Genomic DNA, 55579 nt, shown 5'->3' on the forward strand with positions numbered 1-55579 from the left:
CTTGTTGGAAAAACACGACGGCAGCTGCAACACTGTCAAACCTGTTTTGACAATGGATCATCATGGTCAGCCTCGATCGCTTCGATATCTTCCGCGCCGTGGTCGAGGCCGGCAGCCTGACCGCCGCCGCCGATCGCCTGGGCCTGAGCCGCGCGGTGGTCAGCTTCAACCTGAAGCGGCTGGAACAGGAGCTGGGCGTGACCCTGCTGCTGCGCAGTACCCGCCACCTGGCCCTGACCGGCGCCGGCGAGCAGTTCCTGCAGCACTGCGTGCAAGCGCTGGATGCAGCGCAGGCGGCGATCGATGCCGCCCGCCGCGACCAGCAACACCTGCAGGGCGTGCTGCGCCTGACCACCACCCCGGAGTACGCACAGCTGCGCCTGATTCCTGCGTTGGAGGCGTTCCGTGCGCGGCATCCGGCCCTGCAGCTGCACCTGTCGACGTCACCCGCGCCGGCGGACCTGATTCCCGAACGTTTCGACCTGGCGATCCGCCTCGGCCGCCTGCCAGACTCGGGCCTGCACGCCAATGAACTGGAGCGCCACCCGCTGTGCGCGGTGGCGGCTCCGTCCCTGCTGGCACGCCTGCCCTCTGCCGATGCTGCCGACGACCCCGTGCAGCTGGGCACCCTGCCCCGCCTGGGCTACCCGCGCCTTGCCGATGTGCCGGTGATTGCGCCTGATGGCAGCGACGCCCTGTTTGCCACCAACCCGGGCAATGCAGTGGTGCGCGTGGATGGTGCCAGCAGCCTGCGCGCCTTCGCCGTGGCCGGCGCCGGGGTCACCGTGCTGCCACGCTGGCTGATCGAGGACGACCTGGCCCAGGACCGGCTGCGCCCGGTGCTGCGCCAGCACCGGTTCCCGCAGCAGAGCGTGTACGCGGTCTACCCGCACAGCACGCAGCCCTCACCGAAGGTGCGGCAGCTGATTGATTTCCTGCGCGGGTGGTTTGTCACCTGAAAAGGGGACGGAGGGGATTAAGTCGTTTATGCATAAACGACTTAATCCCCTCCGTCCCTTTTTTGCATGGCCCCTTGCGGGGCCATGCCTTCAAGCCTCAGCGCAGCACCTGCTCCACCAGCTGCACGTCCACGCTCTGCAGCGGCTCGGCCGCGTTGCGCGACAGCTGCACCTGGTAGGTGCCGCCATCGATCTTCCACTGACGGGCCTGCGCATCGTAGTGGGCCAGGGTCTTCGGCTCGGCTTCGATGCGGATGCGGCGCTGTTCGCCCGGCTGCAGGGTCACCTTGTCGTAGCCGATCAGGCGGATCGGCGTGGTGCTGCCGGCCGGCAGCTTCAGGTACAGCTGGGCCACATCGGCACCGGCGCGCTTGCCGGTGTTGCGGATGTCGACGCTGGCGACCAGGCGCGATCCTTCCACGCTCACCTTCAGGTTTTCATAGGCGAACGTGGTGTACGACAGGCCATGGCCGAAGGCGAAGGTCGGGGTCAGGCCCTTTGCCGCCATCCACTTGTAGCCGACGTTGGCGCCTTCGATATCGAAATCGAACACATCGCCGAACGGCTTGGCCGGCTTGAAGCCGAGGCCGTCGATGTGCGGGCGCGGCAGCTGCGATTCATCCACTACCCAGGTCACCGGCAGGCGCCCGGACGGATTGACCTGGCCGGTCAGCAGTGCGGCAATGCCTTCGCCACCGCGGATGCCCGGGTACCAGGCCTGCAGCATCGCCGGCACCTGCGCCAGCCACGGCGTGCGCACCGGGCCGTTGGTTTCCAGCACCAGCACGGTCTTCGGGTTGGCCTTGGCCACCGCCGAGATCAGTGCGTCCTGCTTGTCCGGCAGCTGCATGTCCGGCAGGTCCACCGATTCGGCGGCCCACTGGGTGGCGAACACGATGGCCACATCGGCCTGCGCGGCGGCCTTGGCCGCAGCGGCGGCATTGGTGCCGTCCACATACTCGATGGTCGCATCCGGACGCGCCGCACGCAGCGACTCCAGCGGCGAGGACGGGTGGAAGATCACCGGGCCCGGCCAGGTGGTGGGCAGCACGCCCGGCACCGCGTTGGTGCCATTGGCGGTCACGCCCACCATCGACGAACCACCGCCACCGATCACGCCCTTGTCGGCGTGGCCGCCGATGATGACGATGCGCTTCACGCTGTCGGCCAGCGGCAGCAGGTTGCCTTCATTGCGCAGCAGCACGCTGCCTTCTTCCACCGTGCGCTGGGCGACGGCGAAGCCAGCCTCGGCGTCCACCTTCTGGTGCTGCGGCGGGTTGTCGAAATTGCCGTGCAGGAACATCGTGCGCAGGATGCGCGCCACCATGTCGTTCAGGCGCACCTGCGGCACCACGCCGCCGTGCACGGCCAGGCGCAGCGGCTCATCGAAGAACACGGCCGCGTCGAACACTTCACCGGCCGACTGCTGGTCCAGGCCGGCCAGCGCCGCCTTCGAACCGCTGTGTACGCCGCCCCAGTCGGACATCACGAAACCGGGGAACTTCCATTCCTGCTTCAGCACCTGGTTCATCAGGTAGCCGTTCTCGCAGCCGTAGGTGCCGTTGATCTTGTTGTACGAGCACATCGCCACGCCCGGTCGCCCGGCGTCCAGCGCGATCTCGAAGGCCAGCAGGTCCGACTCGTGCATGGCTTGTTCGCCGATGCGCACGTCGTGGAAGTTGCGGCGGGTCTCCATGTCGTTCAGCGCGAAATGCTTCATCGAGGAGATCACGTGCTGGCTCTGCACGCCCTGGATCAGCGCGCCGACCATCGAACCGGCCAGCAGCGGATCTTCACCGGCATATTCGAAGTTGCGGCCGTTGCGCGGGTCGCGCTGCAGGTTGACGCTGCCGGACAGCAGGATGTTGAAGCGCTGCTGCCACGCTTCACGGCCCATGGTTGCGCCACCGGCAAAGGCAACCGCACGGTTCCAGGTGGAAGCGGTGGACGGGCCCGACGGCATGGCCGTGGCGAAATCACCCGGGCGGATGCCACCCGGATTGGTCACGCCGACGCCGGCATCGGCCGACTGCTGCGACGGAATGCCCAGGCGCGCGACTTCCGGCACGAAGCCGGCCGAACCCACCGCACCTTCCGGCAGCTTGCCGCCATCCTTGCCCAGCCCGAAGTAGCTGTGCAGCATCTGGAACTTCTCGTCTTCGGTCATCGCCTTCAGCAGCAGCGCAGCGCGCGCGTCGGCGGTGAGCGTGGTGTCCATCCATGGCCGTTCACCGCCCTTGTCGGCGGCATAGGCCAAGGTCAGGAGGGTTGCGCGCAGGCTGCTGCCTTCCACCTTGAACGGCGCGCTGCTGGCCGCTTGGAAACCATCGCTGAAGTAGCTGGCGTCGGCTTCCAGGGCAACGCGTGCCGGGTCGAAGCCGGCCGCTTTGGCCGACTCACCGGCCACCGCGCCAAGCAGCACCGCCGGCGCGCCCAATCGCGAACGCGACACCAGTGCCGGAAGCTGTGCGGCGCCTGCACCAGCATCGGTGTAGACGGCTACGGTGTGGCGGCCATCGTCGAGGCGCAGGTAGTTCAGGCCCGGCTGGTCGGGACCGGATTCGGCCGCGATCGGCAGCCGGGTCAGTACCGCCTGCCCGTGCTGGGTCTGGCCGTCATCCTTGCCGGTGGAAATGAAGCGGTACTCATAGCCCAGCCCATCGGCCAGCAGCTGCAGCGGATCGACCTGGCCGATGCCACGCTGCACCTGGCGCACGCTCACCGCATCCACCTGCAGGGTCTTCAGCTGGGCGGCCAGGGCCGGCATCGCCTCGGCGGTCGGGGCCTGTTCCAGGGTCAGCACAGTGAACGCAGCTGTGTCGGCCCAGGCCGGGGCGGCCAGTGCGGCAGACAGGGCCAGGGACAGTGCAAGCGGTTTTGTAAACGTTTTCATCGGCAGGCGTAATTCCGTTGCCAAGGCAATCGGTCCAGGGAAAGTGCCGCCGAAGGGTGCAGCGTTCATGCCGCGCAGGGGTTGCCAGGCAACGTCCCGCAGGCCGAAGGACGGGCCGGTCTGCGCCTGGGACCCTCCTCCCGGCGTGACAACCTGCCTGTCCGGGCCGCGCAGGGCGACCCAATCATGTGAAGATTGTGCGAGGGCGTTCACACCTGTCAACAGGACCTAAGTCACAGGGTGACCGCGACGGTCGGTTATCAGGCCATCACCGGCAGTCATCAGCGCGCCGCGCGGGGCTGCCGATAATGGGTTGTCACCGGCCCTGAACCCCGCCCATGAACATACATCGCGACTTCGATCACCTCTGGCGCGACCGCTGTGATACCTCCAGCCAGCGCAGTCCCCGGGTGCTGATCCGGGTGTTCGTTGCCCCGGGCGAGCTGGAGCGCAGCGTGGCCTTCTACGAACAACTGCAGGGCGTGGTGGCCGATGCGGGCTTTCCGTTTCCCGATGCCGGCCTGCGCCTGGCGATGGTCGGTGCATTCCTGCTGATCGAAGGGTGCGATGCGGCGCTGGCGCCGTTCACTTCGACCACGGGGACGCTGCTGGTCGACGACGTTCGGCCCTATCACGACAAGCTGGTGGCGGCCGGCGCCGAGATCATCTTCCCGTTGCAGGTGGTGCCCACCGGGGCGGCATTCAACGCGGTGCATCCTGATGGCACCGTGGTCGAGTACGTGCATCACCGGCCGGATCCGCAGGGGCGGTGAGGTGACGGCCGGGCTGTGCCCGGCACCCGCGGTAGTGCCGGCCGCTGGCCGGCAACCTCAGAAGCAACAGCGGGCTTCCTGGGGGGTGGCGGGGTGGGTCCGGTTGCGGGGGACGGCGCAAGTACGTCCATGTAGCCTCGATCGCGCCATCCATGGCGCTCACGCCCCCGCAACCGGACCCACCCCGCCTTGGACAATTCGCCGCAATCTGCAGTAGATCCACGCCATGCGTGGATGTTCTTCGATCAATCGTCGAATCAATCGATTTCGATGGAGATTCATCCACGCATGGCGTGGATCTACAATTCCTCCATGTCCTCTCCCGCCCTGCCCTGGAATGGCACGCTGCTGCTGGATGCTCACGTGGCCGTGCTGCAGGGCCACGCCGGTGGCAGCGATACGCACGCGCACTACGCACATCAGCTGCTGCTGAGCGACGGCGCGCTCTGGCAGGTCGAGGTCGCTGGCGTACAGCAGCAGGGCCAGCGGCTGTGGCTGCCGTCATTCCAGCCGCACGCAATCCTGTCGGCGCCGGAAGCGGGCTGTACGGTGTTCCTCGAGCCCGCGCATGCCGATCCCGGGCAGATCCAGCAGCACCTGCACGCGCTGCCGGGCAACGCGCTGGAGCTGCACGACTGGTTACCACGGTTGAGCCGCCCGCAGCCGCTGGACCGCCGCGTGCAGGCGGCGCTGTCCCGTATCGCCCAGCACCTGCCCGGCCCGGTGCCGGCTGCAGATATCGCCGAGGCGGCGCATCTGTCGACCAGCCAGCTGCATCGGCGTTTCCAGTCCGATCTGGCGGTAACCCTGCGCGGCTGGGTGCTGTGGCAACGGCTGCGCCGCGCACTGATGCATCATCTGCGCGGGCACAGCCTGACCGACAGCGCGCACGCGGCCGGATTCGCTGACCTGGCCCATCTGTCACGCAGCCTGCGCCGCATGTTCGGCATCGGTGCCGCGCAGCTGCAGGGCCTGCAGCTGCACGCGGCCTGACACGCCCCATCATCCGCGCCTGCGCAGACCTTCCGGCAGCTCAGGTACCTCGCCATGCGGCAGTTCGCGGAACGGCGCCAGCAGCTGTCCGGGATAATCGCGCGGATAGTCCGGCTGGCTGCCGATGCCGAGGTCGCGTTGTTGCAGCCGATAGCCGGGCGCATCGAAGGCGGTCCCCAGCAGGTGATCCCAGACAGTCAGGAACAGGCCGAAGTTGACGTCGCCGGCGGTGCCGTAACGCATGTGGTGGAAGCGATGCAGCGGTGCCCAGGCCATCACCCGGCCCAGCACGCCGGGGCGCATGTCCACGTTGGAATGCTGCAGCAGCAGCTGGATGGCAATGGCGAAGGCCAGCACCGCAGCCACCGGCATCGGCAGGCCCAGCACCAGCAGCGGCAGCACGCCACCGACCGCTTCGGCCGCCTGGTGCAGCGGATGCTTCATCAGTCCGTTGAAACCATACATGCGGGTCACGCTGTGATGCACCGCATGCAGCCGCCACAGCCAGCCGATGCGATGGCTGGCGTAGTGCACCAGGGTTATGCCGAGATCGGCGCAGATGACGGCCAGTAGCACCTGCAGCGCGAATGGCCACTGCAGCGGCCAGGCCTGCCACGGAATGATGGCTGCCAGCAGTGGCACCGCCGCGATCGACAGCAGGTTCAGGCTCTCGTTGACCAGCGCATGCAGGGTGTCACGCAGGCTGTCGCCGTGATCGTGGTTGAACGCGGGGTCATACGGCCAAGCACGTTCGGCAGCGAACGAGACCGCGATGGCAACCGCCAGCAAGGCCAGCAGCCATAGCGGGTCGCCGTGGAGGTGGCCGACCCAGGCGACGGCGGCGGCAACGAAACCCAGCAGGAACAACGGGGCATACAGGCGGAGCATCCAGTGCTTCATGGGCAATCCGGAAAGTAAGGGACCTGCATGCTGGCGCCGCGTATGGGGCGCCGGCTTGAACAAACGGCGCAACCCGTGGGTCCGCCGCTGCTGGATGCCCATCGTGGTCGGCACCGCGTTTGCCACATCAACCCACGGCGCGACTCTACAATGGCGCCCTCTTCGCGCCCGAGACCGGCATGGATTCCTTCAACCTGATGCGTGCCTTCCGCCGCATCGTCGAACGCGGCGGGCTGGCCCGCGCCGCTGAAGACCTGGGCATGTCGCCGGCCGGGCTCAGCAAGCAGCTGCGCACGCTGGAAGCGCACCTGGGCGTGGTGCTGCTGCAGCGGACCACGCGGCGCATGAGCCTGACCGAGACCGGCCACGCCTATTACCGCGAATGCTGCCGCCTGCTCGACGAGCTGGAGGCGCTGGAACGCGGCATCGCCGAACAGCGCGGCGACGTGGCCGGGCGCCTGCGCGTCAATGCACCGCAATCATTCGCGCTGAGCACGCTGTCGCCGCTGCTGCCACGCTTCCTGCAGCAGCATCCGCAACTGTCGCTGGACCTTGTGATGGAAGACCGCCTGCTTGATGCGGTGGGCGAAGGTTTCGATGTGTCGCTGCGGTTACGTGCCGAGCTGGACGACTCGCGGCTGGTAGCGCGCCGCTTGGCCTCGCTGCAGCAGGTGCTGTGCGCGGCCCCGTCCTACCTGCAGCAGCACCCGGCACCGCAGGCGGTGGACGAGCTGCAGGCGCACAGCGTGCTGGCCTACAGCCTGTCCGACTCGCCCGGCAGTTGGCCGCTGCTCGGCCCGGATGGCCAGGTGACGATCACCCTGCCCGCGCGCGTCACCGTCAACAACAGCCTGCTGCTGCGCGACCTGCTGGTGGCCGGCATGGGCATCGGCGCCCTGCCCTCGTTCCTGGCGGCACCGGCGCTGGCCCGTGGCGAACTGCAGCAGGTGCTGCCCGACCACCGCTATCCGCCGCGCTTCGTGCATGCGGTCTACCCCACCTCGCGCCACCTGCAGCCCAAGGTGCGTGCCTTCATCGATTTCCTGCACGCCGAGCTGCCCGGCTGCGCTGGCCTGGATTCGTAACCGCCAGCGAAAACTGAGCTGCCCGCGGCGTGCTGTTTCAGACGCGCCGCGCTGCCTAATCTGCCGCCTCCCCTCTCACCGATGGCAGGCAGATGTCTTCCGTTCCTTCCCCCACCACCGCCGCGCCGGTGGTCGATTTCTTCCACGACGTGGTCTGCGGCTGGTGCTTCGTGCTGGCCCCGCGCCTGCAGCAGGTCTCCGCCGAAATCGGCATCCAGGTGCGTCACCGCAGCTTCGTGCTGCAGGACTCGCGCGCGCAGATGGTCGAGGTGTTCGGCTCGATGGAGCGCGCCAAGGCGATCATCCTGCGCCACTGGACCGACTGCGCCGCGCATGAAGACACCGCGCGCATCGATATCGAAGGCATGCGTGCACAGGACTTCGAGTATCCATCCGGCTGGCTCGGCGCACTGGCCTGCCAGGCCGCCGGCATGCTCGGTGGCAACGACGCCCATGGCGCGATGTTCGATGCCGTGCAGTGGGCGCACCTGCACCAGCACCGCAACATCGGCGATGCCGAAGTACTGCTGGATATCGCCGAAGCACTGGGCCACCCGCGTGGCGCCTTCGCTGACCACATGCGCAGCGACGCAGCAGCCCGGCGTGTGCAGGCCGACCGTGCCGAAGCCGCGACCCTCGGCATCCGCTCCATTCCCACCGTGATCGGCGGCAACGGCCTGCGCCTGCAGACCCTGCCGCTGCCGCAACTGCGCCAGGCCCTGGCGCACCTGGTCGCGGCCTGAGCCGCACCGTCCCCCACCCTGCAAGGAGATTCCCCATGACCTCACGTACCCTGGCCACCGCGCTGGCCCTGCTGCTGGCCGGCACCGCCGCTTCCACCACCGTGTCCGCGCACGAACGCGTTCCCTCCGGCCAACAGGTCGGCACCAGCCCCTGGGGGCCGAAGGACGAGATCGGCCGCCTCAACCTGATCACCGAGGCCTCGCGTGCGGCGATCCTGTCGCGGGTCAGCGGCGGCAAGGCCTATGACCTGGCCACCGAATACTACGTCGGCATGCCCAGCTGGCAGGATGCCGGCGACCCGCACTACCAGTTCTGGATGACCCACACCCCGCGCGGCACGGTGATGGACGACCCGATGGGCGTGGGTGAAACCATGAACCTCACCCGCAGCTACACCGGCACCGCGTTCTCGATGTACAGCCACACCGGCACCCACATCGATGCGCTGAACCACTTCGGCATCCACGGAAAGATCTGGAACGGCTTCGAGGCCGACAAGCACCTCGGTGACCGTGGCTGGAATGTCACCGGCATCGAGAAATTCCCGCCGCTGATCGCGCGTGGCGTGCTGATCGACGTGGCCGGCGCCAAGGGCGTGGACATGCTGCCGGACAGCTACCGCGTCACCCGCCAGGACCTGAAGGATGCGCTGGCACGCCAGCAGGTGGAACTGCAGCAGGGTGACATCGTGCTGATCCGCACCGGCCGCATGCGCCTGTTCGAGCAGCCCAAGGCCTACATGGCCAACCCGCCGGGCATGGGCCTGGACGCGGCGCGCTTCCTGGTGGAGGACAGCGGCGCGATGATCGTCGGCGCCGACAACCTCAGCTTCGAGACCTTCCCCTCGGAGGTGTCCGACGACTACGTGCCGCTGCACACCTACCTGCTGGCCCAGCAGGGCGCGCCGATCATCGAGCTGGTGGCGCTGGACGAACTGGCCCGCGACAAGGTCTATGAGTTCGCCTTCATCGGCGGCCCGCTGAAGATCCGCGGCGGCGATGCCGCGCCGCTGCGCCCGGTGGCGCTGCCGGTCCGCCCGTAACCGGGGCCTGCGGGGTGCCGCCCCTGGTCGGCATTCCGTCCCATACCGGGTGGGTGCCGACCTTGGTCGGCACTCCTTTACCCCTTCAGCAACCTGAAACCCGACCTTCCGATTTCATTAGTAATTCTACTCACAAGGCGAGTAGCATGTCCGGTCTCAGCCCCTGATACCGGCCCGTCGATACTCGCGCCATGCCTGCCGTTTCCGCCCGTTCCTGCCGCTTCCAGCCCGATCGGCGCCTCCCTTGGAGGACCGGCTGATGGGTGCTGTCGTCGCCCTCGACCGGCTGCTGGACGGGCGCCAGCTGTGGCGCGGCCCAGCCCGCCAGGGGCCGGCCAGCGACCACCTGGCCAGTGGCCATCCGGCGCTGGACGCACGCCTGCCCGGCGGTGGCTGGCCGGCCAGCGGGCTGTGCGAGGTGCTACAGGCCGCGCCCGGCGTCGGCGAGCTGGCGCTGGTCTGGCCGGCGCTGGCGAAGCTGAGCCAGCGCGACCGCCCGATCGTGCTGGTCGCCCCGCCCTACCGCCCGCATGCCCCGGCCTGGGCGGCTGCCGGGCTGGACCTGGCCCAGCTGCAGATCATCCACGCCGCACCGAAACAGGCGCTGTGGGCCGCCGAACAGTGCCTGCGCTCTGCGGCCTGCGCGGCGGTGCTGTGTTGGCCACACCAGGCCGACGACCGCTCACTGCGCCGGCTGCAGGTGGCTGCCGACAGCGGCCAGTGCCTGGGCTTCGTGTTCCGCGAGGCGCAGGCAGCGCGCAACCCCTCCCCGGCCAGCCTGCGCCTGCAGCTCGACCACGGCCAGGTACGGGTGCTGAAGTGCCGTGGCGGCCTGCCACCGGCGCAGCCGTTGCCACTGGCCATCGCCCACTGAGGCCGCGTCATGCATTGGGCCTGCCTGTTGTTGCCGCAGCTGGCACTGGACAGCGTGCTGCGCCTGCAGCCGGACCCGCAGCGGCCACTGGTGCTGCTGCAGGGGCCGGCGCAGCGTCGCGTGCTGCGAGCGGTCAGCCCGTCGGCACGCGCAGCGGGACTGCGCCCGGGCATGCTGCTGTCGGCCGCACAGGTGCTGGTGCAGGACATGTACCTGCACGACTACGACCCGAACGCCGAACAGCACACCCGGCAGCTGCTGGCCAGTTGGGCCTACGCCTACAGCTCGCAGGTCAGCCTCGATTTTCCGCACGCGCTGGTCATGGAGATCGGCGCCAGTCGCGCCCTGTTCGGTGACTGGCTGACGATCGAAAAGCGCCTGCGCGGCGAACTGCATGAGCTTGGTTTCCGCCACCGCCTGGTGGCCGCACCCACCGCGCATGCCGCGCGCGTGCTGGCCAACGTCCACGACGGCCTCGGCATCGATGCGCAGCAGCTGCCAGCGGCACTGGCGCAGCTGCCGTTGCCGCGTTGCGGCCTGCCCAGCGAAGCGGTGACCGTGCTCGGTCGTTCCGGTCTGCGCACGCTGGGTGCGGTGCTCGAACTGCCGCGCGACAGCCTGGCCCGGCGCTTCGCCCCCGAGGTGCTGCAGCAGCTGGACGCATTGCGTGGCCTGCCCACCGCGCCACTGCGTTACTACCAGCCACCGGACCGTTTCGATGCGCGCATCGAATTCGAATACGAGATCGAATCCAGCCAGGCCCTGCTGTTCCCGCTGCGTCGCCTGCTGCTGGACCTGGCCGCGTTCCTGTGTTCGCGCGATGGCGGCGTGCAGCGCTTCGACCTGCATTTCGAGCACGACCTGCTGCCGGCCAGCGTGCTGACCATCGGCCTGCTGGCACCCGAACGCGATCCCACGCTGCTGTTCGAGATCGCACGCAACCGCATGGAAGCCTTCGCCCTGCCGGCCGGCAGCCGCGCACTGCGCCTGCAGGCCGAGCAACTGCCACCGTTCGTGCCCGCAGCGCGTGACCTGTTCGATACCCGGCCGGCGCAGGCGATGCCTTGGAACCAGCTGCGCGAGCGCCTGCGCGCTCGGCTCGGCGATGACGCCGTGCAGCCGCTGGCGGTGCAGGCCGACCACCGCCCCGAGCGCGCCAGCGGCACCCAGCCTGCGGCCAAGCCACCGGCATACTGGCCACTGCGCCCCGGTTGGCTGCTGGATACCCCACAACCGCTGCGTGATCCGCGCCTGCGCATCGTCACCGGGCCGGAGCGGATCGAATCGGGCTGGTGGGACCAGGCCGATGCGCGCCGCGATTACTACGTGGTGGAAACCGCGCATGGCCAGCGCGGCTGGGCTTTCCGTGACCGCAATGATCCGCATGCGCCGTGGATGCTGCACGGCTGGTTCGGCTGAGCCGTCATGTACAACGAACTGCCCGGCTACGCCGAACTGCACTGCCTGTCGGCCTTCAGTTTCCAGCGTGGCGCCTCGATCGCCGAAGAACTGTTCGCGCGCGCCGCTGGCCAGGGCTACCGCGCGTTGGCGATCACCGACGAATGCTCGCTGGCCGGCATCGTGCGCGCCTGGCAGGCGGCGAAGACGCATGGCGTGGCGCTGATCGTCGGCGCCGAATTCCAGGTCGAGGACGGGCCGAAGCTGGCCCTGCTGTGCACCGACCAGGCCGCCTACGCCGGCTTGTGCCAGTTGATCACCACCTGCCGGCGGCGCGCGGCCAAGGGCGAATACCGCTGCCTGCGCGAGGACCTGCTCGGCCTGCCCGACGGCCTGCTGTGCCTGTGGCTGGACCGGCAACCGGCCGCCATCGATCTGGAACTGTTGCGCGCCGGCTTCGATGATCGGCTGTGGTTGGCGGTGGAACTGCACCACGAACACGACGACGCACGCCGCCTGCAACAGCTGCAGGCCTTCGGCGAACGCCACCGCCTGCCGCTGGTGGCCAGTGGTGATGTGCACATGCACGTGCGCCGCCGCCGCGCCCTGCAGGACACCCTGACCGCGATCCGCCACCGCTGCAGCGTGGCCGAGGCCGGCTGGCGCCTGTTTCCCAACGGCGAGCGCCACCTGCGCCCGCGTACCGCACTGGCCCAGCTGTATCCGTCCGAACTGCTGGCCGAGACCCTGCGCATCGCCGAGCGCTGCCACTTCACCCTGGAGCAGCTGCAGTACACCTATCCGCGCGAGCTGGTGCCCGAGGGCCACGACCCGGACAGCTGGCTGCGCGTACTGGTCGAGCGCGGCATCCCGTGGCGCTGGAAAGGCGGCATCGAACCGGCACAACGCAAACAGATCGAGCACGAACTGGCATTGATCCGGGAAAAAAACTACGCCTCCTACTTCCTCACTGTGCAGGACATCGTGCGCTTCGCGCGCAGCCAGGACATCCTCTGCCAGGGCCGCGGCTCGGCGGCCAACTCTGCGGTGTGCTTCGTGCTGGGCGTGACCGAGATCGACCCGGCGCGCAGCAACCTGCTGTTCGAGCGCTTCATCTCCGCTGAGCGCGATGAACCACCGGATATCGACATCGACTTCGAGCACGAGCGCCGCGAGGAAGTACTGCAGTACGTGTTCAAGCGCTATGGCCGCGAACGCGCTGCGTTGACTGCGGTGGCCATCAGCTACCGTGGCCGCAGCGCGATCCGCGACGTGGCCCGTGCGCTTGGCCTGCCGATGGACCAGGTCAACGAACTGGGCGCGGCGATGGACCACTGGGGCGGCCATGTGCCGCTGCCGGAGACCCTGCGCGAGCGCGGCTTCGATCCGGAAACACCGCTGATGCGGCGGTTGCTGGCGCTGACCGCCGAGCTGATCGACTTCCCGCGCCACCTGTCGCAGCACCCGGGCGGCTTCGTGATTTCCGAGCATCCGCTGTCGACCCTGGTGCCGGTGGAGAACGCGGCGATGGCCGACCGCACCGTCATCCAGTGGGACAAGGACGATCTGGATGCCACTGGCCTGATGAAGGTCGACTGCCTGGCGCTGGGCATGCTCACCGCCATCCGCAAATGCCTGGCGATGCTGCAGCAGCATGGCCTGCACAGCGGGCGCATGGATGCGATCGAGGATGACGACAAGCCCACCTACGACATGATCTGCGCCGCCGACACCATCGGCGTGTTCCAGATCGAGTCGCGCGCGCAGATGGCGATGCTGCCACGCCTGCAGCCACGCGAGTTCTATGACCTGGTGATCGAGGTGGCGATCGTGCGCCCCGGCCCGATCCAGGGTGACATGGTCCATCCTTACCTTGAGCGGCGGCGGATCCTGCGTGAACAGGGACCGGACGCGTTGAACGACCCGGACAACCCGCTCTACCCGCCACAGCTGAAGCGCGTGTTCGCGCGCACCCTCGGCGTGCCGCTGTTCCAGGAACAGGTGATGCAGCTGGCGGTGGATGCGGCCGGCTATACCCCGGGCGAGGCCGATGCCCTGCGCCGCTCGATGGCCGCATGGAAACGCCGTGGCGGGCTTGAACCGCATCGCGAGAAGCTGCTGGCCGGTATGCTGAAGAACAACTTCAGCCGCGAATACGGCGAGCACCTGTTCGAGCAGATCAAGGGATTCGGCGATTACGGTTTCCCGGAAAGCCACGCCGCCAGTTTCGCCCTGCTGACCTATGCCAGCTGCTGGCTGAAGTGCCATTATCCGGCCGCGTTCACCGCCAGCCTGATCAACAGCCAGCCATTGGGTTTCTACAGCCCCGACCAGCTGCTGCAGGATGCGCGCCGGCATGGCATCCGCGTGCTGCCGGTGGACGTGCGCCACAGCGACTGGGACTGCACGCTGGATTTCAGCAAGGGCGCGGCGGCGATCCGGCTCGGCCTGCGCCTGGTCGATGGCTGCAACGAACCCGCCGTGCAGGCCATCATGCGTGAACGTGCGCGGCGCCCGTTCGACGATGTGGGTGACCTGTGCCAGCGCACCGCACTGGACCGCCGCCAGCAGGGCCTGCTGGCCGATGCCGGGGCGCTGCGTGGGCTGAGCGGCCATCGCCATCGTGCGCGCTGGGATATCTCCGGCGTGGAAAACCGGCTGCCGCTGTTCGACCAGGCCCGCGCCACCGCCGAAGCCCGCGTGCCGCTGCCGCTGCCCAGTGCCTGGGAAGACATGCAGGCCGATTACCGCAGCACCGGCACCACGCTGGGCCGCCATCCGATCTCGTTCCTGCGCGCGCAACTGCGTAGCCGTGGCTGCCTGGATGCCGCACAACTGGCTGCCCACGGCCATGGCCGGCGCGTGCGCATCGCCGGCCTGGTGCGCATGCGCCAGCGCCCGCAGACCGCCAGTGGCGTCACCTTCCTCACCCTTGAAGACGAGACCGGCATGGTCAACGCCGTGGTCTGGCGGCACCTGGCTGATCGCCAGCACCGGGTACTGGTCGATACCCAGCTGATGCAGATCGATGGCCGCCTGGAACGCGTTGATGGCGTGCAGCACGTCATCGTGCAGCGCATGCACTGCCTGGATGAACTGCTGCAGGGACTGCGCAGCCACAGTCGCGATTTCCACTGACGATACACAACGTCACACAACGAACTGGCCATTGCCGGTCCGCATCCGCTATCGTCGGCACATCCAAGGAAGGACGACCCGATGTCCCGTGCGCTGCTGCTGACCACCCTGGTTGTCTCGACCCTCGCCCTGCTTGTTTCCGGCTGGACCGCCTGGAACCTGCATCGCAGCCAATCGCCACAGCGCATCATCGAGGCACGCGGGCTGATCATCCACGATGCAAGCGGCCAGCCGCGGGTGATCCTCGGCGCACCGGTTCCCGATCCGCTCAGCCAGGGCCGTACCCAGGGGCCGCGCGCCACCGCCCTGTCCGGCCTGATCCTGCTCGGCCCCGACGGCTCCGAACGCGGCGGCTACGGCACCAGCGACCGCGGCGGCGAAGCCCTGCTCACCCTGGACGATGCCACCGGCACCACCGAAGTATTCAAGGTCGTCGCCAATCCGGACCGTGGCGCCAGCCTGATGGTCAAGCACCAGAACAACACCGGCGCCATGCTCACCTCCTGGCAGGGCAAGCCGGAGCTGATGTTCGTCGATGACAGCGGCCAGTCCTACTACGTGCGCCCCGGCGCCAACGCCGCACCCTGATCTGCTTCTGTAGCGTCGAGCCATGCTCGACTGCTTCTACACAACAGCAGCCGAGCATGGCTCGGCTCTACAAAGGCGAAGCAAAGTCGAGCAAGCTCGACTCTACAGACCGCACACCGCCGCCAGATCATCGGCCAGCTGCCGCAGCTGCGCCGATCCCAGCGCCGCACACGTAATGCGCAGGCCATGTCCCGGCGCTGCCACCGCGAACACTTCGCCTGCGCGCACATGCCATCCGCGCGAAGCCAGTGCCAGCACCTGCGGATGGCTGTCGGTTGGCAACGGCAGCCACAGGTTCAATCCTTCCATCGGCTGCGGTGTCGGTACGCCACGCGCACGCAGCAGTTCCTGCAGCGACTGCAACCGCTGCTGGTAGCGCTCACCTGCCGAGGCGATCTTCGCCCGCTGCGTTGCCGACGCCAACACCGAAGTCGCTGCATCCTGCAGCAGGTGGCTGACCCAGCCGGTGCCGGACGCCAATCGCAGCCGCAACCGCGATGCGGTCTCCTCATCGCAGGCCAGCCAGGCCAGCCGCAGGTCCGGACCCAGCGGCTTGGACAACGAACGCAGCAGCGCCCAGCGCCGGCCATCCAGCGGCAGTACCGAGTGATAGGCCTGCTGCGAGAGCAGCGCATAGTGATCATCGATCAGCACCGCCACCTGCGGGTAGGCCGCCAGCAACTGCCGCAACGCCCGTGCCCGTTTCGCTTCCAGGCTGGCCCCGGTCGGGTTGTGCGCGCGCGGCGTCAGCAGCACCGCCCGTGCGCCGGCCTCCAATGCCGCACGCAGCGAATCGACCTGCATGCCATGCGCATCCACCGCCACCGGCAACGGCGCGTGACCCACGGCGTTGAGCACGTTGAGGCTGCCGAGGAAACACGGATCCTCCACCGCGATGCGATCACCCGGCAACAGCCACGCCGCCAGCAGGCGTTCGATGCCATCGACCGCGCCATGGGTCAGCTCCAGCGCATAGCCCTCGGGGCAGTCCGCATCCAGCGAGGCCCGTGCCAGCGCCTGCAATCTCGGGTCGACCGTGCCCACGCCATACAGCCGTGGTGCGGCCGGCGCCAGGCGCAGGTTCGGCAGCAGGCGCGGATCCGGATTGCCACCGGCCAGGTCCTGCAGCGCCAGCCCCGGCGTACTGCCCTCCCGCGCCAGCGTCGGCGGCAGCCCACGTACCACCGTGCCGCGACGGCCAGCGGTACTGGCCAGGCCCGCCGCGTCCAGGCGCTTGTAAGCAGCAGCCACGGTGTTGCGGTTCACCCCCAGCTGCTCGGCCAGCTCACGCACCGGCGGCAGCACACTACCAGCCGGCAGGCGGCCCTTGCCGATGCCATCTCGGATGCTGTCGAAGATCGACTCGGCGCTATGCCCGGTGATTTTCATTTTGTCCTATGCCAAAATATATCTTGTCCTGTGCCAGTGTATCCCACCCTGGCCACCCTGCATTGGAGGTGCCCGCATGCCCCTTGCCGCTGCCGACTGGCCCGTCGCCCAGTCCGTTGAACAGATCGCCGCCAACCTGGTCACGGTGCGCCAACGCATCGCCGATGCCTGCGCCCGCGTCGGCCGGGACCCGGCCAGCGTGCGCCTGCTGCCGGTCAGCAAGACCGTCGATGACGCCCGTATCCGCATGGCGGTGGCCGCCGGCTGCCAGGAACTGGGCGAGAACAAGGTGCAGGAAGCACAGCGCAAGGCCGAAACGATGGCCGACCTGGGCGTGCACTGGTCGGTGATCGGCCATCTGCAGACCAACAAGGCGCGCTACGTGGCGCGCTTTGCCAGCGAGTTCCAGGCGCTGGACAGCCTGCGCGTGGCCGAGGCCCTGCAGCAGCGCCTGCAGCTGGAAGACCGCACGCTGGATGTGTTCGTGCAGGTCAACACCTCGGCCGAGCCAAGCAAGTACGGACTGGAACCCGACGCGGTCGAGGCCTTCGTGCAGCAGCTGCCGGCCTTCGATCGCCTGCGCGTGCGCGGCCTGATGACCCTGGCCATGTTCACCCCCGACGTCGAGCGCGTGCGCGCCTGCTTCGTGCGCCTGCGCGAACTGCGCGACAAGCTGCAACGCACCGCCCCGCCTGGTCTCGACCTGTCGCAGCTGTCGATGGGCATGTCCGGCGATTTCGAAGTCGCCATCGAGGAAGGAGCCACCGTGGTTCGTGTCGGCCAAGCCATCTTCGGCGCCCGCGCCACCCCGGACAGCCTCTACTGGCCGAACAGCGGAGCCCTGGCATGAAGCACGCAGTCGTTCTGCAACACGTCGCCTTCGAAGACCTCGGCACCCTGCAGCCTCTGCTGTTGGCACAAGGCTGGCAGCTGCAGGTGCTGCAGGCCGGTATCGATGCGCTCGATCCGGTCGACTCTGCCGAGCTGCTGGTAGTGCTTGGTGGGCCGATCAGTGTCAACGATGCGGATACCTATCCGTTCCTGGCCGAGAGCATCACCTTGCTGCAGCGTCGCCTGCAGCAGCAGCGGCCGACCCTGGGCATCTGCCTCGGCGCACAGTTGATGGCCCGCGCGCTCGGTGCCAGCGTCGCTCCCAGCGGTGGCAAGGAGATTGGTTTTGCACCACTGCTGCTGACCGATGAAGGCCAGCGCTCACCACTGCAGGCACTGCAGGGCATTCCGGTACTGCATTGGCATGGCGAGACGTTCGAACTACCAGCGGGTGCACGCCGCTTGGCCAGCACGCCGGCCTGCCGCCACCAGGCCTTCGCCATCGGCAACCACGCGCTGGCCCTGCAATGCCATCCGGAACTGGACGCGCGCCAGTTCGAGCGCTGGCTGATCGGCCACACCCTGGAGCTGGCCCAGGCCGGCATCGATCCGAATGATCTGCGCGCGCAGGCACGCCGCTACGGCGCACCACTGGCCGCTGCCGCCACCGCGATGTTCGACCATTGGCTGCAGGACCTACCGGAGATGCCGCGATGAACTACCGATTGCAGATCCACCGCGATGGCGTCTATTGGGGCCACTTCGACTGCAGCGGTCCCGATGCCCTGCGGCGCATGGACAACATCGCCGCGCAGCTGCCTGCCGATCAGGGCTTCCAGTTGCAGCGGCAGAAAGGTGTCGGCGAAGAACGCATCCTGTCCAGCAATGCCGATGGCCTGCGCGTGCTGGCTTCGCAGATCCAGTACTGCGACATCTGACGATCGTCACGGTAGTGCCGGCCGCTGGCCGGCATTCGAATCTGCCGGCCAGCGGCCGGCACTACCCGATAGCATCCCGTCATGCCACTCTTCCGCGATGTTGACCCTGCAACGCGGCAGCCACCACGGGCTACTCATCGCCCCGCGCTGGCCCTCCACCCGCATCCAGATTGAAGCGCACGTGCTGCAGCGCCTGCTCGATGCCCAAGCGCTGCTACCTGCCGAACTGCGCCTGCTGCTCACCCGCGGCTTCGAACCCTGCCACAGCCACCTCGGCGGCTTCCGCCGCGCGGTGCGACGGCTCGGCATTGCCCTCTTCCGCACCTGCTACCCGCGGCGCCACGATGAAGTCGACGCCATCTTCGGCGCCAACGGCCACGACATCGATGGCCGCCATGTCGATGTCTCACTGGTACTGCACGGCAAGCGGCTGCGGCTGCTGCCCCTGGGCGTGTTCACCCCGCCGCGCTGGCAGCACCGCCGCGTCGCCCAGTATGCCGAGCCGGTCACGCGGGTGAAGCGCAGCCTGCAGCACTGCGGATTCGTGCTGCATCACAACCCGACCGAATCGTTGCAGATCCACTGCGATTACCCACCACGGTAACCCCACGGGCGGCCGTGCGTCGTTCACCGCCCGCACTCGCTGATGCAAATGATTCTCTTTTGCTGTAAGGTGCAGCCGCTGCCCTTGCCGCCGCGGGCTGTTCCCTTTCCCAGTTGTCGCCCGCCCCGTGTCCACGCCTGTCGAACCGACGGATGTCGCGCATCTGTGCGCGGCCCATTACCGGCCGCTGCACGCCCATGTCCGCCGCAAACTCCCGCAACGCAGCGACGCCGATGACGTCGTCCAGGAAACCTGGCTGCGTGTCGTCAAGGTCGCCACCAGCGGCCTGCTGAACAATGGCCGCGCCTATCTGTACCGCGTTGCCCACAACCTGATCGCCGACCACTACCGGCAACGCCAGCGCCGTCGCGAAGAGGCGTTGGATGACGCGCAGCTGCACGCCATCGCCGATCCTGCACCGCTGCCGGAGCAACGCCTGCTCGACGCCGAACAGCTGCGCCATCTCGATGCAATCATCGCCGCACTGCCGCCGCGATCACGCCAGGTGTTCCTGCTGGCCCGGGTGGAGCAGATGGCACTGGCCGAGATCGGCCGCCAGCTCGGCATCAGCCGGCAGACCGCGCATGGCCATCTGCTGCGTGCTCTGGTCGCCCTGCAGCAGGTACCGGGCGCATGAGCCAGGACGCGATCGCGCGCGAAGCCGCACGCTGGTGGCTGGATGGGCACGACGGTGGCCGCGACGAGAACGCATTCGAGCAGTGGTTCCAGGCCGATCCGCGCCATGCCGCGCAGTACCAGCACCTGCAGCAGCTGTGGCAGGCCGGTGCAGCGTTGCCCAGCCTGCAGCGGCAGCAGCAACGCAGGCAACGCCGCCGCCTGCGCGAGGCCGGCATTGCAGTGCTGCTGCTGTGTGCACTCGGCCTGTACAGCCGCCACGCCTCGCCGCCTGCCGCGCAGGTACTGCGCACTGCCGCCGGCGAGATCCGTGATGAAGCCCTGCCGGACGGCTCGCATGTGCTGTTGTCGCCGGGCAGCGAAGTGCATGTGCGCGTCGACGCACAGCGCCGCCAGCTGCAGCTGCAGCGAGGGCAAGCCTGGTTCAAGGTCGCCGCCGATGCCGACCGGCCATTCCAGGTACACACCCCACAGGGCACCGTCACCGCACTGGGAACCGCATTTGATCTGGCCGTGCAGGGCGACAGCAGCGTGGTCACGGTCACCGAACACAGCGTCCGCGTGGAAAGCGGCGCCAGCAGCGTGCAGGCCAGCGAGGGCCAGCAGCTTCGCTTCAATGGAAACACGCCGGCGATCGCGACAGAGGCAGACAGCAGTGTCCTGGCCTGGCGCGAACGGCGCCTGCACTGGGTGTCGGCCCCCCTGGCTGAAGTCACCAGGGGCCTGGACCGTTGGCATGGCGGGCACACGTGGGTCGTCGGCGAGCGCCTGCGCCAGCAGCCGGTCACCCTGCTCGGCAGTGCCGACGGTGCGGCCAGCAACCGCGACCAGCTGGCCACGCAGCTGCATGTGCGCGTGCTGCGTCTCGGCGCGGGCATGCAGCTGTGGTTGCCGCCACGCGGGGAACAGCACGATGCACCCTGACATCGGCCCTGCCACTGCGTCTACCCAGGATGACGACGCTCTGCGTCACCTCCTGGAGCCCCCGATGCTGTGCCACCGCCCCCTTGTCCTCGCCCTGTCGCTGGCCTGTGCCAGCGCGATTCCACTGCTGCCTGCCAGCGCCCAGGCGCAGGCTGCCAGCCGCCACTACGATCTGCCCGCACAGCCGCTGGCGGCCGCGCTGGATGCCTACAGCCGCCTGAGCGGCGTCGATCTGGTGATCGGCGCGGCGCTGCCCGCCGGCCACGCTGCCCCTGCCCTGCGTGGTGATTTCGACGACGCCCAGGCGTTGTCCCGTCTGCTTGCAGGCAGCGGCCTGCGCCCGCGCTTCATTGATGCACGCCGCGCCACCCTGGAACCGGCGCCCGCCGAACCGGGTGATGGCAGCCGTCGCACCGGGCCGCTGCGGGTGCAGGGCGATACCGCGCACGGCCATGCACCGGGCACCGGCGCCAGCCAGTACGTACCGGCCACCCGTGATGGCTTCGCGCCCACGGTCGGCAGCGAGCGCGTGGCGATGGCCGAACGCCAGGAAGGCAACAGCCTGCTGCGTTCGATGCCCGGCACCCACAGCTTCCATTCGCGCAGCCAACCTGGCCTGCAGGTCAACATCCGCGGCATGACCGGTGCCGGCCGGGTCAACACCATGATCGACGGTGTCACCCAGACCTTCCGCAACAATGCCGGGCATGGCTCGGGCGGTCCGTTCGCCTATGTCGATCCCTTCCTGCTGGCCGGTGTGGACGTGCAGCGCGGCGCGGTCGCCGGCGGAGATGGCGCCGGTACGCTGGCCGGCAGTGCCAATTTCCGCACGCTGGATATCGACGATCTGCTCGGTGAGGGGCGCGACTGGGGCCTGCGTGCGGGCTACCGCCACGGCAACAACGGCTACGGCAGTGGCCGTACCTTCGCCGGTGCCTGGCGCCACAGCGAAGAGGGTGGGGACCGCCAGTTCGGCCTGCTGGCCGCCGCCAGCAGCAGCCGCAGCAGCGAATACGCCACCGCACGCGGGCAGAAGAACAACGCCGACCCGGGCAGCCAGCAGCCCAGCAGCTGGCTGTTGAAAGCGCGCCTGCAGCCCAGCGACCAGCATCGGCTGGACCTGAGCCACATGCGTTACGAAAACGACTTCTACCACAACTACCCGTGGCAGATTTCCGCGCGCAACCAGCGCGCCAGTTACCACTACACGCCCTATTCGCCGTGGATCGACCTGCGTGCGACCTTCGCCAGCAACAAGACCCGGCTGTTCTACCCGCCGGTGGAGGACTCCAGCTACATCGGCCGCCGCACCCACAGCAGCCTGAGCAGCTGGACCGTGGACAACACCAGCCGCTTCGACATCGGTGCACTGCAGGCGCGCTGGAACACCGGCATCAAGCACCAATCGGACATCTATGTGGCCGATACGCCCATCCTGCGCGGTGCCAACCCGCAGGGTCGCAGCCAGCTGGACAGTGTGTTCAGCACGCTGGAGCTGCAGTACGACATCTATGCCCTGACCGCAGGACTGCGCCAGGACCGCTTCGGCATCCGTGGTCACATCCCGGCGTGCTCGGATGTGCCCGGCCAGTGCGCGGAGATCAATGGCGGCGACATCGACGTGCGTCGCACAGAGCGCGCACTCAGCCCGAGCCTGGCGGTTTCACTGCAGGCCACCGACTGGCTGCAGCTGTTCGCCGAGGTCTCGCGCACGTCGCGGCCGCCGCGCGTGCAGGAAATGTTCTTCGAGAAGATCCCGCTGGAGGACGCCAGCGTCGCCGACGGCATCGGCGCCAATCCGTTCCTGCGCCGCGAGCGCTCGCGCAACCTGCAGTTCGGCGCCAACCTCAGCACCGACTCGCTGCTGGTCGACGGTGACCTGGCACAACTGCGGGTCACCCGCTTCGACAACCGCATCCGCGACTACATCAAGCCGCAGTACCTGCTGATCGTGCATCCGCCGGAAGTGGAACCGTTCGTGGTGCCGATCGACAGCGATCCGCAGCTCAATGCCTGGACCGATGTGCTGGACGCCGACGACTTCAGCGCCACCACGCGCTGGATGAACCACCCCGGCGTGGTGCGCATGCGCGGCATCGAACTGGAAGCCCATTACGCCAGCGAGCACTACCACGCCACGCTGAGCTGGACCCGCTCGCGCACCAGTGCGCCGGCCATCGAGTTCGTCAACCTGGAAGACATCACTGCCCTGCCCGACCGCTACTGGACGCTGGACGTGGGCGGCCGCTGGTGGCAGCAGCGTGTGCAGGCCGGCCTGCGCGCCGAGTACTCCGGCCCGACCGAGGAAGGCTACGACTTCTTCCAGACCCGCAAGACCGGCGGCACCGGCGTGCTGCTGGACTTCTACGCCAGCTTCAAGCCCCAGGCCAACACCACCCTGTGGCTGAACATCGAAAACCTGCAGAACAAGGCCTACGACAACAATGCCTCGATCGACAGCATCTTCAGCCCGATCCTGGACCGCGGCAACGGCCGTGGCCGTACCGTCTCGATGGGCGTCAATGTGGCGTTCTAGCCGTCGCTGGCTGCCGCTGTACCTGCTCGCGCTCGCGTCGATGGCCAGCGCGCAGCCGATGCCCGGCACGGTGCTGGACCTCGCCAGCGGCCAGACCCTGGACGAAGCTGCGTTCGTGAAGCGCGCAGCGAACGCCCCGCGACTGCTGCTGGGCGAACGCCACGACCTGGCCGGTGACCACGCTGCCCAGCGCTGGCTGCTGCACGCGCTGCAGCAGCAGCGTCCACAAGGCGCGCTGGTGCTGGAGATGATTGCCAGCGAACGCCAGCCGCGCCTGCAGCGGGTGCAGCGCTGGCTGGCCAAGGGCAACCATGCCGACGGTGCACGCCTGCAGGAGCTGCTGGGCTGGGATACACGATGGCCGTGGACCGCCTACGGCGGGCTGGTGCAGGACGCCACCGCTGCCGGCATCCCCTTGTTCGGCGGCAATCTCGCGCGCGTCGAGGTCAACGCCCACCTGGCGTCCGCTGATGCGGTGCGGTTCCCGCTGGCCGCCGCCCGCCAACGCCTGTCGGATGTGGTACTGGCCCAGCACGCAGACGCGGCACCGATGCTGGAAGGGATGCTGGCCGTGCAACAGGCCCGCGACACGCGCATGGCACAGGTGCTGACCGCAGCCCCCGCACCCGCGCTGCTGGTAGCCGGTCGCTGGCATGTGCTGCGCGGCACCGGGGTGCCGGGCTACCTGTCACCGGATACGCCTGCGCTGGTGATCGCATTGGCCTCGCCGGGTGAAACCGTCGGTGCTGCTGATGCCGATCTGCTGTGGGTGCTGGACGATGAGTGAGCGCGGCCAACACTGGCAGGCGATCGTGATCACCGTCGTCCTGCACCTGCTGCCCCTGCTGCTGTTGGTGCACTGGGTTGCAATGCCGCCGATGCTGCCACCGCCGGAGCAGGACGTGCGCATCAGCCTGCGCCTGCTGGCACCGGCCACGCCGCCACAGCCCGTAGAGGAGCGCCAGGCCGATACCCCCAGCCAGGCGCAGCAGGCGCGTGCATCGCAACCGACCAAGTCGCCGCCACCACCGAAGCCTACCGCCGCGCGCGAGGGCGAGTTGGCCGCCAGCGAAACGGGCGGGACGGGTCGAAAGCCGCTGCCGGTCGCCCCGCCTGCGGCCGCGACCGATGCAAGTCCCGCACCGGCATCGATCACGGCCGCGCCGCCCGCTCCAGACGCGCCACCGGCGGACTTCCAGGCCGGCGCCGCCAGCGACCAGTGGGAAGCCCGCCTGATGGCACGGCTGGAGCGTTACCGCTATTACCCTGCCGCCGCGCGCTCGCGCCGGCAGCAGGGCACTGCCTGGGTCAGGGCCAGCATCGACCGCGAAGGTCGCCTGCTGGCGCTGCGGCTGGAGCAGTCCAGTGGCCAGCCGATGCTCGATGACGCTGCGCTGCAGACCTTCCGTCGCGCGCAGCCGCTGCCGCCCATTCCCGATGAACTGAAGGCACCGCAGGAACTGGTGGTGCCGGTGGAGTACTACCTGCGCTAGGCGGCGTAGGCCTCCGCCTCGATCTCGAACAACATGCCGTCCAACGCCAGTCGCGGCACCGGGATCAGCGTGCAGGTGGGCGCCGCGCGGTTCGGCCAGCGCCGTCGCACCTGGTGGGCAATGATGCCCAGCCGGTCCTCATCGTGGTCGACCACCAGGATGCGCAGCCGCGCCACATCGGCCAGACTTGCCTGCGCCGATCGCAGCGCGGTCTGCAGGTTGTCCAGCGCCTGCCCGACCTGTTCTTCGAAGCTGGGCGAGAGGCGGCCCTGGGCATCTTCGCCGCCCTGCCCTGCGACATGGATCACCCGTGCCGGCAGGCGCACCACCGCCACGTGTGAGTAGCCGTTGGCCGAAGGATCGTAGAGACCCGGTGGATTGAACAGTTCCATCAGGCCATGGCTGAGGTCCGGTGTGGTCAGCAGGTTCATGCCGCGCGCCTCGTGGGGGATGCCGGCAGTCTGTGACCTCAACTCCGGTTGAGGTCAAATGGGTCCTGTGCAACAGAGTAGTCCGCCATGCGCAACGATCACGCGTTCCCGTGGACTCGAGCCTGCTCGACTTCCACCGACCAGAAGCAGTCGAGCAAGCTCGACTCTACAGAAGCGTGGTCACGTCCACGCTGGGTCTGCGGTGAAATCAATGGTCAACCAGAACGTGCTGCCCCGCGCATCCAGCCGTACCGCGATCTCATCGCGCATCGCATCGACCTCGCCCACTGAACCCAGCGGCGTGGCCGGGTCGGCCAGCACGTGGATTTCGATGAAGCGCATCCGCCCCATCTTCGCCACATGGCTGGTGAAACCGGCATAGCCACGCTCGGCGACGAACGCCTGCATCACCCGCTGCACGCGCCGGTCCAGATCATCCGGTGCCACCTGCAGCACTTCGCGCATGGCCTTCCACGCGCTGCGCGCCGGCACCGGCAGCACCGCCAGGCTGATCAACGCCAGCACGATCGAATCCAGGTACGGCACCCAGTGGTGCCACTCGCCACCGTGCAGGACCAGCGCCAACACGAAGGCCAGCACCACCGCCAGGCTCATCAACCCACCCAGCAACCAGCCCCGTACATCCAGCCACAACAGCGCGGAGCGCAGATGCCGCGCCCGCTGCGCGACGAACGCCGCCATCGCCAGGTTGCTGGCGCTCAGCAATGCCGCCCACCACAGCGCGGGCCCGAATTTCACTTCGTGCCCGCCCGTGGTCAAACCGATCACCGCGTTGGCCAGCGCGTACACGCAGGCCAGCGACAGGATCACCCCGCCCAGCGCCTCGACCATCGGCTCCAGGTGCCAGTAGCCGTACTGGAAGCGCGGGCTCTGTTCCCGCGCAACCAGCCGCAGCACCGACAACGACACCAGGGTCATGGCAACGTCGACCAGGCTGTACACGCCGTCGAACAGGATGGCCTGCGATCCCACCAGCAGGCCACCGATGAAGCCGACCGCGCTGACCGCCAGGGTGACCCCGATCGAGAACGTCAGGATGCGTTGCTCGCGCGCGGTATCCATCGTTCGCCGAACGGCCGACCGTTGCCGGTCAGGCCTTCAGCACCTCCACCTTGTACGAAACCGCATCCCCCTCCTGCTCGATGATGAGCCCGTGCACGTCCGACTCGAAGCCCGGGAAACGCGCATTCTGCTCGCGGGCGATGCGCAGCGACTGGATGATCGGCTCGTCGCTGTCACCAAAACGCTCACCCGGCATGATGGTCGGGATGCCCGGCGGGTACGGCACCAGCATGGTCGCCGCAATGCGGCCACTGATCTGCTCGATGTCGACCCGCTCGATCTCGCCCTTGACCAGGTGGTTGTAGGCATCGGCCGGGGTCATCACCGGCGTCGGCAGATCCACATACATCTCACGCATCACCTTGGCCACGGCAAATTCCTGGTTGAACGCATGCAGCGCGTCGCAGAGGTCACGCAGGCCCCAACCGGCGTAGGCATTCGGATAGTCGGCAGCCAGCGTCGGCAGTGCCTGGCTCAGCGGCGCATTGCGGTCGTAGAGTTCCTTGAACGCCATCAGCTCGGTGACCAGGGTGCTCCACTTGCCCTTGGTGATGCCCATCGAGAACAGGAACAGCACCGAGTACAGATTGGTCTTTTCCACGGTGATGCCGCGGCCCCACAGGAACTTGCTAAGCACCGCTGCCGGAATGCCAAGCTTGCCCATGCTGCCGTCCATCGCCAGGCCCGGGGTCAGCAGGGTCACCTTGATCGGGTCGATCAGCACATAGTCGTCGACCAGGTTCTCGAAGCCATGCCAGTGCGCATCCGGCTGCAGGTACCACTCCTCGCGCTTGGCCACCAGCGGCGCCGGCGTATCGCCCTTGTCCAGACTGCGCTCGACCTGGGTCGGCTGCCACACGCTGAACCACCAGTCGTCGCGACCGAGGTCATCGCGCACGTGCAGCATCGCGCGGCGGAAGGCGATGGCTTCGTCATGCATTTCCTGTACGAGCGAGCGGCCGGCATCGCCTTCCATCATCTTCGACGCCACATCACAGGCCGCGATCACCCCGTAGTGCGGGCTGGTCGAGGTGTGCATCATGAACGACTCGTTGAAGCGCTCGGCATCCAGGTTGCGCTGCGCCGAATTGCGCACGTGGATCATCGACGCCTGCGAGAACGCAGCCAGCAGCTTGTGGGTGGAATGCGTGGTGAAGATGATCGCATCCTGCTCACGCGGCTTGCCCTTGGCCATGCCGTAATGGTTCTCGTAGAACGGATGGAACGCAGCATAGGCGTACCACGCTTCGTCGAAATGCAGGAAATCGACCGCGCTGCCGATCTCGTCGGCGATCTTCTCGGCGTTGTAGCACAGGCCGTCGTAGGTCGAGTTGGTGACCACCGCAATGCGCGGCTTGGAGCCGGCCTTGTAAGCCTGGCTGGCCAGCGGGTTGGCGGCGATGCGCTGCTGCAGCGACTCCGGCGTGAACTGGTCCAGGCTGATCGGGCCGATGATGCCGTGCGCGTTGCGGCTGGGGGTGAAGTACACCGGTACCGCACCGGTCATGATCAGCGCGTGCAGCAGCGACTTGTGACAGTTGCGGTCGACGAACACCACGTCGCCGCGGGCCACCGTACCGTGCCAGACGATCTTGTTGGCAGTGGAGGTGCCGTTGGTGACGAAGAAGGTATGGTCGGCACCGAAATTGCGTGCGGCCTCGTTCTCGGCGTCCTTGATCGGGCCGGTGTGATCGAGCAGCGAACCCAGCTCCGGCACCGAGATCGACAGATCGCTGCGCAGGGTGTTCTCGCCGTAGAACTGATGGAATGCACGGCCGACCGGCGACTTGGTGAACGCCACGCCGCCGGCATGGCCTGGCGTGTGCCAGGAGTAGTTCGACTCGGCCGCATGGTGGATCAATGCCTTGAAGAACGGCGGCAGCAGGTTCTTCATGTAGTCTTCGGCCGCGCGCATCACCTGCCGCGAGATGAAGCTCTTGGTATCTTCAAACAGGAAGATGAAGCCGTGGATGTACTTGAGCAGCTTGCTCGGCACTTTCTCGATGGTGCGGCGCTCGCCGTACAGGAACACCGGCAGGTTGGCGCGGCGCGCGCTCTGCTCGCGCAGGAAGGCGGTGAGGCGCTGGAACTCGCCATCCACTTCCTCGCTGCCATCGATCGAGATCAGCACCGCGGAGGCTGCCACGTAGGTGCGGGCACCGGCGCGGGCATCATCCAGGTTCAGGCCGCACAGCACGCGCTGGTCGTTGCTGCGCAGCTCCTCCACCAGGGCGCGGATCAGGATGCCGCCGATGCGCGGCGACTCGTAGTCGTTGTCGATGACAATGACCGGATAGTCCAGGGACTTGAAGTACACGTTGATTCTCCTTGTCTAACTCAGGAACGCTGGGCGCCGGCGCTGATGGCCGATGCCTCGCGGGCGCGCTGCCGCTGCTGGCGGCGCTCCTCGCTGAAGAAGGGATAGAACACGGTGATGAACAGCACGAACAGGAAGGCGTACTGCACGATGGTTCCCGACGAGCCGTAGATCGCCCACAGGCAGTACACGACGGTCAGGCTGGTCAGGGTCCAGAACGCACCGGTGTGGACGAGGGTGTGCGAACGTTCGACCACGAAGTAGCAGGCCACGCACGAGTAGATGTAGGGCAGCAGGGTCAGCACCACTGCCGCCGATGTGATCACGTCGAACTGGGCCGACGCGGTTTCCGAGGTGGAGGTGACCAGCACCGCCAGGGTCATCAGCACCGCCACGATCAGCACGCCCTTGACCGGCACGTCGTCCTTGTTGGTCTTGCTGAAGATGCTCGGGAACAGGCCATCATCGGAGGCCGCCTTGGCACTCTGTGCGGTCAGCAGGATCCAGCCGCCCAGCGAACCGGCAGCGCCGATGAAGGCGCACAGGCTCACCAGCGCACCGCCCCAGCCACCGACGGCCTTGGCGGCAGCCAGTGCGAACGGGGCATCAGAAGGTCTGCAGCTCGCCATTGGGCACCATGCCCATGATCACCGAGGAGCTTGCGATGTAGGCGATGGCGGCCAGGAACACGCCGGCCAGGGTGGCGCGGGCCACGTTCTTTTCCGGGTTCTCCACCACGCCGGCGGTGACCGAAGCGGATTCGACGCCGATGAAGGCCCACAGGGTCAGTGCCGCGGCACTGGAGATCGCGCCGAAGTTCGACTCGCCGGACACGTTGTAGGCGCCCTTGAAGATGTCGGCATCGAAGAAGAACCAGCCGAAGATGGCGATGCCCAGGATCGGCACCAGCGCGAAGCTGGTGGTGACCGTCTGCACGCGGCTGACGAAGGCCGGGCCGATCATGTTGGCGAAGCTCAATGCCCATACCAGGATCAGCACCGCGATGCAGCGTACCAGCGGCTCGGACAGGATCGGAAAGAAGTAACTGAAGTAGCCCACCGCCGCGATCGGAATGGCGACGTTGCCGATCCAGTTGGCAAACCAGTAGATGGTGTTGGTCTGGAAGCCCATGTACGGGCCGAACCAGTCACGTGCATAGGCATAGGGGCCGCCCGCCTTGGGTGCCAGCTTGCCCAGCTTGGCGAATACGAAGGCCAGCAGCAGCGCACCGGCGGTGGTGATCAGCCAGCCCCAGATCGAGGCGGTGCCGATCTTGGCCAGACTGGACGGCAACAGGAACACGCCTGAGCCCATCATGTTGCCGGCGACGAGGAAGGTGGCTCCGACCACCCCGATTTTCTTTGCTTCTGCCATGACAATCTCCTGTACTGGCATGAGCCCGGTACAACCGGGCGTGGGGACGGTTACGCTGGCGTACGACCGCTTGCGCCTATTTGATGAAGTTGTATTGCAGGCTGCCCTGCACCCGGACCGTGTCGCCGCGCGCGCCGCTCTGCTGTTCCAGGCGCCCGTACAGCAGCTCCATGCCCATCGTCCACGACGGTGCCGGGCTCCAGATCAGGTTGAACACGCCGTAGCGGCTCTGACGGAATGCGTCGGCCGCCAATGCGGCATTCCGCTCCAGGGTCAGCTGGCCGAAGATCAGGTTCGAACGCCACAGCTCGGACCAGTAGTGGGTGTAGCCAACGAATCCACCGTGCAGGTCCAGCGCATCAAGGCGGCCATCGGCACCGACCACCGCGTCCAGTCCGGAGCCGGTCAGGTCGGCGGTGTAACGGCTGAGGCCGCGCCCGCCGAGGGCACCGAACAGCAGCAGGTCGCGCTCGCCTACCGCCGCCGAGCCACTAAGCTGCAGGCCTCCGGCGGCGCGCCGATCGCGCTCGCCCTCCCCGTCGTAGGCCAGGCCGCGTGCCACCGCGCCGAGCTGCAGGTGGCCCCAATCGCGCTCCATGCGCGCGGTCACCGTCACATCCGGCAAGCGGTTGACCGCAGCCCGCGCATCGCTGGCACCGGCCAGTTCGGTCTTCGGATCTTCCGCGGCGACGGTCAGGGTGTTGCCCTTGCCCATCGCAAAGCTGTGATGGATGCCTGCCACCAGCAGGTAACCGGCGCCGCCGGGCCCTGCAAAGTCCAGCGTATCGGGCAGGCTGTCCGGATCCATGAAACTGGAATAGCCATAGCCGGCGTAGGTGTTGCCGAGCTGGCCATAGGCATGGCGCAGGCGGAATTGGTAGCCATCGCTGCTGCCGAAGAAATCATTCTCCAGGTAGAAGCGCAGGTTGCCATGCGTGGTCGGGCGCCGTGCCTCGAAGCTGAAACGGGTCTGCTTGGCGTGGATGTTGAAGTTGGACACGTCACGATGGCGGCCGCCCACGGGCATCGACGACGGAATGAACTGGTCCTCGTCGCCGGCCGCACGCGAATCGGCGATGGCATCGAGTTTGGCGTAGCCGCCGATACGGATCACCGTGTCGGTACCTGGAATAGCGAAGAAGCCCTTCAGATCGGGATCGGTCGGACCAGCGGCACTGTCGGGACGCGACGCAGCGGTGGACGGATCGGCCACCGATTCGCGCAGTGGCAGCACCGGCGGCGCCACGCCCGGCACCTGGGTGGGGTGTAGCAGGTTGGCACTACCGGTGGGCGCGATCTCGGGCGCTGGCAGCGGTGCGCTGGCGGATACAGCAGCCCCATCATGCCGCTCGAGACGGTCCAAGCGCTGCTGCATGCCTTCAAGTGCCTGCCGCATGGCCGTGATCTCACGCCGCAAGGCCTGCGCATCCTCCCGGTCATCCTGCTGCGCATGCGCCGGTGTTATCGCCAACGCGGTCAAACAGGCCAGACTCACTACCGCCAAGCGCATTGCATCCTCCCTGGACAAACACTTGCAGCGCGATGGCGGGACGCACGCATGCGCCACTCCGGCCTCACGTTGCCGTTGCTCGAAATGCGGATACCGCGTTGACGACACCAGTCAGCCTGCACATCGCAGGCCGCAGGACGATGACACTGTCCTGCCCGCACCAATGTCGACCCCAACAAGGCCGCGCTGCCAGAGAGGTGGCGACCGCAGCGGTCTGGGTAACAAGCACGGGGTGAGATTGTCGTGAATGGCTGTGCCGGCTGACCCCGATCAGGGCGTGGCGAGCGCGGCATCCATCGCGCGTTGACGCTGTATTCCATGCCTCACAGGCTAATTTGCCTGTCGTTTTTGGCCTTGATTGGAATCAAAGCGCAAGGCTTGATGTCAGTCACTATTCAGACGTGATGACGAACAAGTCATGCGCAGGCCGCAACGTCCGTTTTGATCACGAAAAGCAACAGGCCCGCATGCTGCCATGCGGGCCTGTGGGTCATTCGAGATGAGAGTCGCGACTCAGCGCGGGCCCAGCACCGTCTGCAGGTCGGCCCCCTGCGGCAGGCCCGCGCGACGCTGCACCTGACCCTGCGCATCCTGGAACAGGATGCCCGGCGTGCCCTGGAAGCCCATTTCCAGCATCAGCACCTGGTTCGCGTCGAGCTTGCCAGCGATCTCGCGACTGATGCTCGGCAGCGGCTTGATGCCGCCACGATCGAACTCATGTTCATTCTGCAGCAGCGCTGCACTCGGGTCCCGCGCAGCGAGGATGGCTGCCGCCTTGGCCGGACTGTCTTCGCGGATCACGCCGACCATGATGTGACGCAGCTGGACCTTGCCCGCATCGACCCACGGCCGCGCCGCTTCCCAGAACTTGTGGCAGTACGGGCAGTTGGCATCGCTGAAGGTGTAGACCACGCGCGGTGCATCAGCCTTGCCATCGCGCACCCATGCACTGGCCTCCAGCTTGGTCCACATCTTGGCCGACATTGGTTGCGCAACCAGCTTCTCGACGGCCTCGGCGGCCACATCGTTGCCCTCGGCATCGAACAGGCTGCCAACCAGTACGTGCTTGCCATCGGCAGTGACGTAGGCCGCGGCCGGCTGCTGGCCGCCGACCACGCCGGCAAAGCCGCGCAGGCCGCCCGGTGCGTCGAATTCGGCAACGACCTCGAAGCCATGCTTCTCGATGCCCTTCAGCACAGCCGGGCGGTCGCCCTTGACGGCGGAGACCGCAGCACTTGCTGCCGGTGCCGCGGCAGTCTTGCCCGGCGGTGTCTGTGCCTGGCTGCAGGCGGCCAACGCCAGCATGACCGGCAGCAACAGCACCGCAGGAACGGTGCGCAGGGAAGTCGACAACATGGGAACTCCGTAGTGAGATGCCCGCGCAGGCTACCGCAGCCGGCGCAGTTTGTGTTCAAGACCCGCTGCAGTCAGTTCGCCGAGGTGCAGTTCGCGCAGGCGTCCTTCGGCATCGAAGAAGAGGGTCGATGGGTAGGCCTGCACGCCGAGCACGGTGGATGCTGCAGCGTCATCGTCAAGCAACACGTTGCCGAGCATGAGTCGCTCGCCAGCGATGAAACCCTGGACCTCGCCCAGGGTTTCTCCCTGGTTGAGGAACACGAACTGCACATCCGCGTGTGCCTGCTGTGCGGCCGCCAGCACCGGCATCTCGCGCCGGCAGGGCCCGCACCAGGTCGCCCAGAGATTCAGCACCAGCGGTTTTCCCCGGAACTGCTGCAGATCAACCTTCCCGCCCTGAAGATCAGCCACCTGCAACGTCGGCAGCGGCATCTGCCGTTCCTGCCAGGCGGACAGCATCTGGCTGCCGCCCGCCCATAGCAGCACCCCCATCAATGCGCCGACCAGAACCGGCGCACGCAGGGCGCGCCAACGCCGCAACCGCCACAGCCCCCACGCCAGTCCGGCAACAAGCACTACCGGCAGGTGATAGCCGCCGTCTGCGATCTGCAGAATGCTCCAGGGCGCTTCGCGATACAGGGCAAGGTTCAAGGCGACGAAACTGATGCGGCCACAAAGCAGGCCAATCAGCAACATGTCCAGCACCATGCTTGCCGCCGAGGGCAGCGGCCCCCCGTCCTTCCGGCGTGGCCACAAATGGGCCACGGCCATCGCCAGCAGCACGCACGCGAGAATCAATACCACCGGCATCGGCACCGGCCCAACACTCGACATCAGCTCACCTGCTCATTCGTCCACTGGCTGCATGGTCGAAGGGACGCGCCCACGTTGCAAGCGCGACATCTGATCAGGTGCTAAGCCGCACTGCGTCCCAACTGCAGTGCCGAGGGGACCGGCAGGCCGCGCAGGCTGCCCGCCACCGATGGCATCAACGGCCGCTCACGCCGCTTGCTGTTGACGTGGCGGCGATAATTGGCCGGCGTCATGCCAACGATGCGCAGGAACAGGCGTCGGAAAGCACTCTGATCCGCGTAGCCCACACCCCAGGCCACTTCATCGATGCCTGCCCCCTGCTGGAGCAGGGTCTGTGCCTTGGCGATGCGCAATCGCTGGCAGTATTCGATGGGGCGCAGCCCCGTGGCCCGCAGGAATCGCCGCTGCAGCGTCCGCGGCTCCAGCCCGGCGATCTCGCAGATCGCGGCGAGAGTGGCGCCGCGTGCTGCTGTGGTGTGCAGCCAGCGCTGCGCTTTCAGCACATCACGATCGCCATGGGCGAAATTGGCGCTGAAACGCTCCAGATCCTGCTGAATCGTCGCCGGCACGGTGATCCCCAACTGCTGTGCCACCGCGCTGGCCACGCCCTGCCCGTGCAACCGGTACAGCAGGCGCAGCCCCAGGAAGCGCCAGGCCTGCGAACCGCCGACGGTCAGCAGATCGCCATCATCGACCAGTGCACGTTCACTCGGCACCCAGCTGGCGGCCTGTGCCTGCAGGCCGGGGTGCCGCGCCAGATCAGGTCCGCTGACGGTACGCCCGGCCAGCAATCCGGCGCGGGCCAGTACGCTGACACCATCACTGGCGGCGGCCAGCAGGCTGCCGCCGTCGTAATGAGCCCGCAACCAGTCCAGCAGGATCTCGTCGGCACGCAGGCAGGCGCCGGGGCTGATCTGGCCCGGCACCGCGATTACCGCGGGAATGGCGGCGTCGAGCATTTCCGCCCCGGCAATGCGATGCACGCCGGTCTGGCTGGCTGGCACGATCCAGCGGGTAACCAGCACGCGCTTGAACGGCCGGCGCTGCTGCTGGGCCAGGCGATTGGCCACGTGCGCCATCTCGGCCAGCACCGAGGCGGCCGAGGGATCGCCTCCCGGGTACTCGACCACCGCGACCTCGACGAATCCTTCGTTCCTGAATCCTTCCACAGACCACCTCCTCGGTTCGTTGCAGGCCATCGAATGGCCGGTTCAGGCGAAGGGTAGGAACTGGTCCAACGGCAGGGCTATGAAGAAAGTTGCAAAGTGCGCTGAATACGCGTCTCGGGACGAAGTCTTGACTCTTGACCAGACTCAAGGCTTCACAATGTCCGGCAGCACCCGCAGGAATCAGCCATGAACATTGGACAACTGGCCCGCCAGGCTGGCGTGCCCATCGATACGGTCCGCTACTACGAGCGCCAGCAGCTGCTGCCCACCGCCGCACGTTCGGCCGGTGGCTACCGCATCTTCGGTGAGCAGGACCTGCGCCGGCTGCGCTTCATCCGCCGGGCCAAATCACTGGGCTTCAGCCTGGAAGAAATCGGCGAGCTGCTCGCGCTCAGTGATCGCCACCAGCAGGACATGGGCAGCGTCCGCGACACGGCCCAGGCACGCCTGCTGGATATCGCGCAGCGGATGGCCGAACTGCAGCGCATGCACAACGCGCTGTCACAACTGGTCGATGCCTGCCCGGGGCACGGCACGCTGGATCAATGCCCGATCCTGGCCGCGCTGACCGACGACACTGCATGAGCCGAGGCGAGCGACATCCACGTCGCAATCGACGTGAAGAAAAGTGCAACAAATGCTTGCCAACCCCCTGGGGCAAGGCTATTATTTCGCTCCTCAGCGACGTGGGGCCATAGCTCAGCTGGGAGAGCGCCTGCATGGCATGCAGGAGGTCAGCGGTTCGATCCCGCTTGGCTCCACCAATCTTTCGGCATTAGGCCGTCGAAAGGTCGCTAAAGAACATTGATGAGAATTGCGTCCCCATCGTCTAGAGGCCTAGGACATCACCCTTTCACGGTGGCGACCGGGGTTCGAATCCCCGTGGGGACGCCACTCATCACGAACAACGAGGACCCGGCCGATAACCGGGTCTTTTTTGTTCACCGTCCACCGGTATTCAGGTTGTGGCGTTGCGGTTCCCCTGCCCTCGTGGCTACGGTTGATCCGGAACGAAAAAAGCTTAAAAAAAAGCTTCCACAAATGTGAACACGCAGGTATGATGGGCGGCTCGGTAACACGGGGCCATAGCTCAGCTGGGAGAGCGCCTGCATGGCATGCAGGAGGTCAGCGGTTCGATCCCGCTTGGCTCCACCACTTTCGACATTAGGCCGTCGAAGGTTTTACAACTTGAAGTTTTTCGTGCGTCCCCATCGTCTAGAGGCCTAGGACATCACCCTTTCACGGTGGCGACCGGGGTTCGAATCCCCGTGGGGACGCCAGTTTCAAACGGACTCTGCTCCCAGCAGAATCCGATGTTTCATGGGGCCATAGCTCAGCTGGGAGAGCGCCTGCATGGCATGCAGGAGGTCAGCGGTTCGATCCCGCTTGGCTCCACCACTTCGACATTAGGCCGTCGAAGAATCTACAACTTGAAGTTTTCGTGCGTCCCCATCGTCTAGAGGCCTAGGACATCACCCTTTCACGGTGGCGACCGGGGTTCGAATCCCCGTGGGGACGCCAATTCTTGAAAACCCCGGTTTCGACCGGGGTTTTTCTTTGCCTGCGATCTGCTGGCGGAACGCATCCACGCATGGCGTGGATCTACCCCGACTCTGCAGTAGATCCATGCCATGTGTGGATGGAAAACGCTGGACTGCGCCTCAGAACCGCCGATACATGCCGATCGATGCCGGTGCCGTTGGTGCAAAACCGAACTGCGCGTACAGCCGATGCGCCTCGCCATCGGCCAACAGGCTTACATAGGCCGACGGCGGCAGGTTGCCCTGCATCCACTCGCTCAGGCGCCGCATCACTTCCTTGCCCAGGCCCTGCCCCTGCAGGCGCGGCAACACCGCGATATCGCAGACCTGAAGGTGGCATCCGCCATCACCAACGATCCGCCCCATCGCCACCAGCTCGTTGCCCTGGTAGGCACACACACCGAACAGGGTATTGGGCAGCGCACGCTCCGCGGCCTCCGCGGTCTTGGCACTCAGGCCGGCCAGCACGCGCAACTGGCAGTAGCCCTCGACGGTTGGCACAGCCTCGCGGAACTGGCAGGTGGCGGAATCATTCATGCGGTATCTCCCTATAGGTCGGGCTATCCTGCCGCATCCCCGTCGCACTTGCTGCGATCCATCCCGGCAGATTCCCCATGTGCTATTCCGCCCTGATCCGCGCCGACTACGCCAAGCTGGTGCGGGAGTTCGGCGCCATCCTGTCGCTGGAAGAATTCGCGGAGCTGTACGCGCACGATCCGGGCAAGAAGCGACCGAAGACACCCAAGGCGATGGATGACGGCTTCGCTGCTGCACGCACCGAGCAGGGCCGCGACATCGTGGCGAAGATCCAGCAGTGGCATGCGCAGGAGCAGCGCGAACTGGAAGCGGATCTGACCCGCCAGCGCGAGCGGCGCGATGTCGCCAACGCCACTCTGGCGACCCGCCCTACCCAGAAAGCACGCAACGACCTGCGCGTGGCCGGCAACCGCATCGAGCGCGCGCAAGCCCGGCTTGAAGACCTGCACCGGGTGCAACTGCTGCCACGCGACAACAGGATTTTCCCTGGCACCTATGCGCCGGTGATGATCAGCGAGAACGGCAAGCGGGTGATCAAGCCGATGCGCTACCAGTGCCGGCTTCCCGACAAGCCCGCACGCAACGATGTGCTCTACCCCGGTACCTACAACGCGCGGCGCGACAGCCTGGAAGGCTATTGGCGTGGTGCGTTCGGCCTGCGCCACGGCGTGGTGGTGGTGCAGGCGTTCTACGAGCACGTGCCGCGCCATGCCATCACGGGACGCACGCTCGGCGCAGACGAGAAGGAACAGGACGTGGTGCTGGAGTTCCGTCCCGATCCACCGCGCGACCTGCTGCTGGCCTGCCTGTGGGCGGAATGGGAGGGCCCGGAGGGCCGCCTGCTGTCATTCGCCACCATCACCGACACACCGCCCGGCGACGTTGCTGCGGCTGGCCATGATCGCGGCGTAGTGCCCATCCGCAAGGAACATCTTGACGCCTGGCTCAATCCCGATCCGGACGACCTGGCGCGGCAGTACCGAATTCTCGATGACCGCGAGGATATCCGCTACGTGTACGAGGAAGTCGCCTGAGCGGCGCGGCTCAGGCCTTCGCGCTGGAGCGCCCCACCGCGCGCGCCAGCGCCTGGCTCAGATCCGCCGACAGGTACGGCTTGACCAGCAGCACACCGGCCAGCATCGACTCCGGCAACTGCTCGGCCAGCATCCCTGTGGCCAGCACGAACGGTACGCCACGCGCCGACAGCGCAGCTGCGACAGGCTCGCTGGTTTCATTGCGGGCAAGGCGATAGTCCAGCAGCGCCACGTCCGGCGCCGAATCTTCCAACAGACGCAGCGCTTCGGCCACGCCCGCCGCCAACCCGACCACAGTCGCGCCGGCATGCACCAGCTGCATCTGCAGCAAGGCAGCACTCATCTCGTCGTTCTCGACCACCAGCACCCTCAGGTCCTGCAACACTGTCATCGGCTACCGCTCCTGGAGGCATACATGCGGCCGCAGTATAGCCACCATGGGGTCGAAGCCGACAGGATGCGCCCCGATCGCCCCTCCCCCTATGAAAGCCCTGCCGACCTCGGTTACACTCGCACGCTGCCTGCCGGTGTGGCGGAATGGTATACGCAGCTGACTCAAAATCAGCCGGGGGTGACCCCATGAAGGTTCGAGTCCTTTCACCGGCACCACTGCATCAAAGGCCAGGTCCCCGACCTGGCCTTTTTGCATTTCCGGGTTTGGAACGCCGACACTGGCAGCCATGCCCGCCCCTTTGCACCCCTTGCTTCCCGACACCCCGCCCACGCGCCTGCGCTCATTGCGGCCGGATGATGCTGTCGCCTGGTCGCGCTATCTTTCGCTGCCCGGCGTGACCGAACACACCAGCTGGGGTGACGTTTCTCCAGAAGCACTACGCCACCTGATCAGCAGCTACACAGCTTCGCCGGTCGACCGGCGCTGGGCACTGGCCGATGCAGACAACCTGCTGATCGGCACCGTAGGCCTGAACGGAATCGATCTTCAGCATCGCCGCGCCGAGCTCGCGTATGACCTCGATCCCCGCTGGCATGGACAGGGACTGGCCACGAACGCGGCGCGCGCCGTACTGGCCTGGGGCTGTACCACACTGGCGCTCGTCCGCATCCAGGCCACGGTACTGGACAGCAATACCCGTTCGATCGCCGTGCTGGAACGCATCGGCATGCAGCGCGAGGGACTGCTCCGCGCCTATCGCCAGGTCCGCGGCCAGACCGCTGACTACTGGATGTACGCACACATCGAGAACACCGCGTCATCGTGCTGAAACACAACGGCAACCACTGACAACGTTGCCAATGGACGCAGCGCACACTTTTCTTGCAAGCCTCACGTGCATCTGCCTATCTTGAGGGCAGCCGGACCTGGGGGCGGGGGAATGCATGACGTTGCGTGCTGCACTGTTTTTTCTGGTCACGCACGCGCTTGTCATTGCTCTGATCGGCCCTCAGGACCCGATAGGCTCCTTCCTGCTGTTGATGGCTGCCCCCCTTCTGGCGGCGCTGGCATGTGTGCGGCGTGCCCGCGACAGCCGGGCCGCCTGCAAGTGGCGGCTGCTCGGCTTCGCCGTCGGCCTGTTCTCGATCGCCCTGCTGGCCCAGCTGTACCGCATCGCGGATGGCGGCGGGCAGGCACAGATGCCACTGTCGTCGCTGATCCTCTACGTGTTCTACCGGATACCGCTGACCTACGTGGCGGCCAGCCCTGGGGGCGGCAACCGCTACGTGCGCGCCGTGGACCTGTCGATCATTGCCGTGCTCTGGCTGCTGTACTACGTGCACACGCGGGCGCTGGTGCACCTGGATGCAGCCCTGTGGATGCAGGGTCTGAACGCGATGAGCACCGTGCAGAACGGTCTCGTATTCTGCTTCGCGCTGATCCGCTTCCTGGCCGAAGACAATGCCGATCGGCGTGACTTCTTCCGTACCCTGACGACCTATGCGCTGGGTTATTTTCTACTCGCGTTCTACATCAATCACTACCAGCCCCAGGTGCCCGACGGCGGCTGGGGTGACCTGTTGATCAGTGGCCTGTTCGTACTGCTCGCAGTGATGGCAGGCAGCCCATGGCGGCCGCCCGCGGTAGCGGTATCGCGCAATCTGCGCCGTGTCGTCGATGCTGGTGTTCCATTGATGCTGCCCCTGTTGCTGATGATGGTGGCACTGCTGGTCTCACGCCTGCATCCAACACTGGCAATCGTCGGCTTCATCGGCGCCATGCTCGGCTATGCATTACGCAGCGTGCTGACCCAGGTCGAGATCCAGCGCCAGCGTGACGAACTGGAAGCACTGGCTCGACGCGATCCATTGACCGGGTTGGGCAACCGGCGCAACTTCGACGAATCACTCGGCAGCGCCCATCGCCGCGCACGCCGCCAAGGGCTGGGCCTGGCCGTGCTGATGATCGACATCGACCACTTCAAGCGGCTCAATGACACCTATGGCCACCCGGAAGGTGACCGCCGGCTGCGCGCGGTCGCCGGGATCCTTGATGGTTGCCTGCAACGCGGTGACGACCTGCTGGCCCGTTATGGCGGCGAAGAGTTCATCGCCGCCCTGCCCTCGCCCGATATCACCCATGCCCTGAGCCTGGGCGAACGGTTGCGCGCGGCAGTCGAAACCGCCGGCCTGCCGGCGGCCGAAGCCGTCGTCACCATCAGCATCGGCGTAGCCTGGCAGGCCGCCCGCGAGAATGGCGATCCGCGCGACCTGGTCGACCGCGCCGACCAGGCCCTGTACCGGGCCAAGCACGCCGGGCGCAACCGTGTGCACGGCGCCCCGGCCGCCACGGCCGGGAGCGAACGGCCCGACCGGCGCGCCTAGACCGCGCGCAGCACCGCTGCCCCGTGCAGATGCCCGGCCGCGCCCTGCACGCGGAAACCGGCCACGGTGTGCAGCAGCTGCGCCGACTGCTCCTCCATGCTGCGCGCCGCCGCCGACGCCTCCTCGACCAGCGCTGCGTTCTGCTGGGTGCCCTGATCAATCAGGTCGACCGCATGGTTCATCTGCTGGATGTCGTCGCTCTGCTGCTGCGCGGCGGTGCTGATCTCGGTCATCAGATCGCTGACCCGACGCACGTTGACCACGATCTCGTCCATGGTCCGGCCGGCACTCTCGACCTGCGCGGTACCGGCGCCGACGTTGGCGACCGACTCGTCGATCAGGTGCTTGATCTCCTTGGCCGCGCTGGCCGAACGCTGCGACAGTTCGCGGATCTCGGTGGCGACCACGGCAAAGCCACGGCCGTGTTCGCCGGCACGTGCAGCCTCCACCGCTGCATTGAGCGCCAGGATGTTGGTCTGGAAGGCGATCCCGTCGATCACGCCGATGATATCGACGATGCGCCGCGACGAGGTGTTGATCACCGCCATGGTCTCGACTACTTCATGCACCACGCTGCCGCCCTTCGCCGCGACATCGGCAGCACCACCGGCAAGCTGGCTGGCCTGCCGCGCATTGGTGGCAGTGCGCTGCACGGTCTCGGCCAGCCCCTTCATCGACACCGCGGTTTCCTCCAGCGAGGCCGCCTGCTGCTCGGTGCGCTGCGACAGGTCGCTGTTGCCCTGCGCGATCTCGGTCGCGCCCACCGCGATGGTGTCGGCGGCGAACTTGATCTGGCCGATGATGGCCGCCATCGCCTCGACCAGCGAGTTCACACCCTCGCACAGCTCAGCGATCGGGCCACGCTTGTCGGCCGTGGCCACGCGCTGGGTCAGATCGCCGCCCTTGGCTGCTGCCACCACTTCACGGGTCTGCGCCACCGCCCGCTGCATGGCCTGGTTTTCATGTACCTGCGCGGTGATGTCCGTAGCGTATTTGACGACCTTGAACGGCTTCCCGTTGAGGTCAAGGATCGGGTTGTAGGACGCCTGGATCCAGACCTCGCGCCCGCCCTTGCCGAGGCGCCGGTACTGCCCGGCATCGTATTCGCCGCGTCCGAGCTTCTGCCAGAACTGCCGGTACGCTTCACTGCTGCGGTGGTCGGGTTCGACGAACAACGAGTGGTGTTGTCCACGCACCTCGTCCAGGCTGTAACCGGTGGTGGCGAGGAAATTGTCGTTGGCCGAGAGGATGCGGCCATCCATGCTGAACTCGATCACCGCCTGCGACTTGCCGATCGCTGCCAGCTGCCCGGCCGAGTCCGCCGCCTGCAGTTTCTGCGCGGTGATGTCGGTAGCGAACTTGACCACCTTGTAGGGGCGTCCCTGGCGGTCCAGCACCGGGTTGTACGAGGCCTGGATCCAGATCTCACGCTGGCCCTTGCCGAAGCGCCGGTATTGCCCGGCGTCATACTCGCCGCGCCCCAGCCGCGCCCAGAAGTCGCGGTACTCGGTGCTGCCGGCGTGCTCTGGATCGACGAACAACGAATGATGCTTGCCCTGGATCTCTTCCAGCCGATACCCCATTGCCTGCAGGAAGTTGTCGTTGGCCTGCAGGATGGTGCCGTCGAGCCCGAACTCGATGACCGCCTGCACGCGGTGCAGCGCCGCGACCTGCGCCTCAAGCTCGGCGCGGTCGTTCGCCGCCAGCTCGGTACTGGGCCGATGCCGGGGAGCCAACGCACCCAACAGCGCGCGCCAGGGAGACCAACGGGTATGCAGCTCGGCCGGCGCCTGCGCGCCCGCCGTGAAGCCTGGAATGAGCATTGTCTGATCCTCGGTGTCCGGTAAGCGGTTGCGATCCGACGGGCGGGATGCCCGGCGGCAACATCAGTTGCCTGGGACTACAGGTGCCGGCTGGCACCCCTCGAGCGGCTGGCAAGAACGTCTGGTGCGGGCGCGATCAGCATCTGGGAGCGGCGGAACACACGGCGCGGGCCGCCCATCGGGGGCAGCCGGGGGTCCTGCAGCGGGTGACTGGAGCGGGATCCAGAGGGGATATCGGCGATGCCGTCGGCGGCTTTAACCGGATTCCGCGACGCCCGTCGCATCTCCATGCTTTGCCGCAGGAATGCGGTAGACAATTGCCGTGTACTTCACATTCTTCTCACGCGCGACGGGCATGCCGCCAAGCGATTCGACCAGGCGCCGGCTCGGCGCGTTCTGCTCCGCCACCGGGTAGCGGAAGGCCGCGCATCGCAGGTGTGCGGAGGCCCGCGACCACACCGCCGATACGGCTTCCCGGCCGTAGCCCTGCCCATGCATCGCCTCGCTGATCCAGATGCCGAGTTCGGGCTCGGCGTCTCTGCTGCGATGCAGGCCAGCCAAGCCAAGGAAGGCGCCATCGTCACGCCGGCGGATGACGAAGGTGATGTCCGTGCCCGAGGCGATGGTTGGCAACCACGCCTGCCAGACCACAGCGAAGGCCTCCTTCGACGGCGGCGGCTCGAACGCCATGTAACGGGTCAGCCCCGGCGTGATCGCTGCGAACGCCTCATCCGCATCCGCGGCCGTGAAAGGCCGAAGGCGCAACCGCGCGCTATCGATCATCCAGTTGCCGGATGTCATGTCATGCACCACCTGTCCATGGAATACAGCCTCGCCCAGCAGGCTGATGCAACGCAAGGCAAAAGGGTTTACATGACCAACGGGAGGTTCCCGGATACAGGGAAACGGCCAGCATGCAGTGACCTGCAGGACGTTCACGGACACGGAGATCAACATGCTTCCACGCTTGGCCAGCTACCTCTTCCTGGGCCTGTGCAGTACCGGCGCCCTGGCTGCCGATGCCGGCTACCGGCCGACCTTCCATCCCGACCAGCTGAAGGGCCCACCCGCCGGACGCCCGAACGAGGTGCTGGTGTTGGGCAGCCCGCATCTGTCCAGCCTGCCGAAGACCTTCGAACCGGCGATGCTGGAGCCACTGCTGAAGCGGCTGGAGGCCTGGAAGCCGACCGCGATCGCGATCGAGAACCTCTCCGGCCTGCAGTGCGATTTCATGCGCCGCAATCCGGCCCGATACGCCGAAAGTGTCGAGGGCTACTGCATCGATCCGGCGCCGGCACAGGCCGCCACCGGCCTCGACGTTCCCAGCGCCAACGTAGAGATGGAGCGCTTGCTTGCGGATTGGCCGAAGGCGCCAACCGCTGCCCAGCGACGCCGATTGGCCGCAGTGTTCCTGGCCGCGGGCGAAAGCAGTTCGGCAGTCGTCCAATGGCTGCGGCTGCCCAAGGAAGAGCGACGTGCCTCCGACAGCCTGACACCAGAGCTGGTGCAGTTCCTCGACACGCGCATGGCCCGCCGCAACGAGGCCGGCCTGGTGGCCGGCGTGCTCGCCGCACGCCTGGGGCTGGAGCGCCTGTGGTCGGTCGACGACCACACTGCGGATTCGCCGACGCCGGCATCCCAGCAGAAGGCCTATGCAGCGGCCATCCGGGGCGCCTGGGACAATCCCATCGTCAAGGCACGCAGGGCCGCTGATGAACGACTGGAAGCCAACCTTGCCCAGCCAGACGGACTGCTCGCGATGTATCGCGCCTACAACACGCCTGAAACCGCGATGGTCGCCTACAACAGCGACTTCGGCGCGACGCTGGTCGAGCCCTCGCCGGAAGGCTTCGGCCGCAACTACGTGGGCTATTGGGAAACCCGCAACCTGCGCATGGTCGCCAACATGCGCGACGTACTCGGCCAACAGCCGGGTACCCGCATGCTGACCATCGTCGGTGCCTCGCACAAGGGCTACTACGAGGCCTATCTCAACCTGATGCACGACGTGCAGCTGGTCAGTTCGGATGAAGTGCTGCGTTGACGCACCATGACATGGGAGATGCGGTGACCATCCGCCGCATCACTCCACCGCGCTCCGGCCTGCCCGCCACAACACGATGCTGGCCCCGCCGATACAGGACAGCGTGAACACCAGCAGGGCGATGGCACCGCCCTGCAGGACCGGCAGCAATGCCTGCGCGTGCAGATCGTCGCGCACCTCTTCCAGACGCAGGCAGGCCGCCAGCGCCAGGCACCAGCCCACCATCGCCGGGGCGTAGGCCCGCATCGCAACCGGGTTCCAGACCTTCATGGGATCACCTGCATGAGTGGATGTGCGCGCAGTATTCGCGCGCGTCCTCTCACAGGCTGAGATCAGCCTTCGGCCGCATCCGCGTCGTCGCCGGGCAGCTCACTGGCCTCACCCTGCACCTGCACGTTGTTGCGTCCCATCGCCTTGGCCCGGTAGCACTGGGCGTCGGCGGCAGCCACCGCCTGGTCCACGCTCATGCCGCCAGCCAGCGGCGCGATGCCGATGCTGGCCCCGACATGCAGGCGGTCCTGGTCCCACGGAATCGACAGCGACGCCAGGGTATGCAGCAGTTCGCCGCCGATACGCGCGGCACGCCGCGGCGTACAGCCGGACAGGATCACCGCGAACTCATCCCCCCCCAGCCGTGCCACCACATCCGAATCGCGCACGCCATGGCGCAGCACGCTGGCCACCGCCCATAGCACCGCATCGCCGGCCAGGTGGCCCCAGGTGTCGTTGACCGGCTTGAAGCGATCCAGGTCGATGTACATCAACGACGCGGCCTGGCCCGTGCGCTCGACACGGGTGATCGCCTGCTGCAGGTGCACCTCGAAGCCGCGGCGGTTGCTCAGCTCGGTCAACGGGTCGATTTCGGCCAGGTGTCGCGCCTCGCGCTGGCGTGCACGCTGCTGGGTATCGTCGCGCAGTACCCACACCGCGCCGCGCACCCGGCCTTCGTCATCGCGAAGCCAGGCGCGGGTGAGGTCCACCGGTATGGTCGCCGTGCCCAGCCGCAACAGCAGGTCGGCGTGCAGGTCCACTGCGTTGCTTTCCGGATCCAGCAGCACCGAGACATCCAGCACCGATCCAGGCGCGTACTCGGTGGTCAACGCCAGCACGTCCTGCACCTTGTGCCCAGCCAGCGACAGCGCGCCATCACCGGCCAAGGTACGCACCGCAGCCGCATTGGCATAGTCGATGCGGCCATCGAGGCTGACACTGAGCACCAGGTCGGCGACCGCATCAAGAGTGATGCGGCTGCGCTGCTCACTTTCGAACAAGCGCTGCTCACTGCTGCGCTGGGCGCTGATGTCCTGGATCTGCGACACGAAATGCACAGGCTCGCCGCGTTCGCTGCGCACCAGCGACACCGACAGCCGCGCCCAGATCACCTTTCCATCGCGATCGAGATAACGCTTTTCCAGGTGGTAGTGACTGCGCCGCCCGGCCAGCAGGTCCTGCACCAGGGCCAGATCTGTCTGCAGGTCATCGGGATGGGTCAGGCGCTGGAAATCCACCTGCAGCAGTTCTTCGCGTGGATAGCCGAGGATCCGGCACAGCGCGTCGTTGACATCCAGCCAGCGTCCTTCCAGCGACACCAGTGCCATGCCCAGTGCAGCCGAGGTGAACGCACCGGCGAACTTCTCCGCCGACAGCCGTGCTTCGGCGCGCGCCTGCAGGATCTCGGTGATGTCGATCGCCATGCCGACGTAGCCGATGCGCGTGCCATCGGCGCCATCCATGCGGCTGATCGACAGGCGGACCTGGCGTGACTGGCCATCCTTGCGACGCAGCGTCCATTGCCGCGAATAGGTCTGCCCATCGGCGCGGGCACTGAGCGCCTCGAACACGCCAGGTAGCTCGCCGTCGTCGCCCGCCAGCGGCTGCAGCCAGGCGCTCAACTCGTCCGGGTCATGGAACGCATCCAGGCGCCGCTGGCCAACCACCTCCTCGGCGGTGTAGCCGAGCAGGCGCTGTGCGCCGGTATTGAACAGGGTGATCGTGCCGTCGATATCGGTGGCGATCACCGCAACCTCGTCTGAGGCGTCGACCACCGCCTGCAGTCGCTGCCGGGTCTCGGCCGCATCCTGGCGTGCCTGCTGCAGTTCGGTCACATCAGCATGCGCACCGGCCATCCACAGCGGCTGTCCCTGCCCGTCCCATTCAAACACGCGGCCACGGTCGTGGATCCACATCCACTGGCCGTTCTTGTGGCGCATGCGCAACAGGCAGACGTAGTTGTCGCTGCGGCCTTCGAAGTGGTCCTCGAGCGCCGCGTCGGACAGGGCGATATCGTCGGGATGGACCAGCGTCAGGAAGGTCTTCTGGCACACCGGCTCCAGTTCTTCCAGCCGGTAGCCGACGATCTCGGCCCAGCGCGCGTTGACCCGCATCTCGCCGGTCTGCACGTTCCATTCCCAGGTGCCGGCGGCGGTGCCGTCGATGATCATCGCCAGCCGGCGGCGTTCTTCGGCCAGCTCCTGCAGGCGCCGCTCCAGCAGCCCGTTGCCGTTGCTTCCCTGGCCGGCCATCAACCCGTTCCCCGGGACGCGCAGGCAGCCTCCGGCCGCAGCAGGGCGCTGCAGACGTCAATTAAGACGACGGGTCGTGCTGGCGTCATGGCCCTCCCCAGAGACAGCGGGGAGGCCACACGCCCCCCTCAGGCGCAAGTGTGCGCAATCACGGGGAAAATCGACAAGTCCCCCGCCCCGGATCAACCGTGACGGGGGACACGCTCCTCAGCTGCGCTTGGCGCGGGCGAAGGCGTCTGCCAGGGCATTGTTGGCCGGCGCCGCCGACTGGCCGCCGCGGCCACCATTGCCCGGGCTGCGGTTGGGGCCACGGTTCTGGCCACCTGCGTCACGACGCGGCCCCTGGCCCTGGCTGCGCTCATCGCGCCGGCCCGGGCGGCTGGTGGCCTGGCCCGGGGTGTCGTCCAAGCGCCGGGTCAGGGCGATGCGCTTGCGCGCCACGTCCACCTCCAGCACCTTCACCTTGACGATATCGCCGGCCTTGACCACGTCGCGCGGGTCCTTCACGAACGTATCGGAGAGCGCCGAAATGTGGATCAGGCCGTCCTGGTGCACGCCGATATCGACAAAGGCGCCGAAGGCCGCGACGTTGCTGACCACGCCCTCCAGCACCATGCCCTCGCGCAGATCCTTGATGTCCTCGACGCCCTCGGCGAAGCGCGCCGCCTTGAACTCCGGACGCGGGTCACGGCCCGGCTTTTCCATTTCCTTGAGGATGTCGCGCACGGTCGGAACACCGAAGGTCGCGTCGGTGAACTGCTCGGCCTTCAGTCCACGCAGGAAGCTGCCATCGCCGATCAGCGCCTTGATCGGGCGCGCGGTGCTGGCCACGATGCGCTCGACCACCGGGTAGGCTTCCGGGTGCACCGCCGACGCGTCCAGCGGTTCGTCGCCATCGGCGATGCGCAGGAAGCCGGCGCACTGCTCGAAGGTTTTCTCGCCCAGCCGCGACACCTTCAGCAGGTCCTTGCGGCGCTTGAACGGGCCGTTGTCGTCACGATGGCGCACGATGTTCTCGGCCACCGTCGAGGAGAGACCAGACACGCGCGACAACAGCGCCGCCGACGCGGTGTTCACGTACACGCCAACCGCGTTCACGCAGTCCTCCACGCGTGCGTCCAGCGCCCGTGCCAGGCGGTACTGGTCCACGTCGTGCTGGTACTGGCCGACACCGATCGCCTTGGGCTCGATCTTCACCAGCTCGGCCAGCGGGTCCTGCAGGCGGCGCGCGATCGACACCGCACCGCGCAGCGACACGTCCAGGCCCGGGAATTCCTTGGCCGCGAACTCCGAGGCCGAGTACACCGAAGCACCGGCCTCGCTGACCACCACCTTCTGTAGCTTCGGGTTGGCCGCGGCCTTGATCGCCTCACCGGCCAGCTTGTCGGTCTCGCGGCTGGCGGTGCCGTTGCCGATCGCGATCAGTTCCACGTTGTGCTTGGCGCACAGCTGCTTGATGGTCTGCAGCGACTGCTCCCACTGACGGCGCGGCTCATGCGGGTAGATGGTCTCGGTGGCGACCAGCTTGCCGGTAGCATCGACCACGGCGATCTTGCAGCCGGTGCGGATGCCCGGGTCCAGCCCGAGCACGGTCTTCGGGCCGGCCGGCGCGGCCAGCAGCAGGTCCTTCAGGTTGTCACCGAACACCGCGATGGCTTCGGCCTCGGCCTTTTCGCGGGCCTGGTTGAACAGGTCCAGCAGCAGATGGGTATGCAGCTTGGCGCGCCAGGTCAGGCGACAGGCATCCAGCAGCCAGCGGTCGCCAGCGCGCCCCTGGTCGGCAATGCGGGCCTTGCGCGCCACACGGCCTTCCGCGTACTGGTGGCCAGCCTCGGCATCACTGCCCGGGTCCAGCTCCAGGAACAGGATTTCCTCGCGGCGTGCGCGGAACAGTGCCAGCAGGCGGTGCGAGGGAATCTTCGCCAGCGCTTCGGCGTGTTCGAAATAATCGCGGTACTTGGCGCCTTCGGTTTCCTTGCCCTCGGCCACGCGGGCACGGATCACCCCGGTCTCGCCCAGCCACGTGCGCAGTTCACCGACCAGCGCGGCGTCTTCACCCCAGCGCTCCATCAGGATCGCGCGCGCGCCCTCCAGTGCGGCCTTGGTGTCGGCCACACCCTTGTCGGTGTCGACGAAACCAGCGGCAAAGACCTGCGGGTCCCGCGTCGGGTCGTTCAGCAGGCCATCGGCCAGCGGTTCCAGGCCGGCCTCGCGGGCAATCTGTGCACGGGTACGGCGCTTGGGCTTGTACGGCAGGTACAGGTCTTCCAGCCGGCTCTTGGTATCGGCGGCCAGGATGTCGTTGCGCAGCTCGTCGCTGAGCTTGCCCTGCTCGCCGATGCTGGACAACACGGCGGCGCGGCGGTCTTCCAGCTCACGCAGGTAGGTGAGGCGGGTTTCCAGGTTGCGCAGCTGGGTGTCGTCCAGGCCTCCGGTCACTTCCTTGCGGTAGCGCGCGATGAACGGGACGCTGGCGCCCTCGTCGAGCAGGCCGACAGCGGCGCGTACCTGGGTGGACTGGGCACCGATCTCGTCGGCGATGGTCTGGGCGATCTGCTGGGCGAGCGCGCTCTGGGCGTTCTTGGCGTCGTGCATTGCTTCAGGTCTGTGCCGCGGTACGGGAAGACCCCATTCTGGCAATCCACGACGGAGCCGGACAAGGCATTGACAGGGGGCGAGGTTCAGCGGCGGGACCGGATTGGACGCCGGCATCCTGGCAAAGAGAGGGCTCGGACTGGCCCTGGGCTGGGATGCCGGCGCGGGCGCACGATGGTGGGCGCGCCCTGCCGCATGTTGCGAAGGTCAGCGGTAGTGGCGGGCGGCACGCTGCATGACGATCTCGTCACGCATGCTTTCCAGGGCCATCAGGCGGACCTTGCCGACACCCTGCAGTTCCATGAACCGCTCCGTGTAGAACTCCGGCCCCAGCGCGGTGTCGGCGCGGGATTTACTGAAGCCGTAGGGCACCACGCCCTTCTCGCCATCCTTGCTACCACCGACATAAAGAACGATTGCCATGTGATGTCTTCCTCCAAATTGCTACTGCGTACTGCACTCGATGAGCGATGCTGCGAGCTCATCGAGGAAGAGCTTACCGCGTCGAACCTGACTGGAACGTCACGAAGGCTAATGACGATCGGTTGCATGCAGATGACTGCGGGATCGCAGCAGAATGCTTACGGATCTTTAACTTTCGGCTAACGAATCGGGGGTTTCCAGCAAACGGCGCAGCCCCTCGTGGGTGGTTTGGGATGATCGCGGAAAGCCGGTTTCCTGTGGGCTGGCCGGGTGGGCGAGGCTGGCGGGGACGCCGTGAACCCGTCCCTGGGGGCTTGGCCGCGGCATCCATGCCGCGGATACCCCGCCAGCCCCACCCACCCGGCCGCTGACAGATTTCTGCTGCGTCTGCCACACACGGAGAAGAAAAAAGAAGATCAAAAGCAAAAGCAGCCTGGCTGGCCGCTTTTTGTAGAGCCGAGCCCACGCTCGGCTGCTTTCAGGCCAGTCCGCGAAGCCGACCGCAGGCTCGGCTCTATACAAGCAAGCGCAGCGCGCGACCCGCTTCTGCTGTTCTTTTTCTTCTCCGTGGGTGGTGCAGGCCATCGCCATCTGTCAGAGGACGGTCGGGTTGGGTTCGCGGGGGTGTCCGCGGCATGGATGCCGCGGCCAAGCCCCCATGGACGGGTTCACGGCGTCCCCCGCGAGCCCAACCCGACCGTCCAGCGCGACGGTTTTGCATTTGGCGACCAAACATCGCCAGCCACGAGGGGCTGCGCCGTTGGCTGGAAACTACGGCCACCAGCCACGCCCGAACCGGGCGAAATGATCGGCCGCACGCTCGAACGGGTTACGCGCACTCACCCCGCCGCACAGCAGGTACACCGGCAGGTACAGCGGCCCCAGCACCATGTACTGGTAGACGTGCGCGCGTTCGTGGTCATCCAGCCGGATCAGCGGCTCCACGCCCCATCCGGCCTGATGTGCATAGGTGCGGCAGGAGATGCCCAGGTCATGGCCGGTATGCAGGATCACGTTGCCCAGGGTGATCGCGCCGCCTGGTCCCCACGGCCAGCGATCGAACACCAGCGCACAGTCACGGCTGCTCCAACGCAGCGTCGCCCCGCCAAGCATGCCGGCCAGGCCGCCGATCACGCCGAGCAGGGAATTGGGGGACGTCCACACCGCGCCCAGCACCTGCAGCGCGCGCAGCCAGACCGGCCAGGGCGTTACGGGAGTCTTCAATCGGCCTCGTTGGGAATCAGCAGCCACAGGATCAGGTAGACCAGGATGCCGGGGAAGGCCGCCGAGCCGATCGAGACCAGCACGAACACGATCCGCACCAGCGTGGGGTTCCAGCCGAAGCGGTGGGCGATGCCGCCCATCACGCCGGCAATCATGCGGTCGTTCAATGAACGCGACAGCGTGCGCGGCGTGGTGTTCATGGCGGTTCTCCTGGGCTACGGGAAAAAGCAGTCGAGCATGGCTCGACTCTACACCGCCCCTATGTCTACGGCGTGCGGTGGCGCAGGGCCTGCAGGCGTGCGCCGAACCAGGCTGCCGCGGTCTGTTCAGGCTGCCCCGGACACTGGATACGGTAGGGCTTGCCGCTCATGCTGCTCTGGCTGGCGGCGCGCTCGATGAACTGCTCGGCGCTGTCCACCATGTCCTTCTTCAGCAGGTAGTCGTACTTGCGCTGAAGGTGCGCGCGCGCATCGTTGCCGTCGTGCCAGCTGCCATTGCGCTGGAAACGGCACTGCGAACCGTCCAGGCTGGAGATCAGCTGCGCGATCTCCCGTTGCGCCTGCGGGCTGGGGGCAGCGTGGGCAACAGGTGCAGCCAGCAGCAGCGTAGCAAGCAGCATCGAAATCCTTTGCGACATCATCACCCTCCATGCAGTCGAGCATGGCTCGACTCTACAAAAAAAAAGAAACCGGCTTTACGCGTCGCGCGCTTTCAACCAGCCATCGATCGTCGCCGGCACTTCGCGTTGTGCACGCCCGGAAACATAGATACCGATGTGCCCGCCGCGGAAACTGGACTCGGTGTAGTCATCCGTGCCCAGCCGGCCACGCATCGCGCGCGAGGCGTCCGGCGGCACCAGATGGTCCTGCTCGGCGTAGATGTTCAGTACCGGCAGGGTCACCTTCGACAGATCCACCGCCTCTTCGCCGATCCGCACCGTGCCGTTCATCAGCCCGTTGCCCTGGTAGAACTGCTTGATGAAGTCGCGGAACGCCTCACCCGCCAGGTCCGGCGAATCGAAGATCCACTTCTCCATGCGCAGGAAATCCTCCAGCGCGGCCTTGTCATCGAGGATGTCGAGCAGGCCCACGTACTTCTGCACGTTCAGGCGGAACGGCTTGAGCATCAGGTAACTGGCATTCATCAGATCAGCCGGGATGTTGCCCAGCGTATCCACCAGCAGGTCTACGTCCACCTGCTGCGCCCAATGCGAAAGCATGTTGTCGGCGGTGTGGAAATCGACCGGGGTGACCATGGTGATCAGCTTGCCCAGCTTCTGCCGGCGCAGCGCGGCGTAGCAGAGTGCGAACACGCCTCCCTGGCAGATGCCCAGCATGTCCACCGGACCACCGCTGCGCGCGCGCAGCGCATCCACCGCGCCATCGATGTAGCGCAGCAGGTAGTCCTCCAGGGTCTGGAAGCGTTCGGAACGGTCCGGGTAGCCCCAGTCCAGGACGTACACGTCCTGGCCCAGCGCCAGCAGCTTCTGCACCAGCGAACGGTCGGCCTGCAGGTCAACCATGTACGGCCGATTGACCAACGCGTAGACGATCAGCAGCGGCGTGCGCCGGGTCGGCGCCTGCTCACCGACGAAGCGGTACAGCACCACCTTGCCATCGCGCCAGACCTCCTCGCGGGCGGTCACGCCGTAATCAACATCTTCGACCTGCGGCAGCAGCTTCAGCCCTTCCATCAGCTTGCGCTGCATGGCCAGGGTTTCCTGCATCAGGTCATCGGCGTTGAAGCCCAGCGGTCCTTTCATCGGTCACGCGCCCGCGTGGAAGTACGGGGCGCTGCCTTTGGTGCAGCCTTCTTCGCGGACGATTTTTTCGCAGACGCCTTCTTTGCGGGCGCCGCCTTCTTCGCGGCCTTGCGCGCGGCCGGCTTCACCTTCGCCGGCGCCGGTTGCGCCACCGGATCCACCTCGGCGGTACCGGCCAGCACCGTCACCTGTGCCTGCAGGCGGCGCAGGCTGCGCTCCAGCTCGGCGATGCGGCGGTGTGCGGCGTCCATCTCGCTCCGGGTCGGCAGGCCGATACGTTCACTCATCTGTTCCACCTCGCGCTGCAGGCCGGCGCGCAGGCGCATCTGTGCGTTGCCCAGCGAGGCGTACACCTGCTGGAACGGTTCGGACATGGCGACCTTGGCGTAGGCCTCCTCGGCCACTTCGATCCACAGGTCGAACATCGCGCGGGCGCTGGTCAGCTGGCTGCCCGGCTGCTCGTGCTCGGCCAGGCGCTGCTCGAACAGCGCAAAGGCCTCGTCCAGTGCCTGCTTGATCTGATCGACGTAGGCGCGTGAATGCTGCTGGTATTCCTCCTGCGCACGCAGCAGGGACTGCCAGCGCGCCTGGTGCTCGCGGCCGGGGCCGAACGCCGGGCTCTGCAGCCACGGGCCGGCCTGCAACTGGAACTGCTGCAGCCACGCCGCAAATTCGGGCACCGCGGCACCTGCGTGGGTACTGCCCCGGGCGCCCTGCAGCATCCACTGCAGCATGCCATCGCCCTGCCCCTGCACCGCCTCGCGCCAGGCCTGGGCCACGTCGGCGCTGCTGGCATCGCGGCCGGCGAAGCGCGCAGCCACTTCCTGCATGGTGCCGTACCAGCTGCCGGCCTGTTCGCGGAACCGGCGCACGGCATCTTCCGGCGCGCCCTGTCCCTGCTCTGGCAACAGCTGGCCCCACCAGTCGAACAGGCGCCGCCAGCTGCCGGGGTCGTCACCGGCCGGTGCACCCGGGGTGGACGCATGACGCAGGGCATCGCCCCAGGCGCCGAAGTACTGCCGGGCCAGGGTCTCGAAATCGCTGCTGCCGGGGTCGTGGGCCGAGCTGGTCATCGCAGGCCTCCGCAGGGCTGGCTCATGGCTTGGGGATGCGCAGGGTCTTGCTGATCATCAGCGACCCGGACAGGGCGAACAGCAGCACCATCGGGTGCAGCTGCCACGGCCCGATCTGCCACTGGCCGAACCAGATGTCCTGGCCGATGGCGCCGGTGCCGGCGGCGATGGCCAACACGATCACCAGCAGCAGGCTGGTCGGGATCGGCGTGCCCTCGAAATACTTGACCTTGCCCTCGTCGCCGGCCAGTGCCTCGGCGGTGACGTTATAGCGGGCCAGGCGGCTGACACCGCAGCAGACGAAGTAGCTCAGCACCAGCCAGTCCCAGCCGCCCTGCATACCGCAGGCATAGGCCAGCGCCGCCGGCGCCACACCGAAGGAGATCACATCGGACAGCGAGTCCAGCTCACGTCCCAGGGTGGAGCTGGACTTGCGCCAGCGCGCGATGTGCCCGTCGAGGGCATCGAAGATGAAGGCCAGCGGGATCAGCGCCATGCCGAACAGCAGATAGCCGCGCTCGCCGTCCTGCAGGAAGCGCATCGCGGCGAAGACCGCACCGGTGCCGCAGAAAGCATTGGCCAGGGTGAACCAGTCGGCCAGCTGGAATTCGCGCAGCATCGAGAAGTGACGTTTCATGGAGTCTCACGGAGCATCAAGGGCCACAGGTTACCGCGAGCACCGCTGCTGGCGACAGCGGCGGCAGTGGCCATCCTTCACCGCTCCCTCACCTGCCCTCACCGGCGGTGAATTTTTCGCCACCCATCTTGACAGCCTAGGGGGGTGGCGCCTGTCGGCGCTTATCCACAAAGTTGCCCACGCGTAATCCACACCCCCTGTGGACAACCAGATCTCACCGACTGCGACGCTGGACATTTCCTCATCACCCCGAAGCGGGGTTTCCCTACTTCCCAAGCCGCAGGGTCGGCGCTATGGTCACCGGCGGACCCGCCGCCGCCACGTCCGAAACTCTGCAACGGACGATGATGATGCTGGATGCTCCTACCCTGGCCGCACAGCTGCGGCAGCCCCATGGCGAGGCTGCGCTGGAGGTGGCCGACGCGATGAACCGCAGCAACGGCGCACTCAACCAGGCCGCGATCGGGCTGCTGGCCGCCTCCGCTGGTGAACGGATCCTGGAGATCGGCCCGGGCAACGCCGCATTCGCGCCGCAGCTGCTGCAGGCCTCCGGCAGCCACTATCTGGGCATCGAGCTGTCCACGGCCATGGTCGAGGCCGGCAACCAGCGGCTGGCCAGTGCCGGACTGGCTGAGCGTGCCGCGATGCGCCATGGCGACGCCCATGCCCTGCCGGTCGCCGACGCCTCGATGGACGCCGCGCTGGCGGTCAATACCCTGTACTTCTGGCCGCACCTGGCGCCGGTGCTCGACGAGTTGGCGCGGGTGCTGCGCCGGGGTGGCCGGCTGTGCCTGG

49 protein-coding genes, 7 tRNA genes and 1 pseudogene (1 of these 57 cut by a window edge) are annotated in these 55579 nt (G+C 67.0%); 32 read left to right on the top strand and 25 right to left on the bottom strand.

The features are described from left to right. Positions 1-62 precede the first annotated feature (62 nt). The gene (locus AC3ITW_RS13340) at positions 63-959 is read left to right on the top strand and encodes a LysR family transcriptional regulator (protein WP_006373286.1); all 897 of its coding nucleotides are present in this window, start codon (positions 63-65) and stop codon (positions 957-959) included. Positions 960-1056: 97 nt separating this feature from the next. Here the strand turns inward: AC3ITW_RS13340 and AC3ITW_RS13345 are convergent, their stop codons facing one another. Then, positions 1057-3852 carry a beta-glucosidase family protein gene (locus AC3ITW_RS13345; protein ID WP_180889446.1) on the bottom strand — a complete coding sequence of 932 codons (2796 nt, stop codon included), beginning with the start codon at positions 3850-3852 and terminating at the stop codon, positions 1057-1059. Positions 3853-4190: 338 nt separating this feature from the next. On the opposite strand from AC3ITW_RS13345, the gene AC3ITW_RS13350 reads away from it, so the two are divergent. Together AC3ITW_RS13350 and AC3ITW_RS13355 are read left to right on the top strand one after the other, a co-directional pair. Then, positions 4191-4625, top strand: coding sequence for a VOC family protein (locus AC3ITW_RS13350; RefSeq protein ID WP_012511386.1), 435 nt, complete (start codon positions 4191-4193; stop codon positions 4623-4625). A 288-nt stretch (positions 4626-4913) separates the two neighbouring features. Then, the gene (locus tag AC3ITW_RS13355) at positions 4914-5618 is read left to right on the top strand and encodes an AraC family transcriptional regulator (RefSeq protein ID WP_100434874.1); all 705 of its coding nucleotides are present in this window, start codon (positions 4914-4916) and stop codon (positions 5616-5618) included. 9 nt (positions 5619-5627) lie between these two features. Here AC3ITW_RS13355 and AC3ITW_RS13360 read toward each other — a convergent pair whose 3' ends face one another. Continuing rightward, positions 5628-6518 (bottom strand): sterol desaturase family protein, encoded by an 891-nt coding sequence (locus AC3ITW_RS13360; RefSeq protein ID WP_032970910.1) that lies wholly within the window; start codon positions 6516-6518, stop codon positions 5628-5630. A 179-nt stretch (positions 6519-6697) separates the two neighbouring features. Between AC3ITW_RS13360 and AC3ITW_RS13365 the strand changes: the two genes are divergently transcribed. The 7 genes from AC3ITW_RS13365 to AC3ITW_RS13395 all read left to right on the top strand — a co-directional run bounded on the left by AC3ITW_RS13365 (position 6698) and on the right by AC3ITW_RS13395 (position 15387). Then, complete coding sequence (locus tag AC3ITW_RS13365) at positions 6698-7603, top strand: LysR family transcriptional regulator (RefSeq protein ID WP_006373549.1); 906 nt, start codon at positions 6698-6700, stop codon at positions 7601-7603. Between the two features lie 92 nt (positions 7604-7695). Continuing rightward, a complete protein-coding gene (locus tag AC3ITW_RS13370; protein ID WP_100434877.1) occupies positions 7696-8346 on the top strand; it encodes a DsbA family oxidoreductase in 651 nt (216 codons plus the stop codon). 35 nt (positions 8347-8381) lie between these two features. Further along, positions 8382-9389, top strand: coding sequence for a cyclase family protein (locus AC3ITW_RS13375; protein WP_100434878.1), 1008 nt, complete (start codon positions 8382-8384; stop codon positions 9387-9389). A gap of 259 nt (positions 9390-9648) precedes the next feature. Beyond that, on the top strand, positions 9649-10263 hold the full coding sequence (gene imuA, locus AC3ITW_RS13380) for a translesion DNA synthesis-associated protein ImuA (protein ID WP_012511391.1): 615 nt from the start codon (positions 9649-9651) through the stop codon (positions 10261-10263). A 9-nt stretch (positions 10264-10272) separates the two neighbouring features. Next, positions 10273-11682 (top strand): Y-family DNA polymerase, encoded by a 1410-nt coding sequence (locus AC3ITW_RS13385; protein ID WP_100434879.1) that lies wholly within the window; start codon positions 10273-10275, stop codon positions 11680-11682. 6 nt (positions 11683-11688) lie between these two features. Beyond that, positions 11689-14799: an error-prone DNA polymerase gene (locus AC3ITW_RS13390; RefSeq protein ID WP_180889453.1), complete on the top strand. Its 3111-nt coding sequence runs from the start codon at positions 11689-11691 to the stop codon at positions 14797-14799. 81 nt (positions 14800-14880) lie between these two features. Then, complete coding sequence (locus AC3ITW_RS13395; RefSeq protein ID WP_012511394.1) at positions 14881-15387, top strand: hypothetical protein; 507 nt, start codon at positions 14881-14883, stop codon at positions 15385-15387. A 102-nt stretch (positions 15388-15489) separates the two neighbouring features. On the opposite strand, the gene ptsJ is transcribed toward AC3ITW_RS13395, so the two are convergent. After that, the gene (gene ptsJ / locus AC3ITW_RS13400) at positions 15490-16776 is read right to left on the bottom strand and encodes a MocR-like B6 salvage transcription factor PtsJ (RefSeq protein WP_489389633.1); all 1287 of its coding nucleotides are present in this window, start codon (positions 16774-16776) and stop codon (positions 15490-15492) included. A 76-nt stretch (positions 16777-16852) separates the two neighbouring features. Here ptsJ and AC3ITW_RS13405 point away from each other — a divergent pair, with 76 nt between their 5' ends. The 9 genes from AC3ITW_RS13405 (at position 16853) to AC3ITW_RS13445 (ending at position 24738) form a co-directional block, all read left to right on the top strand. Continuing rightward, complete coding sequence (locus AC3ITW_RS13405) at positions 16853-17626, top strand: YggS family pyridoxal phosphate-dependent enzyme (protein WP_197582935.1); 774 nt, start codon at positions 16853-16855, stop codon at positions 17624-17626. Continuing rightward, complete coding sequence (locus AC3ITW_RS13410) at positions 17623-18324, top strand: glutamine amidotransferase (protein WP_012511397.1); 702 nt, start codon at positions 17623-17625, stop codon at positions 18322-18324. The genes AC3ITW_RS13405 and AC3ITW_RS13410 overlap by 4 nt, the downstream gene beginning before the upstream one ends. Then, on the top strand, positions 18321-18545 hold the full coding sequence (locus tag AC3ITW_RS13415) for a hypothetical protein (protein WP_012511398.1): 225 nt from the start codon (positions 18321-18323) through the stop codon (positions 18543-18545). Before AC3ITW_RS13410 ends, AC3ITW_RS13415 begins: the two co-directional genes overlap by 4 nt. A 97-nt stretch (positions 18546-18642) precedes the next feature. Beyond that, a complete protein-coding gene (locus tag AC3ITW_RS13420) occupies positions 18643-19149 on the top strand; it encodes a hypothetical protein (RefSeq protein ID WP_012511399.1) in 507 nt (168 codons plus the stop codon). 127 nt (positions 19150-19276) lie between these two features. After that, the gene (locus AC3ITW_RS13425; RefSeq protein ID WP_006373650.1) at positions 19277-19786 is read left to right on the top strand and encodes an RNA polymerase sigma factor; all 510 of its coding nucleotides are present in this window, start codon (positions 19277-19279) and stop codon (positions 19784-19786) included. Beyond that, positions 19783-20709: a FecR family protein gene (locus tag AC3ITW_RS13430; RefSeq protein WP_006373652.1), complete on the top strand. Its 927-nt coding sequence runs from the start codon at positions 19783-19785 to the stop codon at positions 20707-20709. The genes AC3ITW_RS13425 and AC3ITW_RS13430 overlap by 4 nt, the downstream gene beginning before the upstream one ends. Before the next feature lie 64 nt (positions 20710-20773). After that, on the top strand, positions 20774-23245 hold the full coding sequence (locus tag AC3ITW_RS13435; protein WP_100434882.1) for a TonB-dependent receptor: 2472 nt from the start codon (positions 20774-20776) through the stop codon (positions 23243-23245). Continuing rightward, positions 23232-24032, top strand: a complete 801-nt coding sequence (locus tag AC3ITW_RS13440; protein WP_100434883.1) for a ChaN family lipoprotein — start codon at positions 23232-23234, stop codon at positions 24030-24032. Before AC3ITW_RS13435 ends, AC3ITW_RS13440 begins: the two co-directional genes overlap by 14 nt. After that, entirely contained in the window at positions 24025-24738 is a 714-nt protein-coding gene (locus AC3ITW_RS13445; protein ID WP_049398426.1) for an energy transducer TonB family protein, read from the top strand. The genes AC3ITW_RS13440 and AC3ITW_RS13445 overlap by 8 nt, the downstream gene beginning before the upstream one ends. On the opposite strand, the gene AC3ITW_RS13450 is transcribed toward AC3ITW_RS13445, so the two are convergent. The 8 genes and pseudogenes from AC3ITW_RS13450 to AC3ITW_RS13485 form a co-directional block, all read right to left on the bottom strand. After that, positions 24735-25169 carry a RidA family protein gene (locus AC3ITW_RS13450; RefSeq protein ID WP_100434884.1) on the bottom strand — a complete coding sequence of 145 codons (435 nt, stop codon included), beginning with the start codon at positions 25167-25169 and terminating at the stop codon, positions 24735-24737. The two genes, AC3ITW_RS13445 and AC3ITW_RS13450, sit on opposite strands and share 4 nt — an antisense overlap. Positions 25170-25349: 180 nt before the next feature. Beyond that, positions 25350-26252, bottom strand: coding sequence for a cation diffusion facilitator family transporter (locus AC3ITW_RS13455; RefSeq protein WP_006373742.1), 903 nt, complete (start codon positions 26250-26252; stop codon positions 25350-25352). Between the two features lie 28 nt (positions 26253-26280). Beyond that, the gene (locus tag AC3ITW_RS13460; protein WP_006373744.1) at positions 26281-28569 is read right to left on the bottom strand and encodes an Orn/Lys/Arg family decarboxylase; all 2289 of its coding nucleotides are present in this window, start codon (positions 28567-28569) and stop codon (positions 26281-26283) included. A 20-nt stretch (positions 28570-28589) separates the two neighbouring features. Next, positions 28590-29943 (bottom strand): annotated as a pseudogene (gene adiC, locus AC3ITW_RS13465) (arginine/agmatine antiporter). 76 nt (positions 29944-30019) lie between these two features. Further along, the gene (locus tag AC3ITW_RS13470) at positions 30020-31453 is read right to left on the bottom strand and encodes a DcaP family trimeric outer membrane transporter (RefSeq protein WP_489389634.1); all 1434 of its coding nucleotides are present in this window, start codon (positions 31451-31453) and stop codon (positions 30020-30022) included. A gap of 513 nt (positions 31454-31966) precedes the next feature. Continuing rightward, a complete protein-coding gene (gene dsbG, locus AC3ITW_RS13475; protein WP_012511408.1) occupies positions 31967-32809 on the bottom strand; it encodes a thiol:disulfide interchange protein DsbG in 843 nt (280 codons plus the stop codon). 30 nt (positions 32810-32839) lie between these two features. Continuing rightward, entirely contained in the window at positions 32840-33643 is an 804-nt protein-coding gene (locus AC3ITW_RS13480; protein ID WP_006373780.1) for a TlpA disulfide reductase family protein, read from the bottom strand. Positions 33644-33723: 80 nt separating this feature from the next. After that, positions 33724-34791, bottom strand: coding sequence for a GlxA family transcriptional regulator (locus tag AC3ITW_RS13485; RefSeq protein WP_006373781.1), 1068 nt, complete (start codon positions 34789-34791; stop codon positions 33724-33726). Between the two features lie 186 nt (positions 34792-34977). Between AC3ITW_RS13485 and AC3ITW_RS13490 the strand changes: the two genes are divergently transcribed. From AC3ITW_RS13490 to AC3ITW_RS13520, 7 genes are all read left to right on the top strand, one after another. After that, positions 34978-35376, top strand: a complete 399-nt coding sequence (locus AC3ITW_RS13490) for a heavy metal-responsive transcriptional regulator (protein ID WP_006373782.1) — start codon at positions 34978-34980, stop codon at positions 35374-35376. 103 nt (positions 35377-35479) lie between these two features. Beyond that, positions 35480-35555: transfer RNA gene (locus AC3ITW_RS13495), tRNA-Ala, on the top strand. A gap of 54 nt (positions 35556-35609) precedes the next feature. Beyond that, positions 35610-35685, top strand: a tRNA-Glu gene (locus AC3ITW_RS13500). A gap of 185 nt (positions 35686-35870) precedes the next feature. Beyond that, positions 35871-35946: transfer RNA gene (locus AC3ITW_RS13505), tRNA-Ala, on the top strand. A 49-nt stretch (positions 35947-35995) separates the two neighbouring features. Next, a tRNA-Glu gene (locus AC3ITW_RS13510) sits at positions 35996-36071 on the top strand. Between the two features lie 42 nt (positions 36072-36113). Next, positions 36114-36189 (top strand) — tRNA-Ala (locus AC3ITW_RS13515). Positions 36190-36236: 47 nt separating this feature from the next. Further along, a tRNA-Glu gene (locus tag AC3ITW_RS13520) sits at positions 36237-36312 on the top strand. A 140-nt stretch (positions 36313-36452) separates the two neighbouring features. Here AC3ITW_RS13520 and AC3ITW_RS13525 read toward each other — a convergent pair. Continuing rightward, entirely contained in the window at positions 36453-36869 is a 417-nt protein-coding gene (locus tag AC3ITW_RS13525) for a GNAT family N-acetyltransferase (RefSeq protein WP_006373806.1), read from the bottom strand. Between the two features lie 77 nt (positions 36870-36946). Here AC3ITW_RS13525 and AC3ITW_RS13530 point away from each other — a divergent pair, with 77 nt between their 5' ends. Next, the gene (locus AC3ITW_RS13530) at positions 36947-37903 is read left to right on the top strand and encodes an SOS response-associated peptidase family protein (RefSeq protein ID WP_006373808.1); all 957 of its coding nucleotides are present in this window, start codon (positions 36947-36949) and stop codon (positions 37901-37903) included. A 10-nt stretch (positions 37904-37913) separates the two neighbouring features. Here AC3ITW_RS13530 and AC3ITW_RS13535 read toward each other — a convergent pair whose 3' ends face one another. Further along, entirely contained in the window at positions 37914-38294 is a 381-nt protein-coding gene (locus AC3ITW_RS13535) for a response regulator (RefSeq protein ID WP_006373810.1), read from the bottom strand. Positions 38295-38426: 132 nt separating this feature from the next. On the opposite strand from AC3ITW_RS13535, the gene AC3ITW_RS13540 reads away from it, so the two are divergent. The 3 genes from AC3ITW_RS13540 to AC3ITW_RS13550 all read left to right on the top strand — a co-directional run bounded on the left by AC3ITW_RS13540 (position 38427) and on the right by AC3ITW_RS13550 (position 40681). Next, positions 38427-38512: transfer RNA gene (locus AC3ITW_RS13540), tRNA-Leu, on the top strand. Positions 38513-38583: 71 nt separating this feature from the next. After that, positions 38584-39126, top strand: coding sequence for a GNAT family N-acetyltransferase (locus tag AC3ITW_RS13545; protein WP_489389635.1), 543 nt, complete (start codon positions 38584-38586; stop codon positions 39124-39126). A gap of 115 nt (positions 39127-39241) precedes the next feature. Further along, positions 39242-40681, top strand: coding sequence for a GGDEF domain-containing protein (locus AC3ITW_RS13550; RefSeq protein ID WP_065724531.1), 1440 nt, complete (start codon positions 39242-39244; stop codon positions 40679-40681). On the opposite strand, the gene AC3ITW_RS13555 is transcribed toward AC3ITW_RS13550, so the two are convergent. Together AC3ITW_RS13555 and AC3ITW_RS13560 are read right to left on the bottom strand one after the other, a co-directional pair. Beyond that, positions 40678-42504, bottom strand: a complete 1827-nt coding sequence (locus AC3ITW_RS13555) for a methyl-accepting chemotaxis protein (protein ID WP_100468853.1) — start codon at positions 42502-42504, stop codon at positions 40678-40680. The two genes, AC3ITW_RS13550 and AC3ITW_RS13555, sit on opposite strands and share 4 nt — an antisense overlap. A gap of 255 nt (positions 42505-42759) precedes the next feature. After that, positions 42760-43461, bottom strand: a complete 702-nt coding sequence (locus tag AC3ITW_RS13560; RefSeq protein ID WP_232053948.1) for a GNAT family N-acetyltransferase — start codon at positions 43459-43461, stop codon at positions 42760-42762. On the opposite strand from AC3ITW_RS13560, the gene AC3ITW_RS13565 reads away from it, so the two are divergent. Next, complete coding sequence (locus tag AC3ITW_RS13565) at positions 43460-44548, top strand: DUF5694 domain-containing protein (protein WP_489389636.1); 1089 nt, start codon at positions 43460-43462, stop codon at positions 44546-44548. The genes AC3ITW_RS13560 and AC3ITW_RS13565 overlap by 2 nt on opposite strands. Before the next feature lie 39 nt (positions 44549-44587). Here AC3ITW_RS13565 and AC3ITW_RS13570 read toward each other — a convergent pair whose 3' ends face one another. The 10 genes from AC3ITW_RS13570 to AC3ITW_RS13615 form a co-directional block, all read right to left on the bottom strand. Then, entirely contained in the window at positions 44588-44818 is a 231-nt protein-coding gene (locus AC3ITW_RS13570; protein WP_489389637.1) for a hypothetical protein, read from the bottom strand. Between the two features lie 62 nt (positions 44819-44880). Beyond that, positions 44881-47070 (bottom strand): PAS domain S-box protein, encoded by a 2190-nt coding sequence (locus AC3ITW_RS13575; protein WP_489389638.1) that lies wholly within the window; start codon positions 47068-47070, stop codon positions 44881-44883. A 207-nt stretch (positions 47071-47277) separates the two neighbouring features. Continuing rightward, positions 47278-49665 (bottom strand): Tex family protein, encoded by a 2388-nt coding sequence (locus AC3ITW_RS13580; protein ID WP_100468855.1) that lies wholly within the window; start codon positions 49663-49665, stop codon positions 47278-47280. A gap of 207 nt (positions 49666-49872) precedes the next feature. Next, positions 49873-50088 carry a hypothetical protein gene (locus AC3ITW_RS13585; RefSeq protein ID WP_006374014.1) on the bottom strand — a complete coding sequence of 72 codons (216 nt, stop codon included), beginning with the start codon at positions 50086-50088 and terminating at the stop codon, positions 49873-49875. 771 nt (positions 50089-50859) lie between these two features. Further along, a complete protein-coding gene (locus tag AC3ITW_RS13590; protein WP_100468856.1) occupies positions 50860-51312 on the bottom strand; it encodes a hypothetical protein in 453 nt (150 codons plus the stop codon). Then, on the bottom strand, positions 51309-51512 hold the full coding sequence (locus AC3ITW_RS13595; RefSeq protein ID WP_006374017.1) for a PspC domain-containing protein: 204 nt from the start codon (positions 51510-51512) through the stop codon (positions 51309-51311). The genes AC3ITW_RS13590 and AC3ITW_RS13595 overlap by 4 nt, the downstream gene beginning before the upstream one ends. Positions 51513-51577: 65 nt before the next feature. Continuing rightward, complete coding sequence (locus AC3ITW_RS13600; protein WP_100468857.1) at positions 51578-51949, bottom strand: YfeK family protein; 372 nt, start codon at positions 51947-51949, stop codon at positions 51578-51580. A 57-nt stretch (positions 51950-52006) separates the two neighbouring features. Next, a complete protein-coding gene (gene phaC / locus AC3ITW_RS13605) occupies positions 52007-53074 on the bottom strand; it encodes a class III poly(R)-hydroxyalkanoic acid synthase subunit PhaC (RefSeq protein WP_100468858.1) in 1068 nt (355 codons plus the stop codon). Next, a complete protein-coding gene (phaE, locus tag AC3ITW_RS13610) occupies positions 53071-54147 on the bottom strand; it encodes a class III poly(R)-hydroxyalkanoic acid synthase subunit PhaE (protein WP_100468859.1) in 1077 nt (358 codons plus the stop codon). The genes phaC and phaE overlap by 4 nt, the downstream gene beginning before the upstream one ends. A gap of 22 nt (positions 54148-54169) precedes the next feature. Continuing rightward, positions 54170-54784 (bottom strand): CDP-alcohol phosphatidyltransferase family protein, encoded by a 615-nt coding sequence (locus AC3ITW_RS13615; RefSeq protein ID WP_012511419.1) that lies wholly within the window; start codon positions 54782-54784, stop codon positions 54170-54172. A 344-nt stretch (positions 54785-55128) separates the two neighbouring features. On the opposite strand from AC3ITW_RS13615, the gene AC3ITW_RS13620 reads away from it, so the two are divergent. Further along, on the top strand, positions 55129-55579 hold the 5' portion of the coding sequence (locus AC3ITW_RS13620; protein WP_012511420.1) for a class I SAM-dependent methyltransferase. It continues 200 nt past the right edge of the window; only the first 451 of its 651 coding nucleotides appear in the window; its start codon is at positions 55129-55131; its stop codon lies off the right edge, out of view.

This window comes from Stenotrophomonas sp. KH_052 (assembly GCF_057838755.1).

What these genes read in the sequence shown, in the direction of transcription:
- AC3ITW_RS13340 (WP_006373286.1), top strand. Translation starts at nt 63, where the DNA reads ATGGTCAGCCTCGATCGCTTCGATATCTTCCGCGCCGTGGTCGAGGCC.
- AC3ITW_RS13405 (WP_197582935.1), top strand. Translation starts at nt 16,853, where the DNA reads ATGCCCCTTGCCGCTGCCGACTGGCCCGTCGCCCAGTCCGTTGAACAG.
- phaE (WP_100468859.1), bottom strand. Translation starts at nt 54,147, where the DNA reads ATGACCAGCTCGGCCCACGACCCCGGCAGCAGCGATTTCGAGACCCTG.
- AC3ITW_RS13440 (WP_100434883.1), top strand. Translation starts at nt 23,232, where the DNA reads ATGTGGCGTTCTAGCCGTCGCTGGCTGCCGCTGTACCTGCTCGCGCTC.
- dsbG (WP_012511408.1), bottom strand. Translation starts at nt 32,809, where the DNA reads ATGTTGTCGACTTCCCTGCGCACCGTTCCTGCGGTGCTGTTGCTGCCG.
- AC3ITW_RS13455 (WP_006373742.1), bottom strand. Translation starts at nt 26,252, where the DNA reads ATGGATACCGCGCGCGAGCAACGCATCCTGACGTTCTCGATCGGGGTC.
- AC3ITW_RS13560 (WP_232053948.1), bottom strand. Translation starts at nt 43,461, where the DNA reads ATGTTGATCTCCGTGTCCGTGAACGTCCTGCAGGTCACTGCATGCTGG.
- AC3ITW_RS13390 (WP_180889453.1), top strand. Translation starts at nt 11,689, where the DNA reads ATGTACAACGAACTGCCCGGCTACGCCGAACTGCACTGCCTGTCGGCC.
- AC3ITW_RS13345 (WP_180889446.1), bottom strand. Translation starts at nt 3,852, where the DNA reads ATGAAAACGTTTACAAAACCGCTTGCACTGTCCCTGGCCCTGTCTGCC.
- ptsJ (WP_489389633.1), bottom strand. Translation starts at nt 16,776, where the DNA reads ATGAAAATCACCGGGCATAGCGCCGAGTCGATCTTCGACAGCATCCGA.
- AC3ITW_RS13420 (WP_012511399.1), top strand. Translation starts at nt 18,643, where the DNA reads ATGTTGACCCTGCAACGCGGCAGCCACCACGGGCTACTCATCGCCCCG.
- AC3ITW_RS13580 (WP_100468855.1), bottom strand. Translation starts at nt 49,665, where the DNA reads ATGCACGACGCCAAGAACGCCCAGAGCGCGCTCGCCCAGCAGATCGCC.
- AC3ITW_RS13595 (WP_006374017.1), bottom strand. Translation starts at nt 51,512, where the DNA reads ATGAACACCACGCCGCGCACGCTGTCGCGTTCATTGAACGACCGCATG.
- AC3ITW_RS13555 (WP_100468853.1), bottom strand. Translation starts at nt 42,504, where the DNA reads ATGCTCATTCCAGGCTTCACGGCGGGCGCGCAGGCGCCGGCCGAGCTG.
- AC3ITW_RS13535 (WP_006373810.1), bottom strand. Translation starts at nt 38,294, where the DNA reads ATGACAGTGTTGCAGGACCTGAGGGTGCTGGTGGTCGAGAACGACGAG.
- AC3ITW_RS13385 (WP_100434879.1), top strand. Translation starts at nt 10,273, where the DNA reads ATGCATTGGGCCTGCCTGTTGTTGCCGCAGCTGGCACTGGACAGCGTG.
- AC3ITW_RS13600 (WP_100468857.1), bottom strand. Translation starts at nt 51,949, where the DNA reads ATGTCGCAAAGGATTTCGATGCTGCTTGCTACGCTGCTGCTGGCTGCA.
- AC3ITW_RS13450 (WP_100434884.1), bottom strand. Translation starts at nt 25,169, where the DNA reads ATGAACCTGCTGACCACACCGGACCTCAGCCATGGCCTGATGGAACTG.
- AC3ITW_RS13355 (WP_100434874.1), top strand. Translation starts at nt 4,914, where the DNA reads ATGGCGTGGATCTACAATTCCTCCATGTCCTCTCCCGCCCTGCCCTGG.
- AC3ITW_RS13350 (WP_012511386.1), top strand. Translation starts at nt 4,191, where the DNA reads ATGAACATACATCGCGACTTCGATCACCTCTGGCGCGACCGCTGTGAT.
- AC3ITW_RS13615 (WP_012511419.1), bottom strand. Translation starts at nt 54,784, where the DNA reads ATGAAACGTCACTTCTCGATGCTGCGCGAATTCCAGCTGGCCGACTGG.
- AC3ITW_RS13375 (WP_100434878.1), top strand. Translation starts at nt 8,382, where the DNA reads ATGACCTCACGTACCCTGGCCACCGCGCTGGCCCTGCTGCTGGCCGGC.
- AC3ITW_RS13575 (WP_489389638.1), bottom strand. Translation starts at nt 47,070, where the DNA reads ATGGCCGGCCAGGGAAGCAACGGCAACGGGCTGCTGGAGCGGCGCCTG.
- AC3ITW_RS13550 (WP_065724531.1), top strand. Translation starts at nt 39,242, where the DNA reads ATGACGTTGCGTGCTGCACTGTTTTTTCTGGTCACGCACGCGCTTGTC.
- AC3ITW_RS13410 (WP_012511397.1), top strand. Translation starts at nt 17,623, where the DNA reads ATGAAGCACGCAGTCGTTCTGCAACACGTCGCCTTCGAAGACCTCGGC.
- AC3ITW_RS13470 (WP_489389634.1), bottom strand. Translation starts at nt 31,453, where the DNA reads ATGCGCTTGGCGGTAGTGAGTCTGGCCTGTTTGACCGCGTTGGCGATA.
- imuA (WP_012511391.1), top strand. Translation starts at nt 9,649, where the DNA reads ATGGGTGCTGTCGTCGCCCTCGACCGGCTGCTGGACGGGCGCCAGCTG.
- AC3ITW_RS13565 (WP_489389636.1), top strand. Translation starts at nt 43,460, where the DNA reads ATGCTTCCACGCTTGGCCAGCTACCTCTTCCTGGGCCTGTGCAGTACC.
- AC3ITW_RS13415 (WP_012511398.1), top strand. Translation starts at nt 18,321, where the DNA reads ATGAACTACCGATTGCAGATCCACCGCGATGGCGTCTATTGGGGCCAC.
- AC3ITW_RS13570 (WP_489389637.1), bottom strand. Translation starts at nt 44,818, where the DNA reads ATGAAGGTCTGGAACCCGGTTGCGATGCGGGCCTACGCCCCGGCGATG.
- AC3ITW_RS13525 (WP_006373806.1), bottom strand. Translation starts at nt 36,869, where the DNA reads ATGAATGATTCCGCCACCTGCCAGTTCCGCGAGGCTGTGCCAACCGTC.
- AC3ITW_RS13430 (WP_006373652.1), top strand. Translation starts at nt 19,783, where the DNA reads ATGAGCCAGGACGCGATCGCGCGCGAAGCCGCACGCTGGTGGCTGGAT.
- AC3ITW_RS13370 (WP_100434877.1), top strand. Translation starts at nt 7,696, where the DNA reads ATGTCTTCCGTTCCTTCCCCCACCACCGCCGCGCCGGTGGTCGATTTC.
- AC3ITW_RS13585 (WP_006374014.1), bottom strand. Translation starts at nt 50,088, where the DNA reads ATGGCAATCGTTCTTTATGTCGGTGGTAGCAAGGATGGCGAGAAGGGC.
- AC3ITW_RS13360 (WP_032970910.1), bottom strand. Translation starts at nt 6,518, where the DNA reads ATGAAGCACTGGATGCTCCGCCTGTATGCCCCGTTGTTCCTGCTGGGT.
- AC3ITW_RS13545 (WP_489389635.1), top strand. Translation starts at nt 38,584, where the DNA reads ATGCCCGCCCCTTTGCACCCCTTGCTTCCCGACACCCCGCCCACGCGC.
- AC3ITW_RS13445 (WP_049398426.1), top strand. Translation starts at nt 24,025, where the DNA reads ATGAGTGAGCGCGGCCAACACTGGCAGGCGATCGTGATCACCGTCGTC.
- AC3ITW_RS13395 (WP_012511394.1), top strand. Translation starts at nt 14,881, where the DNA reads ATGTCCCGTGCGCTGCTGCTGACCACCCTGGTTGTCTCGACCCTCGCC.
- phaC (WP_100468858.1), bottom strand. Translation starts at nt 53,074, where the DNA reads ATGAAAGGACCGCTGGGCTTCAACGCCGATGACCTGATGCAGGAAACC.
- AC3ITW_RS13530 (WP_006373808.1), top strand. Translation starts at nt 36,947, where the DNA reads ATGTGCTATTCCGCCCTGATCCGCGCCGACTACGCCAAGCTGGTGCGG.
- AC3ITW_RS13490 (WP_006373782.1), top strand. Translation starts at nt 34,978, where the DNA reads ATGAACATTGGACAACTGGCCCGCCAGGCTGGCGTGCCCATCGATACG.
- AC3ITW_RS13365 (WP_006373549.1), top strand. Translation starts at nt 6,698, where the DNA reads ATGGATTCCTTCAACCTGATGCGTGCCTTCCGCCGCATCGTCGAACGC.
- AC3ITW_RS13435 (WP_100434882.1), top strand. Translation starts at nt 20,774, where the DNA reads ATGCTGTGCCACCGCCCCCTTGTCCTCGCCCTGTCGCTGGCCTGTGCC.
- AC3ITW_RS13480 (WP_006373780.1), bottom strand. Translation starts at nt 33,643, where the DNA reads ATGTCGAGTGTTGGGCCGGTGCCGATGCCGGTGGTATTGATTCTCGCG.